The following is a 57671-nucleotide window of genomic DNA, read 5'->3' as shown; positions in this document are numbered from 1 at the left end:
ATTTTATTAGCAGGATTAACTGCTATAGATGAGTCGTTATATGAATCTGCAGAAATTGATGGAGCAAATAAGTTTACACAGTTTTTCAAGATTACCATTCCGATGTTAAAACCTATCCTGCTGTTTTGTGGGATTTTATCTACAATCGGGACGATTCAATTATTTACAGAGCCATCTTTGTTAACGATGGGTGGGCCTAATAATGCAACGAATACACCTGTCATGTACATTTACCAGTTTGGATTCCAAAGTTTTCAATTTGGTTATGCATCTGCAGCAGCATACATCATTACCATTATTGTTGGGATTATAAGTTTCTTCCAAATAAAACTATCAAGAGGAGGGGAAATTTAATGAAAAAGTCATCCCTCTTTACAAAAATAATAGCGTATACATTTTTAATTGCAGTTTGTATAGCGTCTGTTTATCCATTTTATTGGATGTTTATAGGTTCTACATTATCAGATAGTGAAATTTTCCAATTCCCTCCAAAGCTATTACCGAGCAGTGGGTTTATGGACAATTTGACTGGGTTAGCTGCATCTGCCCCTATATGGAAAGGGTTAGGAAACAGTTTGTTCATCTCGATTGTTTTTACGATTTCTACTCTATATTTATGTGCGATTGCAGGATATGCCTTCGCTAAATATGAGTTTAAAGGGAAAAATGTATTGTTCTTTGTAGTACTCCTTACGATGATGCTACCCGCGCAAGTGACATTAATTCCTTTATTTAAAATGGTGATCGGTTTAGGATGGCAAAATCAGCCGCAAGCCGTTATTTTACCAGCGCTTGCAAATGCATTTGGCGTTTTCTTTATGAGGCAAAATATGTTGGGGATTCCAACTGAAATGATTGAAGCGGCAAGAATCGATGGAGCAAGTGAAATTTCGATTTTTCATAAAATTATTTTGCCAACTTCTTTACCATCTTTAGCAGCATTAGGAATATTGAGCTTCATTGAACAATGGGGTAACTACTTGTGGCCGCTCATCATATTGCAAGAGAGAGAAAGTACAACGTTACCAGTACTTTTATCAATGTTAGTTGCTCCAGGTCAGGTCGTACAATATGGACAAGTATTGGCGGGGGCTGTTGTCAGTATTGTGCCAGTATTAATCTTGTTTTTACTACTTCAAAAATATTTTATCGCTGGAATTTATGGCGGTTCAGTTAAAGGATAAAGGATATAGAGGGGAGAATAACAATGATTTCACGAAACGATTGGGAAAACCTAGAGGTATTACAAAAGAATCGACTTAAACCAAGAGCACATTTTTATAGCTATAAAAATAAATCAACCGCACTCTCGTATGAGAGAGGGGCTTCACAAGGATTTTTATTATTAAATGGAAATTGGAAGTTTCATTATGCAAATTCTCCAATTGAATCACCGAGCGATTTTTATAAAGAGGATTATTGCACAGATGAATGGTCAAGTATACAAGTTCCATCACATTGGCAATTAAACGGATATGGGAAGCCGCATTATACAAATGTACAGTATCCTTTTCCAGTAGAGCCACCGTATATTCCATCTGAAAATCCAACAGGGGCATACAAAAGAACGTTTTATTTATCAAAGGAGGCACTTTCAGATAAGTTACATTTAATGTTTGAGGGTGTAGACAGCTCTTTTCATGTTTGGGTTAATGGCAAACTAGTTGGGTATAGTCAAGGTAGTCGTCTTCCTTCTGAGTTTGACATTACAAATGTAGTAAAAGAAGGAGAAAATAGTATTGCTGTAAGAGTGTATCAGTGGGCGGAGTCATCGTATATTGAAGATCAAGATATGTGGTGGTTAAGTGGCATATTTAGAGATGTATATCTTGTGTCAAAACCAACAACTCATATTCGAGATGTGTTGGTGAACGGTGCTTTAGAAAATGATTTTCAAGATGGACGCCTAGACTTTGAACTCGCTGTTACAGGAGAGTATCAAGATCACCAAGTCATAGTAGAAATCCAAGATAAGGGCGTTGTCATTGCCTCTCATCAACAGCATATAGACAGTGAGTTAGTGATAGGTCACATCAATATTAAGGGTGTGAAACAATGGAATGCAGAATCTCCATCCTTATATGATGTAGTTGTTACTTTGGTGAACAAATCAGGTGATGTCGTTGAAGTGATTCCACAAAAATGTGGATTTAGAAATGTTGAAATTAAAGGCGGGCAATTATTAGTTAATGGTGTAGCAATTATGTTTAAAGGTGTTAATAGACATGACGCTCATCCTGATTATGGTCGCGCTGTTCCTGTCAGTTCAATGACCCAGGATTTAATGTTAATGAAACAGCATAATATTAATGCAATCCGTACAGCACATTATCCGAATGATCCGCGCTTTTATGAACTATGTAATGAATTTGGTTTTTATGTTATTGATGAGGCTGATCTTGAATGCCACGGTCTAACCAAAATCGGACAACCACATTTATTAAGTAATGACCCAGCATGGGAAGCAGCTTATGTAGATAGAATTGAGAGAATGGTAGAGCGAGATAAGAACCACCCATCTGTTATCATGTGGTCATTAGGAAATGAATCGGGATTTGGACAAAATCATATTGCGATGTATGAATGGGCAAAAAGAAGAGATCCTTCGAGATTAGTCCATTATGAAGGAGAGACAAGAGAAATATTGCTTGAGGATGATTTCGTTCCAACGAAGGATCCAATTGCATCAGACGTTCATACTTCTATGTATACTTCCATTGCTCAAATGAAGGTAATTGGTGAATTGACAGACTTGGAGAAGCCTCATATTTTATGCGAGTATGCACATGCAATGGGAAATGGTCCAGGAGGCTTCAAAGAATATTGGGAAACGTTTTATGCATTTGATCGATTGCAGGGTGGTTTTGTTTGGGAATGGGTCGATCATGGGATAAGACAATATACTCCAGAGGGTGAAGAATATTTCGCTTATGGAGGAGACTTTGGAGAGACACCACATGATGGCAATTTTGTTATTGACGGATTAATACGGCCTGATCGAAAGCCATCCCCAGCATTAGCTGAGTATAAAAAAGTAATTGAACCAGTGAAGGTATCAAATTTCAATTTTGAAGAAAGTACGATAGAGGTAAACAATCGATATGATTTTTCTGATTTATCGAACTTACAATGTCAGTGGTTTATAGAGGCAGATGGGACTATTTTGGAAAGTGGTATTGTTGATGTGCCAGAGATAGATCAAAATACTTCTAAAGTGATAGGATTACCAATTCAAGTACCAAGTGTTGTGAAAGAAAATACGGATTATTGGTTAAATCTTGTGTGGACAACAAAAGAATCGACACGTTGGGCAGCATCAGGGCACACTGTCGCATGGTCACAGCATGAGCTTCCAATCTCTCGAAATGTTACAGTCGAACAACAACTAATTGGGCAATTAAATGTAGTGGATACAACATCAACAATAAAAATTGTCGGTTCTAATTTTCACTTGACCTTCAATAAGCAAAATGGCCGCATTGAGGATTATTACTATGATGGACAGCAAATGTTGCATAATGGTCCAAGGTTGAACTTCTGGAGAGCTCCAATTGATAATGATTTATTAGGAAGCGAAGAGTTTCATGCAAAGCCAGTTGCAAAACAGTGGAAAGAATTTGGTGTGAATGCGATCCAACACCGAATGAAACAAACCGAAGTAAAGCTACTAGAAGACAAGCAAACCGTAGTCATTAAATGCGAGGCGAAATTAGCACCACCAGTTATTGCCTGGGGATTTGATGTGATATATGTCTATACAATCAGTGCAAATGGAAGTATTTTAGTAGACATTAAAGCGGTCAAATCCGGTCAAGGGCCTAAATCTCTGCCGCGAATCGGTGTAGAGATGACGTTAAAAAACACGTACGATGATGTCGGGTGGTATGGCTTAGGGCCTAATGAAGCCTATGTCGATAGTAAGTTAGCGGCAAGGATGGGCGTTTGGTCCTCAACAGTCGATGGTATGCATACACCATATATTTTTCCGCAAGAAAACGGAAATCGTCATCAAAATAAATGGGCAAGCTTTTCACAAAGGGACGGTAAAAGTCTTCTAGTCACTGGAAATACTTTTGACTTCTCGGCAAGCCATTATACAGTTGAACAATTAGAAACAGCAAAGCACACATATGACCTAGTGAAGCAACCATATATTACAGTTCATATTGATAAACAACAATATGGTTTAGGTTCGGCAAGCTGTGGAGAAGATGTACAGGAACAATATCGATTAGATAATGAGGATTTCCAATTTTCATTTACAATTCTTCCGTATGATCCAAATGCATATTCTCCTATAGCTCTAAGTAAAAAATACAACTAAAAGAAGCTCTCACTAAGGCACTGTTATCAAAATGGGAAGAGAATGTTGTTCTTTTCCCATTTTCAGAATTGACCACTAGGGGCGTTAAAGGCTGCAGCTTTTTTTCTAGTTATGTTTGAAATTTACCAATCACTTTTAATTGATAAGCAATTGTATTGTACTTTTGGAGGGGAAAAATGAGGATCGTTCAGAAACCGTTTGGTGAAATAAATGGACAAAATGTAGACGCATATACGTTAATAAATGATCAAAATATAGAAATTACCTGTTTAAATTACGGTTGTGTTATTACAAAAATAGTAACGCCTAATAGAGATGGAAACTATGAAAATATTGTTTTAGGTTTCAACAACATGGAAGACTACGAGAAGCATTCTCCTTACTTTGGAGCAGTTGTTGGGCGTGTATCTGGCCGAATAAAAGGCGGACAATTCGAACTGGATGGACAATCATTTGAGTTAGAAATGAATGACAACGGAAATCATCTTCACGGTGGTTCAAAAGGGTTTAGTCATGTTCTGTGGGATGCTGTCATCCTAAAGAACGAGAAGGAAGTGGGGATCCAGTTTTCTTATACGAGTCCCGATGGAGAGGAAGGATATCCTGGAACCGTTCAGGTAACAATAACTTATTTGCTAAATAACGATAATGAGTTCCTTATTCATTATCAAGCAAACTCAGATAAAACAACGTTATTAAATTTAACGAATCATACGTATTTTAATTTAAGTGGTGATTTAAAACGCGATGCTTTACATCATGTCTTGAAAATAGATAGTAACCAGTTCGTAGAATTAAATGAACAGCTATTGCCAACCGGAGAATTGCTAGATGTAACGGACACAGTTTTTGACTTTCGTGAAGGAAGAGAAATCGAAGAAGGGGTAATTTCTAATCACCCACAAAATCAATTAGTTGGCCAAGGATATGATCATTCTTTTCTTTTAAACAGCCATCATAATGGAGAAATTACGATGTGGGATGAAGAAAGTGGACGTAAGCTCGTAGTCGAAACAGATGAAGTTAGTGTCGTTTTATATACAGGTAATCAATTACAAGAAGATCTACCTGTTTACGGAGTGAAAAGTAAGAAGTATTTAGGACTTTGCTTAGAAACACAAGGACTTCCCGACGCTATTCATCACCCACACTTTCCTTCTTACGTTTTAGAGAAGGATCAATTATTTTCTTCTTTGACAAAATATACGTTTCTAGTTGATTAGGAGAAAAGAGTGTAAAGAGATACCTAGGCTGTCATGTAGGATTGAATGTGAAGAGGTAGTATAATAAGTCACTAAAATCAGCATTTAATAGAAAGAAATGGGGGATGAACTTGAATCAAAATCTAATCAATCAATTTATAACCATTTTTAACAGCTCAGATGAACAGATTCGAGTGTTTTTCGCACCGGGTCGTGTCAATTTAATTGGAGAACATACGGATTATAACGGTGGGCATGTTTTTCCATGTGCCTTGAGCATCGGAACCTATGCCGCTTTGCAAAAGCGAGAAGACAAAATGATGAGAATGTATTCGATGAATGCTGAGAACACCGGTATGATTGAATTTTCACTCGATCGTCTTCAATATGAAGAATCACATGAGTGGGCCAACTATCCAAAAGGTATCATTCACACATTTAAAAAGCATGGATATGTGATCGATAAAGGCTTCGATGTCTTGTTTTATGGCAATATTCCAAATGGAGCAGGATTATCTTCTTCTGCATCGATTGAATTAGTGACAGCGGTATTGATAAAAGAATTATTTGCTTTACAAACAGATATGGTCAGTATGGTGAAAATGAGTCAGCAAGCAGAAAATGAATTTATCGGTGTGAACTGCGGGATTATGGATCAGTTTGCGATTGGAATGGGAAAGGAAGATCATGCTGTTCTATTAAACTGTCAAACACTCGATTTTACATATACTCCCCTTAGACTTCAGGATGCTTCCTTGATTATTGCGAATACAAATAAACAAAGAGGATTGGCAGATTCAAAATATAATGAGCGTCGAGGGGAATGCGAAAGAGCGTTAAAAGATCTTCAAGTCGAACTAAGTATTTATTCGTTAGGAGAATTAACACCAGAGCAGTTTGAGCAGCATAAGCATCTTATTCAAAATCCTGTTGACCGCAAGCGTGCTAAACATGCAGTTTATGAAAATGCTCGTACAAAAGAAGGAGTTAGTAAGCTTCAACAAGGTGATATTGCTGGCTTTGGTGAATTAATGAAGAAATCGCATGAGTCGTTACGTGATGACTATGAAGTAACAGGAAAGGAATTAGATGCATTAGTCGAAATGGCTTGGATGCAAGAAGGTGTGATTGGCTCAAGAATGACGGGAGCAGGCTTTGGAGGATGCACCATCAGCATTGTAGAAAATAATAAAATTGATTTGTTCATAGAACAAGTAGGTAAACAATACAAAGAAAAAATAGGTTTGACAGCGGACTTTTATGTTGTACAAGTAGGTGGCGGTGCAACTGAGCTCGTTCGTGAAACAATTTAACAAAAAAGGGAGGGAATATAATGGCGATTTTAGTTTGTGGGGGAGCTGGATATATTGGCAGTCATACAGTTTCCGAGTTAGTCGACAAGGGTGAAGACGTGATTGTAGTCGATAATCTGCAAACAGGGCACGGGCAAGCAGTAATAGACGGTGCGAGACTCTATGTCGGTGATTTGCGAGATGAAGCATTATTGGAAGATGTGTTTACAAATCACAAGATCGAAGCGGTTGTTCATTTTGCTGCTGATTCACTTGTTGGTATAAGTGTAGAAAATCCGTTAACGTATTATGACAATAATGTATACGGAGCGCTTTGCTTATTGCGTACAATGGTGAAACATGATGTAAAGAAAATCGTGTTCTCCTCAACTGCTGCAACATATGGTGAAGCGAAAAACTTCCCCATTTTAGAAGATGATCCGACAGAGCCAACGAATCCGTATGGAGAAACAAAATTGGCGATTGAAAAAATGTTGAGATGGACTGAACAAGCCTATGGCATGAAATATGTAGTATTGCGTTACTTTAATGTAGCGGGTGCTCATATAGATGGAAAATTAGGAGAAGACCACAGTCCGGAAACGCATCTCATTCCGATTATTTTACAAGTGGCATTGGGGAAACGTGAGAAAATCAGTATTTTTGGTGATGATTATGATACACATGATGGTACATGTGTCCGTGACTACATTCATGTAACAGACTTGGCGGATGCTCATATTTTAGCGATTGAAAAATTACGACGTGATAACAAGAGTGGCACATACAACCTGGGGAATGGAAATGGATTTACTGTAAGAGAGGTCATTGATACAGCACGTAACGTAACAGGTCATCGCATTCCGGAAGAATTGGCTCCTAGACGTGCGGGAGATCCTGCAAAACTTGTTGCATCCCAGGCAAAAGCAATAAAAGAATTAGGCTGGCAGCCACGTTATACTTCACTTGAAAAAATAATTGAAACCGCATGGAACTGGTTCCAGATGCATCCAAATGGCTATGAGAAATAACCGTCTACAAAAGAGAAGGTAAATCACCATGCTATTACTACTCTTTTTAAAGAAAGGGGTCTACCTGTGGTCATTTCTATTTATGAGCAAATTGAACGGTTACTACAGTATGGTTTAAATAAAGAATTAATCACAAAATGGGATATAGAGGTTGTTCGTAATAAAATATTGAGCGTATTGAGACTCGATGAGTTTGAGGTAGTGGAAGTAGCGAAGGAACAGATGGATACTCCTGTTGCGATTTTAGAAAAAATTTTAGATTGGGCAGCAGAGAATGGAAGGATAGAAGAAAATACTGTAACGTATCGCGATTTACTAGATACGGATCTAATGGCATGCTTTGTTCCACTGCCTTCTGAGATGAATCGCCGTTTTTTTGAGTGTTATGAAAAAGAAGGAGCAGAAGCATCGACTAAAGCTTTTTACGAGTTTTCAAAAGCTGTTCATTATATACGGACAGACCGGATCGCCAAAAACGAACAGTGGCTGGTACAAACAGAATACGGCGATTTAGAGATGACGATTAACTTATCAAAGCCCGAAAAAGATCCAAAAGCTATAATGGCTGCAAAGAAAATGAAGGAAAATTCGTATCCAACATGCTTGTTATGTAAGGAAAATACCGGCTATGCAGGTCGTGTGAATCATCCAGCGAGACAAAATCATCGGATTATTCCTGTTCAGTTAAACGATGAACAATGGTTTTTGCAGTTCTCACCATATGTGTATTATAACGAGCATGCGATTGTTTTATCAGCAGAACATAAACCAATGAAAATTGAAAAAGATACATTCGCACGTCTTTTGCAATTTGTTGATCAATTTCCTCATTATTTCCTTGGCTCAAATGCAGACTTACCCATCGTGGGAGGATCAATTTTAACGCATGATCATTTTCAAGGTGGTCACCATGATTTTCCGATGGCGAATGCAGAAATTGAAAAGGAATTTACGTTTAAAAATTATCCAGATGTACGAGCAGGTATTGTCAAATGGCCGATGTCCGTTGTTCGTCTACAAGGCAGAAAGCGCGATGAACTTGTAGAATTATCGGATCATATTCTACAAAGTTGGAGAAAGTACAGCGATGCAGATGTTGAGATCTTTTCATTCACGGAAGAAACACCCCATAATACCATTACGCCAATTGCAAGAAGAAGGGGTGAACTATTCGAAATCGATTTAGTTCTTCGTAACAATCGAACAAGTGATGAACATCCAATGGGTATTTTCCATCCGCATGAGGAAGTACATCATATTAAAAAGGAAAATATTGGTCTAATTGAAGTGATGGGTCTTGCGGTATTACCTGGACGGTTAAAAGAGGAAATGAACGTACTAGCTGACTGCCTCATTTCGGATGAATTTGAATCAGAAATCGAAAAAAATGAAGATATCGCCAAGCATTTAGAATGGGCCAAAAAAGTTAAAGCAAAGAACACGGAACTTTCCAATGAAAACGTACATGACATCTTACGGAAAGAAGTTGGCATTGTCTTTGCAGCCATCCTTGAACATGCGGGTGTATTTAAACGTGACGATGAAGGTCAGAGAGCGTTTCAAGAGTTTATGAATCATTTGACACGTCATGTGTTGTAGAAGCTAGCTGTGATAGAAAAGTGATACTTTTAAACTTGGCATACTTTATTCATTGATTCAAAGGTTTTTAAAGTAATAGTATTAATAGGTAGATTTTTTGACTTAGTTTTCGTGTCCAACTCCAATGCTTTTGTTCTTCTCCAGATTTTGGCACATCAGGGCTCTTTTCATGGATAAAAATAAAAATCTAAGCTATGATGAAATAAGAACAAACTAGCTAATTTTAGAAGGGAGCACTGGGTAATGACGGAATCTATCAAATTTGATTTACACACCCATCATCATCGCTGTGGACATGCAATTGGCACAATCGAGGACTATGTAAAGCAAGCGATTGACTACGGGTTACACTATATTGGCATTTCAGATCACTCACCGCATTTTTATAGTGACGAAGATCAACTCTATCCATCAATTGCAATGGCAAAAAGTGAATTTGTTTCTTATATTGAAGAAGTACTTCATTTAAAAGAAAAATATCAAGATAAAATTCACGTCTTGCTAGGAGTAGAAAGTGACTTCTTTCCAGATCATATTGGCATTTACCGTGATCAATACCTTTTACATCCTTTTGATTACATAATTGGATCTATACATTATGTTCAGGACGTTAACATTTTTAAAAGAGACCGTTGGGATGGATTAACTTCACGAGAGAAGTTAATCGTTAAAGAAGAATATTATGACTTAATCCAGAAGTCAGCAAAAAGCGGCGCATTTCAAATCTTAGGCCATATTGATGCGATGAAAGGATATTACCCAGCATTTTCAGCAATTGAAACTGAAGCGATTGAAAAAACGTTAAAGATCATTGGTGAAGAAGATGTTGCGATAGAGATCAATACATCAGGAAAAACAAAGGATTGTGGTGGCTGGTACCCAGCTGATGACATATTAGAGCGAGCACTTTTCTACAATGTCAAGGTCACCTTTGGTTCAGATGCCCATAAACCGGAACGAATTGGTGACGACTTTGAACTCGTACAAAAGCGTTTAAAAGAAATAGGCTTTCAAGAGTGGGCCTACTTTGTTAAGAAGCAAAGGGTTATGACAGCACTTTAATGAAGCTACATATAAAAAGAAGTAACTTATTTAGACCTAGAAATCTAATTAGTTACTTCCTTTTTTATCTCTTCACATTTCTATATCATCATCGTTTCTTTTAAACTTCCCTACGATCAATTTTATGATCATGAAAAACGCTACAATCCCAACATACACTAAAAATAAGGCAATAAATCCCCACATTCCAATAATCGCATCAATAAACTCCATGTTCCCTCTATTTGTTATTGCCTGTTGAATCTCGATCGCAAATACCAAGACAACCATAAACGTTAACGTGTACAGAAAGGCGATAAGTTGGATTCCAAATGGGAATTTTGATAACCATTTAGATATGACAAATACACATGCAAAGGTGAAAATTCCAATAAAGCCCATAATCCAGAAATGCATGTCCTTATCAGTCATTTGGAGCCCTAGAATATCGTTTAATATAACGATTAATATATCATGAATATTGTTAACAATTTCAACAATAAATGTAATGCCATCCTTCATTGAATTCACTCACTTCTATCTTATTTTACTGACTCTTATTATAACAATTTCTCAGTCAAAAAGAATCATTTCCTGATATTGTTAGTAAAAAGAATATTCATCGACCTAACATCATAGCTTGTAATAGACAGGCTGTGAGGTGTATACGGATGAGAAGACGATCGCAAATTAGGCTTCCCGTTATTATCGTCGTTGTAGTAGTGCTGCTATTGGTCATACTGATCGTTAAAGTAATGCCAGGTCTAGGTAAACAAGATCCGAATGATGTAGTCGCAGCCTTTTATCAGTATGAACAAGAAGGTGACTTCGGTAGTGCATGGGAATTATTCCATCCAGTTATGCAGGAGCGTTTTTCGAAAAATGCGTACGTAACGGAGCGATCACACATATATATGAGTCATTATGGTGTAGAAACCTTCTCGTTTGTACTTGGAAAAGAAGAGGACGTGCAAAACTGGAAGATGGCCAAGGATACAGAGGAGTTTGCATATGCGACACGGGTGGAGGTCGAGCAAACGTTCAAAAGTAAGTTTGGCATATTTAAGGTAATTCAAGATATTTATGTTGTTGAGGAAGATGATGGTTGGCGGATTGTTTGGGAGTTTTAGTAGTGGGAATCTTCCTCAAAATAAAAGGCCCTCCACTCATCAAATGAGTAGAGGACCTTTTTTTAGGAAACTATAAAATTCTTATACTGTGGATAAGCGCACGACAGCAAGCGTAAGCGCCTAGCCCCTAGCCCCTCTTGGGTCTAAGCCACTCTTGAATTGAAGGTAAAAAACACCTTCTATTCCTGATCGTCTTATTTGCCCGAGGCTGATCAAGGCGCTTGCGCTTTTGTTATTCACGCACCACTGAAAATAAAGAACATACCGACACCAAATAATAAAATAAAGAGTAAAATAAGTAAAATACAAACCCCTAAAATAATCCAACCCGCCACTTTTCGATCTGTCACAATGAGATAAATTCCAAGCACGATTGGTCCGAAAAGGAATCCTAAAATTCCCCAAACCCATGGGCTACGTTCATGCTTCGGTGCATCAATTGCTAAGAAAATTGCGATGACGATTGAGAGAATTAAACCAAAAGAAAATTCCACAATAAATCCCTCCCAAAAATCAATGATCATTAAAGAATATGGTGCATGTTCTTTGTATATGCCTACTGAAAATACTCTTTCTTTAAGGATGTAGCGGATAAGGAAGGGGGAGCCGAATTCGAAAATGAACATAAAAAAAGTTTCAGCCGTAAAAGCTGAAACTTTTTGGAGTTAATTTGTACTAGCAGTATTCGTAGAGATTTCCAAATGTTCTTTAAGCTGATTAGATAAAGTTAAGCGCTCATCCTCTGGAACAATATAATAGTAAATACCGTTAATTGTATCGCCTGAACCTTTCACCTGGAACTGTTCAAGTTTTTTGATTGCGGTCTTATAATTTGCTTGGACTGCCCACATTTCATCAAATGTAAGGTTTGTTGTTATATTGTTACGCACAACACCAAACATATCACCAAACTTTGTAATAGAAGAAATGTTTGCACCTTTTTTAAGAACTGCTTCGATAATTTGACGTTGACGTTCTTGACGTCCGAAATCTCCGCGTGGATCTTCATAACGCATTCTTGTGAAGGCTAATGCTTTTTCACCATCTAAGGAAACGATTCCTTTAGGAAAATCATATCCACCGTATGAAAAATCAAGTGTGTTATTAACCTCAACACCACCAACAGCATCCACAGTATCTTTGAAGCTTTCCATATTGATTTTCACAAAGTAGTCAATTGGAATATCAAGAAAGTGTTCGACTGTGTTAATGGCCATTTCTGTTCCACCAAAAGCGTAGGCGTGGTTAATTTTGTCTTCTTTTCCTTTACCGACAATTTCAGTTCTCGTATCACGTGGGATACTTACCATTTGGGTTGAGTTTGTATTAGGGTTGACTGTCATTAAAATTAAAGAGTCAGAACGACCTGCATCACCATCACGTTCATCTACACCCATTAACAGGATCGAAATGGGATCCTTTTCAGAGAACTTTACCTCTTCCGTACGTTTATCAGATTTGTCTCGATTTAAATCTTCATGAATGCTAGCAACAGTATCTGCAGCAGATTTATATAGATAAAAAGCATATCCACCTGTACCTAAAACGAGTAAACCGATAATACTCAACGTAATCCAGAGGACCTTTTTCTTCATCCTTTTTTCCGTTCTCATATATGTTTCATCCTTTTTTGAAAAATTAATTGTCACGCTATATAGATTATAGTTCTCTCCTACTATTATCACAATCTTTTTTTGTGAAAAATTGTTTCCAATTATTTGACGAACAGTAGTGTTAAAAGGTTTCATTTATGTAGAATTTTGTCTAAAAAATACTATAGGCAGAAGCAGAAATAAAAACTATAATGAAATTTGTCATTATATTGAATATTATAGGAGGAAAGACTAACTTGACTAAACGTTATGTTTCTGTATTACTAGTTTTTATATTACTATTAGCTCAATTTATCCCATTTTTACCAACAGCTGTTGCTGCTAGCGACAGTATGACATTTTTACCAGCAGTAAGTAAAGAAGATGGTATTCAGCTGCAGTGGAGAACAATCTCTACATCACAGGCTGAAGCAAGTTTTACGCTTATAAAAAATAATGAAGAAACTAAGATCTCTTCAGTAGAAGTAATCGAGTCAACAACAGATTCTGAAGGAAAGCTTGTAAGAACGTACCAACTAGTTGATCAACAAGTGACTTCAGGTGAGACATATTCATATGCCGTGAAAAAAACAGATGATACTGAGCTTCAATCAGAACCGATTAACGTAACCTATCAACAAGTAAAAGAAGTAGCAGAGCCGTTCGAAGTCAAAGTGAAAAACGTAACAGACCAGTCTATCAATGTATCTTGGTCAGCGGTTCAAGATGTTGATCATTACCAGGTCGTTTTAGATGGTAAGATTGTTGATCAAGTTGCACAAGTCACATCTTATGAGCTAAAGGATCTTGAAAGTGAGCAAAGCTATTCGATTAGCATTCGCGCGCTTGGTAATGGCTCGATGATAAAAGAAGCAGTGGTGGCTACGACAACTCTAGCTGCACCTAAAATTGAAAAAGTAGAAGATCAAGTAAAAGAAGAAGTAAGAGAAGACGTAAAAGAAGCAGTAAAAGAGGAAGTAACCGAAGAAGTAACCGAAAACAAAGAGACGATGAAACTAGTAGCATCGGAGCCATCAGGCGAGCTTGTTACAATCCCTGACTTAGTTTTAAAACGGGCGATAAAAGCAGCTCTAAAATTGAAACGTGATGACATATACGTGTCAGATATCGAAAGCTTAACAACACTTGATGTGTCTTATCGTGGTGTGAAAGATATCACTGGTTTAGAAAAGGCGACTAATTTAACAAAGCTTGAATTAGCAGGTAATGAAATTAAAAATGCATCTGCATTGCAATCCTTAACAAATCTAGAGTATCTAGATCTTTCAGATTATGAGGGAAATAATATCCAATTTCTAACTTATTTAACAAACTTAAAAACTCTTATTCTCTCAGATTCATCAATAAAAGGTTTAGAACCAATAGTGGAGCTTGCGAATCTAGAAACATTAGATATTAGCTATACTGAGCTTACAACGATTTTACCGCTACAAAAGCTAGCTAATTTAGCGACATTAGTCGTGTACGGTGATCTTTATTTTGATTTATTTGATGAGGTTCAAGCACTTGAACGTGAAGGTTTATCAATCCTTCATGATGACGGTTATCAGATGTACATCACGTCAATAAAGGCTAATGAAGAACGTGTGAAAATTAGCTGGGAGTACGAAGGTGAGGACGACGTAGACTATTACGAGGTAAAAGTTGCTGATAAAGTAACAAAAGTTGACCAAGCTGAATCGACAACTAGTCTAACAGTTAATGAACTTCAACAAAATACAGAATATACCGTGGAGATTGTTGCGTATAACGACAAAGGTGAACAAATCGGTAAAACCTTTTCAGCATTTAAAACACTCTCAACACCTGATGGCGAAAAAGTTGTCTTTGGCGATCCACAGCTAGAAAAAGCAATTAAAGCTGAATTTGGTTTAGAGCGTGATCTTTTTGTCAGTGATATGAAGGCACTAGAAGAGCTTTATCTTGATCGCAAACGAATTAATGATTTATCTGGCCTTGAAGCAGCCACAAACCTTCAAAGATTAAGTTTATCTGCAAATAGAATTACTGATTTAACACCATTAGCAGCATTGAAAAATTTAACCGAGTTATCTGTAGATGATAATCCGATTACAAATTTCACTGCATTAAAGGGACTAACGAATTTAACAACTCTTACATTAGGGGCAACGGGTATCACTGATTTATCTGTCCTAGCAGACTTACAAAATCTAGATAGTCTAGCTCTTGATCGAAACAACTTAGAGAATCTAGCAACACTTCCAGCTTTAAAGAACCTCGTCTTTTTATCGATTTATGATAATAATCTTAAAAGCCTTAAAGGAATAGAAAAGGTAGCACAGCTAGAATATCTTTATGCGGATGGAAATCCGTTGTTGTCGATTACGGACATCCAGCAGCTTAGTAAAATAAAAGATGTGAATATCGCCTTTTCAGCGCTTGAAACGATTGATGTATTACTAAAATTAGAAGAGCTTCAATATGTATCACTATATGGGAACGAAAAGTTAGATCTGAATGAAGGGTCTGTTGCACGTCAAGTTATTGAACAGCTTGAGCAACGTGGTGTATATGTTGATTATGAAGGATCTGAAGAAGAAGAAGAATGGTTTGAAGCATATATCGGTACGGTAACAGAAAATTCAATGCACGTTTACTGGGATTATTATGGTGAACAAGAAATAGCAAAGTATGAAGTCTATGTGAATGGAAAGCTTCACACATCGTTAACAGGTGAAGAAGTCGATTTGAAAATAGACAAGCTTGCACCAAATACTGAGTATGAAGTAGAAGTGAAAGCATACAATGGTAAGAAAGAGCTTGTTAAAAGTAGTACAACTTCTGAAACAACATGGGGTGAACCAACTGGTGACAAGGTAAAATTCAAGGATGACAACCTGAAAGCTCTCATTAAGGAGCAGTTTGGACTTGAACGTGACGTAAGAGCAAGTGATTTAGAAAAACTTGATTTTCTTTACTTGGATGAGTCTGATATCAAAGACCTTACTGGTTTAGAATACGCCACAAATTTAGTCGATTTTCATTTGGCTAGCAATGCTTTTACACTAGACCTAGCGCCACTTAAAGGACTAAAAGAGCTATCCAATATCTATATCGAGGAATCTCCAATAAAGAGTTATGCAATGTTAAACGAATTAAAAAACCTATTCTCTTTATCAATCGTAAATAATAACCTTGAGGATCTTTCCTTTTTAAGCGGTTTGAAAAAGGTACAAGATCTCACATTAAATAACAATCAAATTCAAGACATCTCGGTGTTATCATCATTAAAGAGACTAAATTCGATTAATCTAGCAAACAATAACATTAAAGATCTAGCACCACTAAAAGCGTCAAGTGATAGCCTTTATCATTTAGATGTCAGTGGAAATCCAATTGAAGACATCTCAAGTATCGCACAGCTTGAAAACCTTGTTGAATTGATTTTAGATGATACAATGATTACTAATCTAACGCCTTTACTTGATTTATCAAGCTTAGAAACTGTTTCGTTACACAATATTTCTACGCTTGATCTAACTGAAGCTGAAAATGCCCAAGTTATCGAACAGTTAAAGCAATGGGGAGTTTATGTTAATACTGAAGTCGATATGAACCCAGAACTGTACATTGATGAAGTGACAGAAACGACTATTTCGATTTCATGGGATCCAATGTTACCTAAAGGTATAGGTTCTTACAACCTTTCTATCTATACGAACGATGGAGAAGAAACTGTTGGAGAAATAGCGCTAGATAGCAATGAAACAAGCTATCAATTTACGAATCTATCACCATTTACCGACTATATTGTTGAAGTCAATGTCGAAGAAGATGAATATTATGGCTATCTGCTTGCAGAAGTAACAACTTTACCGATTGAAGGTACGGTCAAGGATGTAAGCATGTATGTGTACAAAACAGACGATGTTCCTGAAGCTGATGCTATGTTTGACCTTCACGGAACCGATGACGAAACGGAAAATGTTTATTACTTCGGTGGCTCTGATGCCCAAGGTCAATTAATTGACTATTCTTCAGATGAAGAACTTGATATTTTTAAACTACCTATAGGAAACTATGAAATCATGTTCCTGACGGAAGACGAAGAAGAAGTAAGCTTCCAGTTTCAAATAAAAGGAACAGAGGATTATCTTAAAAATCCAATTATCTTCGTGTTAGAAGAAAGTGACAAGGGTCCAGTTACACCGCCTAGTGAGGGTGGAAATGGTGAAGACATCGAAAAGGATAAGGATGAACAGCAAGAACCAACAGAACCAACACCTTCGGAAGTAAACGGTCCTGTTGACCCAGTCAAAACAGATGAGAATTCAAAAAATGCCAAAGGTAACAATGCAAAGGGAGAACTACCAAATACAGCCACTGAAACTTATAACCTATTAGTGGTTGGACTTATTGTCATAAGTCTAGGTGGAATAGTTCTTTTTATACAGAAGAGAAAAAGAGTGAATAATAGATAAGTAAGAAAGAAAGAAAGAGGGGGACTTGGTTCCCTTCTTTTTTTTGTAGTAGAATTCTAGTTGATTTACTACGGTGATGTGTTAGTTATTTGTCGAACGGTTGATAATTTTGTGTTTTCGGCTAATATAATACTGATTTAGGACAAAGAAGTAAGAAAATCAGACAATAAAGTGGTCAAATCCGACAATAAATAGTGATTTTCGGATAATAGGTCCCTTATCTGCCTAGCAGGATGTACGAATCTCGGCGTCGAAAGACATCAAGAACAAAAAAGGCAAAGGACTGATGAAATGATTATAAAACCACGAATGTATCCTCTTTACATCAAAAAATTAGAAGCGCTGCAAAGAAGACTATTGTTAGAACATCCGAAATTCGAACTCATTAAAGAAGACTGTGGAAAAAGAATAGCGGGATACAGAGGTGAACAAAGCTTGGATTACCATTTAGGATTTCTAGCTGAACACCAATACCACATCTTACATGATGTAAGGATCTACGATGGAACACATTTTTTTCAATTGGACACTGTTATTCTTTCGAAAAAATTCATCCTTATTCTAGAGGTGAAAAATATTACAGGTACACTTTATTTTGATAGTGATTTTAACCAACTAATAAGAATACAGGATGAAAAGAAGGAATCATTTCCTGATCCGATTTTGCAGGTGGAGCGACAAAATTATCAGTTAAGGAAATGGTTGAGGCTTATCAAGCATTCAAACCTTCCTGTTCAATCACTTGTTGTAATTGGTTCACCTCGAACTATCCTTGAAACAACGCCTCAAAATGAAAAAATCTATAAAAAGGTTATACATAGCGCGAAGCTCCCATTTGCGATTTTGTCAATTGAACAAGATTACAAAAAGAATTACCTCAGTGAAAAACAACTTTTTCAATTAAGTCAGCAAATGGTAACGAACCATACCCCACTAAACATTGATATTCTTGCACAATACAAAATTCCCAAAGGAGACATTTTAAAAGCAGTAATTTGCTCATACTGTCAATCTCTGCCTATGAAGAGAAGTAAAGGCAAATGGATATGTTCCAAATGCAGTTTTATATCAAAAGATGCCCATCTTTCAGCACTCGAGGACTATTCTTTGCTAATTGACTCAACGATTACTAATCAGAAGATGAGAGAGTTTTTAAATATACAATCTACATCTGTTGCAAATAAATTGCTTTTTTCTTTGAAATTAGAAAGTAGTGGTACTAAAAGGGGGAAAATATACCACTTGAATGTTACCTGATTTTTGTCTGAATATGGCGTCCGGTCAAAATGTTTTTGATTTCCGCTGATATCATACTCATTTCGGACAATAAATCCAGAAACCGGACAATATACTCCTCAATCCCGATAAAAAACTTATTTTTAGGACAATAAGTTATACGCGTGCCACAATCTTAGGTGAAGATTATGATAAAAAGATAATGAGGAAATGATCCTGAGTTTGGAAATTGGTTTGTAGATATCGCTTTTTTGTGTATAATTTTAAGAGGAAATTGTCGGGAATTGGGGGAATTATTGTGAAAAGGATTGTTGTCATTATAACTCTTATTCTATGTGTAGGAACAATTATATTTGGAAATCTACATTGGAAAAATAAAATAGCTGCTCGAGGGGAAGAAGTGGCGAATACAGTTGTAGCTAAAACTGAACCTTTAAAAGAAGCAGAAGCTAATCAAGACGTTTCAGTATATTTTAGTAATCTACCTGAGAGTGTACAAAATAAAATTAAGGATGCACAAACATCGGGACAACCGTTACAGTTTGTTATCTATGGGTCTAATGCGACGTCAGTTGAAGAAGGAGCTTGGCCTGCTCAGCTCTCAAAGCAGTTAGAAGATACATATGGTACGAATGTATTTCAAGTAACAGTAATATCAGAAGGGGAAAAAACATCACTTGATGTTGTTAGAGAAAAGTCGTATAAGCAGGTCAGTGAATTAAAGCCTGATATCGTATTATTTGAACCATTCATGCTGAAAGATAATGGACTTATTGGTTTATCAAATACTCTAGATAATATTGAAACAATGATGGATTCATGGAAATCGGAAAATGATGCTGTTACAATCATGATCCAGCCACCAAATCCATTATATTCAGCTAATTATTACCCAAAGGAAGTTAAAGAACTTCAGGAATATGCGAAGCAAAATAACCTAACTTATTTAAATCATTGGGAAGCCTGGCCTGATTTAGAAGATAGTAAAATGAATGATTACTTAACAGAAGAAAGTGATGCCAATGATAATGGAAATAAAATTTGGGCGGACTTTTTAATTAAATACTTTATTGCCAAGTAGACGGTGGAGATTCCATCGTCTATTTTTTGTTAAAGCGTACTATAAAATTCTTATACTGTGGATAAGCGCACGACATCCAGCACCAGCGCTTTTGTTCTTAGAGACTTTTATCGCGGGGCAAAATAACTACTAAAATTTTAGTATTCTAGGAAAATCCCTTATTTCTAATGTAAAATTTTGTTATAGTAAAAATAGTAAACAATTAATTTAGGAGGCTCGAAATTGAAATTAAAACTAGTAATAATGATGCTAGCGATACTTGTTGTTTTAAGTATTCAAGGGAAACCAGCATCAGCTGTAGAGAGTATGTGTGGTTACACACCTGAAAAAGGGAAAGACCCTTCTTTCCAACAAGTCAATTGTATATTAACAACGAAAGCTAAAGAATATGGAGTACCCCCAGAAATAGTAAAGGCTATAGCGACACAAGAAAAAGGAAATTGGGAACAATTTGATGATAAAGGTGAAGCGATCATATCAGATGATGGTGGGATCGGAATCATGCAAATTACCTCATATGCCGCTAAAGATAAGGAACGACTAAAAAATGATGCTATTTTTAACATCGAAGAAGGGGTTAAAAGATTAGCATCGAATTTTTATTCTAGGTCTGATTTACCGAAAATAAATGATCATTCTAATGAAAAGCTAGAAAGCTGGTACTTTGCAGTTATGGCTTATAATGGTATTAAACCAGTGAATAGCCCTTTTGAAAAATGCTTGAAGCCTGAGATTACAAGAAATGTAAATGCATATCAGGAAAAGGTATATACAATTTTAGAAAAAAATTACGAAATTTCAATAAAAATGGATCAAATCCCTTTCAAACCTCAAGATTTCAACTATACTTGTGGATCTAGTAACAATATCCAGTTTTTGGACAAGCAATATGATTTTGACGGTTCATTAACGAATTCAAAAGAATTATATACACAACAAAATGATTATGTAGAAGTTACAACGAACACTAGATTGCAGAAATCACCAACAACAGGAAATAAGGTGATGGATATTACATCAAAATCTGTTCTTTCTGTCCAAGGTGAGTTGGAATATGATCTAGTTAGTAAGGCCAATCGCTTTAGTTGGGTCCCTGTAAAAAGTGGTTCCAAGCAAGGATATATTGCATCTAAATATATTAATAGAATAGGTTCGAGAATTTCTGGGAAAGATCGATATGAAACAGCTGTTCAAATTTCTAAGGCTGGATGGGATACGGCGAATACAGTTGTTCTTGCTAGAGGAGATGATTTTCCAGATGCTCTTGCTGGAGGACCATTAGCGTATAAACTAGATTCTCCGATTCTATTAACAAATAAAAATAAGCTAGATGCAGTTACAAAAAATGAAATTATTCGTCTAAAAGCAGGTAAAGTTATTATTCTTGGTGGAACTGGTGCGGTTAGTGAATCTGTTGCAAAGGAATTACGTGCTTTAAATCTAAAAATTGAAAGAATTTCTGGCAAAGATCGTTTTGAAACGTCCGTGCAAATTGCTAATAAACTTGGTGGTAATCCTAAGAAGGCTATTATTGCATATGGATGGAACTTTCCAGATGCATTGGCAATCGCTCCTTATGCAGCGCGTCAAGGATATCCAATTTTGTTAACCAATAAGGAGGAAATTCCTTCTAGTGTGAACAAGGCCTTGTCTGGAATGGAAGAAACAATTATTGTTGGTGGAACGGGAGTTATTAGTTCAAAAGTGGAGAATAAATTAAAAATATCAACAAGAATATCAGGTGAAGAACGATACTCTACTGCTGTAGAAATTTTAAAGGAAGTAGATCTTGATCAAAGGAGAATCTTCTTCACTAATGGAACGAACTATCCGGATGCCCTAACAGGATCGGTTTTAGCAGCCAAATACAACGCACCAATTTTACTTGTTAAACCGAATGAAATGCCGCCTGTCATAACTGGAAATGTCAGCAGTCTTGAACATTTTTATTTAGTAGGAGGAAATGGTGCAATAAATGAAGACCTTGTTCCTTCGTTTCAAAAATTAATAAATTAATTAATGGCATGTACTTTACATTTTGTAAGGTACATGTCTTTTTTATTCGATATTAAGGTTCTAGCTTCATAGAATAACAGATGGTCATGTTTACATACTTTATGAAACTTTAACAAAAGCTTTACTTTTTTAATGATAAAGTACGATAAAATGAATATAAGTAGATAAAGAGAAATCTTTTAGTGTATCTAAACCTTGTAATCCTATATGTGACATAGCACCCCTGAATGAAACAACTTTAGAATGTTACATTAATTATGGGCAGAATCTAAACTTTTAAGGGGGAGAAATGATGCAGATAAAAAAGGCAATTATTCCTGCAGCTGGTTTAGGAACGAGGTTTTTGCCTGCGACGAAGGCACAACCAAAGGAAATGCTACCGATTGTTGATAAGCCAACTATTCAATACATTATCGAGGAAGCAGTAGCTTCTGGAATTGAAGATATTCTAATTGTTAGTGGCCGCGGAAAGCGAGCAATTGAGGACCATTTTGATAAATCATATGAATTGGAAGAAACATTAGCTCATAAAGAGAAATGGGATATTCTTGAAGAGATACAACGTATTTCTCAGCTTGCTAATATTCATTATATACGACAAAAAGAGCCGAAGGGACTTGGACATGCCGTCCATTGTGCACGGCGCTTTATCGGTAATGAGCCTTTTGCTGTTATGCTGGGAGATGACATTGTGCAAACAAATGGGTCGACCCCTTGTTTGAAGCAGCTTATTCAAGTTTATAATCAATATGAACAAGCAGTTATAGGTGTGCAAAAAGTTAACGAAGCGGATGTTTCTAAATATGGAATTGTCAGCTATGAAACGGAGCCAATACAAGAAAATATATACAATATAGTAGACCTAGTTGAAAAACCAAGTATTGATCAAGCTCCTTCAAATAGTGCTATCATGGGGAGGTATATTTTAACTCCAGAAATTTTTGCTGTTTTAGAGAATCAAGCTCCAGGTGCTGGTGGAGAAATTCAATTAACTGATGCTCTGACCACTTTATTAAAAAATCAAAGCATGTTAGCGTATCATTTTAATGGTAAGAGATATGATGTTGGAGATAAACTTGGCTTTATTAAGGCGACAATCGATTTTGCATTAGAGAGACATGAATTAAAAAATGATTTATTAGACTATCTAAATCAATTAATGAGTGAACGAAATCATATAAATCGCTAGTAGCTAGGAGGTACTACCTTGAAAGTAACTGTGGCTGGTACGGGTTATGTTGGTTTAGTAACGGGTGTATGTTTAGCTGAAGTAGGTCATGAAGTGATTTGTATTGATTTAGATGAAATAAAAATCCGGATGCTAAATAGTGGGGCATCCCCGATATATGAACCGGGCTTAGAGGATATGCTTGTCAAAAATCTAGAGGGAGGTAACCTTCGTTTTACAAGCTCACCAAAATTAGCTTATAACCAAAGAGAAGTCATTATCATTGCTGTTGGTACACCAGAGAACCCAGATGGATCAGCGAATTTGTCATATATAGATAGTGTATCACAGGATATAGCAGAGCACATTACTGAAGAGGTTATTGTTACAATAAAAAGCACCGTTCCGGTTGGAACAAATGATAGAGTAAAAGAGTTAATTAATTCACGTAAACCACCTCATCTGCAAGTTGAAGTTGTGTCAAATCCTGAGTTTTTGAGAGAGGGATCGGCGATAAAAGATACCTTTGAAGGTGATCGTATTGTTATCGGTTCGGCAAATCAACAAGCAGGTGATATTATTGAAGATTTGTATTCACCTTTTAAAGTTCCAATTGTTAGGACAGATATTAGAAGTTCAGAAATGATTAAATATGCTTCCAACGCATTCCTTGCAACGAAAATTAGTTTTATAAATGAAATTGCAACGATTTGTGAAAAGGTGGGGGCAAATATTGAGGATGTTGCAGCAGGAATTGGCTTGGATAAGAGAATAGGAAATCAGTTCCTACAGGCTGGCATCGGCTATGGTGGTTCTTGCTTCCCGAAGGATACAAAAGCATTAGTGCAGTTAGCTGGTAATGTAAAGCATAAATTTGAATTGTTAGAGTCTGTCATAAAAGTAAACAATAATCAGCCCCGATTATTAATTGAAAAAGCGAAAGCTATTGTTGGAGAATTAAAAGGAAGGCGAGTGGCCTTGTTAGGTTTAGCCTTTAAACCAAATACGGATGATATGAGAGAATCAGCGTCACTCGTATTGGCAAAGGAATTGATTGAAAGTGGATCAATCGTGTCTGTTTACGATCCAATTGCCTTAGAGAACGCAAGGAAGGTTCTAGGTGATTGTGTAAAATATTGCACATCGATTGATGAGGCTATTCGCGGAACGGAAGTAACATTTATAGGGACTGAATGGAAGGACATAAAAGAGTATCCAATCAATCGATTTAAAAAGCTTATGGATACCCCAAGAGTATTTGATGGGAGAAACTGCTATTCACTAGAAGAAGCCGTGGAACATGAGATTAATTATGTTTCAATAGGCCGGGAATCTGTTCTCCAACCAATAGCCAACCAAAATGATTAATTACTAGAGGTAGGTATTTGAAAAATACCTACCTCTTTGCATGGTATAAAGCTTGAATCTATCAAGAGTTTGGTCCTTCTCATCTGACTGTTTCAAAAAATGGTCAGACTAAAAGCCTACGATATGGTTCCATTCGATCGTGCTCTTTGTTTTAACCACCGGATATCTCTTAGGTTCAGATGCATATGTCGAATTTTGTTTTTTGGTATTGGAAGAATAACTTTTTATCCCGCATTAACGGGCAGTAATACCTCCACCTCTAAGCTTAAGTGAATCACAAAGAGGCGAAGGTGGGGGATAACTGCCCGTAAAAGCCTGATAAGTCTCGCTATCCATCAGTGGGGGATAAGGAAAACCCCCACTGATGGAAGTCTCGCTTTATAATACCGCAATATGGATGTCTATGTTCGACAATATTTGAGATTTATCTTACTTATTATGCAACATGTGATTTCATTTTATTTAACGAAATAAATGGTTGAAGTAGAATTGAATATAATGGAATAAAAGGTTATGCGCCATCTAGCAATGCTTCGACTCTGTAGGTAAAAGAACAGCGGACGCTCTAGAATAGAAGGTGAAAAAACACCTTCTATTCTAGAGCGTCTTATTTGCCCGAGGCTGATCAAGGCGCTTATGCTTTTGTTTATGTTTAGCAAATTGTAAAATTCTTGAACTGTGGATAAGCGCAGGATATCCAGCTCCAGCGCCTAGCCCCTCGAGATCATAAGCCACTTTTGAATTGAAGGCAAAGTACGCCTTCTATTCAAAAGCTTCTTATGTTTGTCGGGGCTGACCAAGGCGCTTACGCTTTTGTTTATGTTTATCCAATCTTTTCCCTATCAAAGAATATAACTTTTTTAATGTTGTTGTAATTAGACTTTCTTCGATATAATAAATGAAGCCTATTAAAGAATTACAATAAACCTAAATGCAAAGCCTAAGCACTAATATATAAACTAGAAATACTTTTAGTTCATTAATTGGAGGAGTTATTTTGGGAAATCTTTCTATAGATCGTGTGAATGAAGCTTATTATGGAGCTTTGGGAACAGATTTTAGTAAACAAACAAGAGAACGTATTAATTGGATTGTCACACATGTAGAAGGGAACAACATTTTAGATATCGGCTGTTCTCAAGGAATTACTTCAATACTACTAGGGCGTGAAGGAAAAAGAGTAGACGGAATTGATATCTCAAGTGAGTCAATCGAATATGCTATAAAAGAACTTGAAAATGAGCATTCTTCTGTGCAGCAATTGGTTACTTTTCGCCTTGCAAATTTTATGACTGATGATGAAATAAAGCATCAATATGATACAGTTTTATTAACTGAAGTGCTAGAGCATATTAGTGATCCGAATGCATTTTTACAAAAAGTTAGTAAGCACGTAAAACATAATGGGAAATTGATTATCACAGTGCCGTTTGGTATTAATGATTATATTGATCATAAACGTACATATTATTATTCTCGATTGATTGAACAAGTAAGAGCTCATTTTTCTATAGATTCTGTTGAATATCTGGGGAAATGGGTAGGGGTTATTTGTAAAGCGTCATCTGAAAAGAATGATTCACTTTATTCGGAGCAAGCAATTCGTCAATTAGAAGATGCTTTTGAAGTGGTTGAGCGTGAGTATAAAACTCAATTAGAGCAGTATATCCGAGATAATCATAAATATAAAAAGGATTCAGATGATCTTCAAAGGAAGGCACCTTTAGTAGATGAACTGAAATTATCTGTTCTTGAGAAGGAAGAGTATATTCGTCAGCTTCAAATCGAAACAGTTGAATTATTAAATAGAGAAGAAGAGGCATTAACAGCAGCAATTGCAAAGTCTGATAAAATTGCAGAATTGAATAGGCAAATATCTTTATTAGAACATCGCTATAATGTTTTAAAACGTTCACGATTTGGGAGAATTCAATTAAAATATTGGTCGTTAAAGAAAAAAATTGTTGGAAGAGGTAAAAAATAATGCTGAAAGAGGAACTACTCAGACGTTTAAATAAGGTACGACTTACACGCGCGAAAAAACTTGGTTACGAATTACCTGAAGACATCATACGAAAAAATGAGAAGCCACTTTATGAAGAGGGCGTTAGCATTATTTTGCCAACCTATAAAGGTGAAGCACTTATTCAAAAATGCTTAGAGTCATTAGCAAGCCAAACACTTGATCCTTCTTTATTTGAAGTTATCGTTGTGATTAATGGGGAAAAAGACAATAGTGAGAAACTAATTAACCAGCTAATCGATGATAAGCAGCTAACAAATATCAAAGTGATTTCGATTGACGAAGCAGGGGCTTCCATTGCCCGCAATAAAGGCATTGCTTTAGCATCACGTCAATATTGTACGTTTATCGATGATGATGATTATTTTTCGAATAACTTTTTAGAAGAGATGTATAAACTTGCAAAGCAAGACACGATTGTCGTTTCGCAAATTTATAATGTTGAGCCAGATGGAAAACTTCAAACATCGAACCCAATTAATAGACAAATATTAAAGTCAGTGATAAGCAAACAGCATGCATATTATAAATTACATACTGTATTAACAATCAGCGCATGTAAGCTCATTCCGACGATGTACTTACAGAAATATCGATTCAATGAAACACTTCGTAGTGGAGAGGATATTGCATTTTTCACAGAGTTATTTGTAAAAAATGATTTTAACTATGTATTAGCACCTATTACAAAACAAGTGGTTTACTATCGAACATTAAGAGAAAATTCGATTTCTCGTCAAGCGATGACATTCGACTTCAACATAAAACAACGTGCAGATGTTATTTCCTTGTTAAATAATCTCCTAGAAGTTGATGACCTTCCATTTAGTAAAAGAGATTTTATTGAACGTAAAATAAATGCACAAGGTTCGTTTGTGAAAAAATACTATGATGAGCACCCTGATGAATATGATCGAATCATCGATGAGCTTGCTAGTAGAAAATTCATTTACTTCCCTTACCATCTTATTAATCAGGAGCGTGTTGAACGTTTAGTCGTATCCTATTGTTTCCCACCATATAATGATACTGCTGGTAATGTAATGGCTAAACGTATGAGAGAAGCTGGGAAAGTATCAGATGTTGTTTATAATACAATGGATCGTGTTCGAAATAAAAGTTACTCTTTAAACAAAATGGTTGATGACTTAATCAATGTTCGTGTACCTATAAAATCCCCTTCAAGCTTTTCAAATTGGAAGGATATCAAAACATTTGTTGATATGGGTATGAAAGAAATTGAGGAGTTAGTCAAAAAAAATGGTGTGCATAAAGAGGTATTTAGCCGTGCTATGTGGGCAGCATCGCATTTTCTTGCCTTTCAGTATAAAATGAAACATCCAGAATCGAAATGGATTGCAGAATTCTCAGATCCATTGCTATATGATATAGAAGCGAAAAAAAGACACGTAGACATTACGGATAATGACTACATCAAAATGATGGAAGAAAACGTGAAAAAGGCTGGAATGCCTGTACCTAATACGAATAATCTATTTTTCTGGTGTGAATATTTACCTTATGTGTTTGCAGATGAATTAATTTTCACAAACAAAAATCAGTTACAGTATATGATGGATGTTTTCCCAATTGCTGAAATTAAGGATGTTATTAAGAAGAAAGCAATAATTGATCCACATCCAACACTACCAGATAAATATTATCATATGGAAGAGTTTAACTACCCGTTATTATCAGAGGAACATGTTAACTTGGCGTACTTTGGTAATTTCTACAGCAAACGAAACTTAAATGATATTTTCGAGGGGCTTAAGTTATCCAAAGACAATGTAAAAGACAGAGTGCTTATTCATGTATTCACATCTAAGCCTGATGAATTAAGTGAACAGCTTCAAAATGATCCACTTGAGGATAATGTTATCGTAAACGGGTACGTTGACTTTTATAAATTTTTAAATTTATGTACTAAATTTGATTGTTTAATTGTCAATGATTCAACAACGAAGGATAATAAGGAAATCAATCCATATTTACCATCTAAGTTAAGTGATTATAGTGGTAGTGGTACTGATATATGGGGAATATATGAAGAAGGCAGTATTTTAAGTAACAGTGAACAAGCTACTTTCTTATCTCTACTAAATGACTTCGAAGCAGCAGCAGGAGTGTATGAGCAGTTAGTTAACAAAAAGTTTTCTTAAGATAATGAAATGACAAAACAGAAAGATATGTTCTCATATTTTTCTGTTTTTTTTATGTGATTATAAAATTCTTGTACTGTGGATAAGTGCACGACATCCAGCTCCAGCGCCTAGCCCCTCGATGTCATAAGCCAATCAGGAATTGAAGGTAAAAAACACCTTCTATTCCTGATCGTCTTATGCTTGTCGGGGCTGATCAAGGCGCTTGCGCTTTTGTTTTGTAAATCTAACGAATTATTCCAATTATAGCTATACCTTTCATATTTATATAAATAAGTATTGAGCAAAATAACAAATAAGTTAAAAATGTCATACGGTACTTTAAAAAGATACTTATATTTGTTTAAATGGTGTAGGGAGACAAAGAAAAGCATGTTCAGAAAGTAATGATGAGAGGAGCAGAATGGATGGGGAATACTCCAGTGATTGGTCGTGAAATGATTACGATAAGTAAAAAGGAATATGAAGAATTGAAAGAATTAACTGAGCGACTTATTGAGGATAAAAAAGAAATGGAGAAAGAATTTAAGGAAATTCTATCCCGTGTTGTAGATGAAGTGGAAACTCGTGAACAAATCGGTGAGCTCTTAAGTAAAAAAGAATTCGAATCATTTAAGGAATCAGGATTCTCTCCTGAAAAATTAATTAACACAATAGATGAACAAGAACAAACAATCAATGATCTAAAGAAAAAAATAAATAAATTAGAGAATTCCAAATTAGGGAAATTACAAAAGAGATTATGGGGACTTAGAAATAAAAAATAATCATTCCAAATACAAATCTTCTCGTATGTATTCAGCAGGAGGGGAAATAGAGTGTTAAAAGACGATTCAATTGAATCCATTCAATTTTTAGATAAATGGCCTAAGCAAACAAACACTACCTATAAAGTATTGATTGCTGACTCTGCTGTGCTAAAAATGAAAGTACAGCAGATAAACAAGGATGCACTGCCGATCATCATTTATTACGATAACAAAAAGGTGTTTAAAGATAAAATAAATACAAACAGAACCTATGTAGCAAAGCTAGATGGGGAAACAAATAATAGTTTGCAAATACAACAGGTGATTGTTGGATACGATAAAAATAATAAACAAGTATTTAGTGTTTATAATCCCTTAGGTAGTGAAATGATTGTAAACTTTCCAGAAACTACAGTTAGCTATTCGGTTGGAGTGAGGTTGTCTGGAGATGGAGAAGTGACTATATCAGAATTTTCACTTACGACTTATAACACTGCCATTGCTGATAGTAAAAAGGAATTGTTTACAAAAAATCCTGAGCGTGATTATTTAATTATCACTAATGTGTATCCGGAAAAAAATAATTATTATCAAAATATGTTCATCCATAGGAGAGCATTATCTTATCTTGAAAAAGGTATCAATGTAGAGATTTATCGTCTAAATACTTCACCGGGGAGCATTGCTTCGTATACGTTTGAAGGCATCCCTGTTTTTATTAGTGGTGAAGATGAATTGGTAAACTTGTTGAATGTAAAGCCTTATAAAAAGATATTCTTCCACTTTATCAATGAACGTATGTATGGTGCCGTTCGCAAGTCTCAAGCAAAACAAACACCAAAGCTAGTGTGGGTTCATGGGTATGAAACAACAAAATGGTATCGTCGATGGTTTAACTTTTATCAGAATACAAAAAGCCTACGTTCAGCCCTTAATCAAGCGGATGGAAATCAAAAGCAGTTAGACTTTATGCGTAAACTTTATACAACAGATGATGATGACATAAAATTTATCTTTGTGTCGAATTGGTATAAAGAAAAGATTGCGGAAAAAGACACAAATTCGATCGTGAAAAATTATAAGGTTATTCATAATGTAATTGATGATGAATTATTCAATTATGTTGAAAAAACGGCCGAACAAAGAAAGCGAATTTTAACAATACGTCCATTTGCATCACGAACGTATGCGAATGATTTAACCGTGAAAGCCATATTAGCTTTAAAAGATCGGCCATTTTTTAATGATCTTGATTTTGATATATATGGGCAAGGACCGTTGTTCGATGAAGTTGTAGAACCGATACGTAATATTCCAAATGTACATCTTCATAATTACTTTTTATCACAAGAGCAAATTGCTGAACAACATAAAACACACGGAATCTTTTTGTGTCCTTCTCGGATGGATTCCCAAGGGGTATCATTAGGGGAGGCTATGTCAAGTGGGCTTGTGCCAGTAACAAACGGTATTTGTGCAATCCCTGAGTTCATTGACGAGTCGTGTGGCTTTTTAGCATCTAATGAAGATTACATCGGTTTAGCAAACGCGATTGAACATTTATATCATAATCCTGAGGATTTTCTAACTAAATCGAATAGAGCTGCAAATCGTGTACGTCATCAGTGTAGTAAGAATAAGATGATTCGTTCTGAATTAAATGAAATCATTTCTTAGTGTTATAGGAAAACTATAAAATTCTTGTACTGGGGATAAGCACACGACAACCAGCGCAAGCGTCCGGCCACGCATGAATTGAGGGCAAAGAACACCTTCTATTCATGCGCGTCTTATGCCTGCCTTAGGCTGATCAAGGCGCTTCCGCTTTTGTTCTTAAGTGATATCGTCGGAATTATGACATTTTAGATTTGGGCTTTATGTCTAACTCTAACGTCCTGAGCACTTAACGTAATCGTTCGTAACTGCTTCTAAGGTCTAGGCTTGAAGATAAAGAGCGCATTCAAGGCTCAAGTGTCTAATTTGCCCTTTTCTTAGAGAATAAGTTTTTTGACTTAGTTTTCGTGTCCAGCGCAAGCGTCCTAGCTCCTCTTGGGTCTAAGCCACTCAGGAATTGAAGGCAGAGAACACCTTCTATTCCTGATCGTCTTATGCATGTCGGGGCTGAACAAGGCGCTTGCGCTTTTCTTAGAGGCAACGACATTATTGACATGGATTTGTCTAAGTTGTAATGTTGTAAGGAGTAATTTTAACATTTTGGTATATACTGGAGGAAATTGGATATGAAGTTAGTAACAATTGGTCTCGGTTATATTGGCCTGCCGACTTCAATTATGTTTGCAAAGCATGGAGTTGACGTGATTGGTGTAGATGTCCAACAAGAAGTTGTTGACTCATTAAATCACGGCAAAATTCATATTGAAGAGCCTGGTTTACAAGAAGCTTTAGAAGAAGTTATGGAAACAGGCAAATTTAAAGCTTCCACAGAACCTGAAAAGGCGGATGCATTTATTATTGCTGTGCCTACACCAAATAAAGATGATCAATATAAATCAGTTGATTTAAAATATGTATTAAGTGCAGTAGAAAACATGATTCCATATCTTGAAAAGAATAACATAGTCATTGTTGAATCTACAATTGCTCCACGTACGACAGATGATCATGTAAAACCACTGTTAGAAAAAGCGGGTTTTACAATCGGCGAAGATCTTTTCCTTGTACATTGTCCAGAAAGGGTACTACCTGGCCAAATTATGCATGAGTTAATCTATAACAACCGTATTATTGGTGGAGTAACAGAAGCTTGTAAAGAAGCAGGTGCAAACGTTTATCGTACGTTTGTTCAAGGAGAGCTGATTTTAACTGATGCGAAAACGGCTGAAATGTCTAAGCTTATGGAAAATACGTATCGTGATGTCAATATCTCATTGGCAAATGAACTTGTTAAAATCTGTACAAAACTAGGAATAAATGCGTTAGATGTTATTGAAATGGCAAATAAGCATCCTCGTGTAAACTTGCATTCGCCAGGTCCTGGAGTAGGTGGTCACTGCTTAGCTGTTGATCCTTATTTTATTGTAGCAGAAGCACCAGAGCAAGCGAAACTAATTTATCAGGCTCGAGATATTAACGTTTCAATGCCTTCATTTGTTGTTGAGCAAGTAGCAAAGATTCTTGGTGGAATTGAAGACAAAAAAATCACAGTGTTTGGTCTTACGTATAAAGGAAATGTGGACGATGTCCGTGAAAGTCCAGCAATGGATATTTATGGAGAGTTGAAAGCTGCAGGTGCAAAGGAAGTTGTTGCATATGACCCACATGTCAAAAAGGATTGGGTTGAAAAGGATATAGAAGTCGCTGTTAAAAATTCAAGCTTAGTGTTAGTTTTAACAGACCACAGCGAATTTAAATCTATCGAGACAAATGACTTAGCTGGAATGGCAGTAAAACAAATCTTTGATACAAAAAATATTGTGAAAAATTACCCAGAGGATGTTTCGTACATTAACTTTGGTAATCTTTATCAATATATTTGATAAGCCATATGTAGACATCTTCATATGATTTCACTCTGCGACCATAATGAATTATGGTCGCATTTTAAGCTAAAAGTATCGTGTGAAAGCAGTAAAAAAGAGACTTATCATAGTGATCTTTGTCTATTGGGAGTATTCTTTGGAGACGATAGTGATTCATAATGTAAAACTTGAAAGCTGTATGAACAAAGTTTATTATTATAAAGATGCAACATTTTGTAGGTTAGGAGAACGTGTATGTTTATTGATACAATAAAAGCCATTAAAACCAACAAAGATTTAATTTATCACTTAACTACTTCTGATTTTAAAGCGAATACTTCAAGAACGTATTTTGGTTTTCTATGGTGGGTATTAGATCCGATATTCTATATGGCTGTTTTTTACTTTTTAGTCGTTTTGATCTTAGATAGAGGAGGACCAAATTATCCTGTTATTATCTTCACAGGGTTGATTCCACTTAAGTTTGTAACGGCTTCTCTTGTCGACGGAACAAATGCTATATCATCTAAAGGGAATATTTTACAACAGGTTTATGTTCCAAAAATAATCTTTATTATCGTCCGCTTATTAGTTAACTGTATTAAATATATAATTAGTGTTGTTATGCTATTCCTTTTCTTGTTTATATATGGAATCGACTTCACTTGGAATGCCCTTTATTTTCCATTAGTTTTTCTGATAAATGCATTCTGCTTGTTAGGTGTTATGATTTTCTTAGCACATCTAGGTGTTTTTATTAAAGATGTTAAAAACATGATGCAATATATATCGAGAGTACTTATGTATTTATCACCTGTACTTTTTGAATTAAGTGATGTACCAAAAAGTCTAGTACCATATTTGTACTTGAATCCATTTACAACATTTTTGGAATCCTATCGAGATATATTAATTTACGGAAGACCACCTGAGTTTTTACCGTTATTTATTTTAACAATTGTATCAGTGCTCGTCCTTTATTTAGGTTTACGTTTGTTAAACAAAAACGAAAAAGAATATGCCAAGGTGATTTAATTGACTGAAAATATAATTGAAATAAAAGACCTCTGGGTATCATATCCAGAGTATACGGAAAAACCTTTAAAAAAGTTATTCAATTTACACAAAAAAGATGATCGATTTTGGGCGTTAAAGGGATTAAACTTTGAAGTGAAAAAAGGTGAAGTTCTCGGTATTATTGGACGAAATGGTTCAGGGAAAAGTACGCTTCTTAAACTGTTAAGCGGGCTGATTTCACCAGATAAAGGAGAATTTAGTATTTCCGAAAAAGAGCACCCAGTCCTCCTTTCATTGGGGGCTGGATTCCAAGCTGAGTTACCGGGAATTGAAAACATTTATCTCAATGGTTTATTGCTTGGACATAACAAAAAAACAATTGATGAAAAAATTGATGAAATCATTGAGTTCTCAGAGTTAGGTGATTTTATTTATAAGCCTGTAAGAACTTATTCTGCAGGGATGAAATCAAGACTAGCGTTTGCAACAGCTATATCACTGGATCCAGAGATTCTCCTTATTGATGAAGTATTAGGTGTAGGAGACACTGCCTTTCAACAAAAGTGTAGACAAGCCATTATGGAGAAGATTAAACAAGAAAGAACCGTCATTCTTGTTACTCATTCATCAAACCTAGTTAGACAAATCTGTGACCGAGTTGTGTGGATTCACCTGGGTGAACAAAAAGCAGTAGGTGAAACCGGACCGATCGTAACCGAGTACGATGCGTTTATGAAGAGCAGTGTTGCTAAATGAATATTTTAATGCTTTTATATAAAGATATTCATTATGATGCAAGAGTAAAAAGAGAGGCGTTGGCGTTAGCCGAAGCAGGCCATTTTGTATATATTTCTTGTGTGAAAGAATACAAAGAGCCTGCTCCTTTTTTACATAAAAATATAAAACTGCTGCATGTTGCTATATCCGTAAAGAGTATGAAAGCCTCTATTACACAGCAAGAAATGAAGAGTTCAAAAAAATCAATCTTGAAAAGCACTTTAGTATGGACTGTTCGAAGACCTGTAATAAAAATAATAAAAGATTATTTAGCTTATTACGAGTACTATAAAAAGGTTAAAGTACTGGTTAAGAATCTAGAGATTGATGTAATCCATTGTCATGACTTAAATACATTATGGCAAGGTAGTATGCTATCTGAGGACCTTTTGGCAAAACTTATTTATGACTCCCATGAGATTTTTAATGAAATGGCTGGCCGAAATAAGTTAGATCGAATCGTAGGATATCGGATGGAAAAACAACTATTTCGTAAAGTTGATTATGTTGTAACCGTGAATTCTTATTTAAGAGACTATTTATTCGAGCGTAATGGTGAAAAGCCTAGTATTCTGATTCAAAACATTCCGCTTGTTAATGAGCAGCAAATGTCAAAAACTGAGGTGCCTGCTACTTGGAATTATAACTTTGGGCAAGATGATGTTATTTTACTCTATCAAGGAGGTTTTTCTCCGTATCGAGGATTAGAATTAATTATTCAATCGATGGAAAAACTTCCAAAAAACTATAAATTAGTTTTAATTGGTTCTGGGGTTCTAAAGGATGAACTGGAAGAACTTGTTCGTACACTGAACCTTTCAGAAAAGGTCTTTTTCCATGATCAGGTTCCCTCGGACGAATTGATTTATTATACACGACAAGCACATATAGGCCTTGTTATGTATGAGAAGGTTTCTAAAAATAATTATTATTCCACTCCGAATAAGATCTTTGAATATATTCAAGCAGGTATTCCTGCAGTTTCTTCCAATCACCCTGGTAAATCGGTCATTATTGATGAATATAAAACAGGAGTATTAGCAGAAGAAACCGTTGATGGGATTGTTAAAGGAATAAACGAAGTTGTCAACAATTATCGTTATTATCAGCAAAACTGTTTGAATGCCCAAAAGGTGTTAACGTGGGAAGATGAAAGTAAAAAATTAATTGAGCTATATCAAGGGTTAGTTAGATAGGTGTTTCGCAAAAACTTAATATACTTAGTGCGGTGGTGTAGAAATCTTGACGCCACCGCTTTTATTTTCTCTTTTTTAGTAAACTTTGTTGTTTTTAAACTTACTTGATTTCTACTTCACCTATTCGAAATGATGTATTGTCCATAATCATGATTTATTGTCTGAGCTTGAGGTCTTTTTGTCCAAACTCAAGGTTTTATTGTCTGATTTTGAAATTTATTGTCCGAAATCACCAATGTATCGACCAACCTTCAACGTAAGCACAAAGAGAATGATTTGTAGATTTTTGTAGAGTATGCTAATTTAGTTAATAGAATGCATTAAAGGAGATAGACAAATGGATCGTAAAATAAAAGTGATGACAATCTTCGGAACGAGACCAGAAGCAATCAAAATGGCTCCACTTGTTTTAGAATTAGAGAAGTACCCGAATGAGATAGATTCAATTGTTACAGTTACAGCGCAGCATCGTCAAATGCTCGATCAAGTACTTGAACTTTTCAAAGTCACACCAGATCATGATTTAAATATCATGAAGGATCGCCAAACGTTAACAGGTGTAACAACACGCGCTTTAGAAGGCTTAGACGAAGTTATGAAAGATGTTAAGCCAGATCTTGTTCTTGTGCACGGTGATACAACAACAACGTTTGTCGCTAGCTTAGCAGCTTTGTATAATCAAATTTCCGTTGGTCATGTTGAGGCAGGCTTAAGAACGTGGAATAAATATTCACCGTTCCCTGAAGAAGTGAATCGACAAATCACAGGTGTCATCGCAGACCTTCATTTTTCTCCAACTGATAAGTCAGAGCAAAATCTACTTCAAGAAAATAAGAAGGCTGAAACGATTTATGTAACAGGTAATACGGCGATTGATGCCCTTAAAACAACAGTAAAAGATACATATACACACGAAGTATTAGATAGACTTGGAACAGATCGCTTGATTCTCTTAACAGCACACCGCAGAGAAAATCTAGGTGAACCTATGAGAAATATGTTCCGGGCGATTAAACGACTTGTGACAGAGCATGAGGATGTTCAAGTTGTTTATCCTGTTCATTTAAATCCAGCTGTTCGTGAAGTAGCAGATGAAATACTTGGAGATGACGCTAGAATTCACTTAATTGAGCCACTAGGTGTCTACGATTTCCATAACTTTGCAGCTCGCGCACATATTATTTTAACGGATTCAGGCGGTGTACAAGAAGAAGCACCTTCATTAGGTGTACCTGTATTAGTGCTACGTGACACGACAGAGCGACCAGAAGGTATTGAAGCAGGTACATTAAAGCTAGCTGGTACTGATGAAGAAACAATTTATACTTTGGCATATGAGCTTTTAAATGATAAAGCAGCATATGAAAAAATGTCTAAGGCTTCAAATCCATATGGTGACGGAAATGCATCAAGTCGTATAGTGAACGCAATTCTTCATCATTTTGGCAAACGTGATGAAAAGCCAGCGAGATTCCAACCATAAATGAAAAGACGACCTAGTTTTTTAGAAACTGGTCGTCTTTTTTTGCAACTCTTTGTCGTTTCGATTAGTCAAATGAGTGAAAGCTTCTGACAACTCTTTTGCTTGCGTTTCTCGATTAAATGATTGAAGAAGCTCTTGCTTTACGTTAAGCTCAATCTCCTTAAGCACATTAGGATTGTTTTGAGCGTGCTTTAAAGAACGAATAAAATCTGTTGGGTTTTCTGGTTCAAAATAAAAACCAGCATGATGCTTTTCAACGATTTCTCTTGCTTCACCATCTACACCAATTAAGACTGGAATTGACATTGACATATAGTCGAATACTTTTGATGGGATTGTGATTTCAAACAAAGGATGTTTTTTCAATGAGACAATGCCAATATCCGCAGCATCATAATAGCTAGCTAGTTCTTCCTTCTTTTTGCTATCAATGAAGATAACATTTGAAAGCTGAAGAGTTCGTGCTCGCTCCATTAAAGTCTGCTTTTCAACGCCCCCACCAATGAACATAAAAACGATGGAAGGGTCATGTTTTAATTGCTCAGCTGCAGAGATAATGGTGTCTAACCCTTGAGCAGCACCGATGTTTCCTGCGTATAAGACGAGAAACTTGTCCTCGATTGCATACTGCTGTTTTACTGAATTTGTATGATTCGTAACTAGTTGATTTAGTGATGAAGGGTTAACACCATTTGGAATAACCGTAATTTTGTCTTCCTTGATTCCAAGGTCGATCAGGCGCTTTTTATAGCCATGTGTTACGACAATGATGTGATCCGCTTTATTATATAAGAAGTTCTCCAGTTTCCGGGCAAGATTTAAGAGTTTTTTATTTTTAAATTGCCCTAACAATTCGGCAAAGTCGACCCATAAATCACGGATTTCAAAGACAAATTTGGCTCGATGAATGCGACTTAGAAAATAACCTGTAACCCCTTGGAATAGCTGGGGAGAAGTAGCATAGACGATATCGACCTTTTTTACGAACAACCCGGATAAGCAGCTTGAGATCATAAACGATAGATAATTAGCAAGTCTCCGTACGGTGCTAGTTTTTGTATCTCTTATTCGGAAAGAACGATAAACGCTAAGATTGTTTACTTTCTCTTTTTTAAATACCTTTTTTGTAGGTTGGGAATTAGGAAAGGTCGTTAGCACATGTAGGTCATGACCTAATTTCGATAAATTTGAGCTCATATCATATGCGCGACCTTGTGCTGCACCGATTTCGGGTGGGAAATGTTGTGTGATATAGATGATTTTCATATTGATCCCTTTCCATAAAAAAATTAGGAATTATCAATAGTATAGTGTAAAGTATTAATGGAAAAGTTACAACTTTTGATATGTAAAAGGATATGATATTATGACGAAAATTTGTGTGTTAACAACGGTTCACCACGCGTACGATGGCCGAATCTACCATAAACAATGTAAATCACTAAAGAAGGCTGGCTATGAGGTGACTCTTTTAGCGCCAAAGCCTGATAAACGAATTGAAGATGATGGAATTGACTTGATTCCAATTGAAAAGCCGAAAAAAGAGTGGAAGAGGTTTTTACATGCATTTTCTGTCTTTAAGCTAGCAAAAGAAACAAAGGCAGACTTGTATCATTTTCATGATCCAGAATTACTGCCAGTAGGTGTACTGCTTCGGATTTTCACTAGAAAACCAGTGATATTTGATGTCCACGAGCATTATCCAAATGCCATCATGAGTAAAAAGTATTTAAAAAGGTGGCTGAAGAATCCGATCAGGATTGCGTATGAACTCATCGAAAAAATGTCATTACCGATTCTTTCTGGTGTCATATACACGACAGAAGAAGTGGGTGAGCGATATCAATCATACAAGAACTGTAAAATAGAGAACTACCCTTTACCTGATATGTTTACTCCTACTAAAAAAACAAGTAAGAACGAAGATTATCTTTTATATCTCGGTGGGATAACACCGATTAGGGGCATTGAGGAGCTAATCGACGGATTTGCACATACATCTAAATTACGACCTCAGGCTAAGCTTATTTTTGTTGGTAGTTTTGAATCGGAGGCATTTGAAAAAAAGATTCGTGAAAAAATTAAAGCGAATCAATTGAATGACAAAGTTGAATTTAAAGGCAAGGTACCGTATGAACAAATTGAAGAGCATTTATCAAAGGCCTCGATAGGTATCATTCCCTATTTGCCTGTGCCTAACCATCTTGTCTGTTTACCTAATAAGTTATTCGAATACATGGCGGCAGGTGTAGCAGTTATTGCATCGGATTTTCCTCACTATCGGAAGGTGGTTGATTCTTCTCAAAGTGGTTTGTTAGTAAACCCTGAACGTCCACAATCTATATCGAAAGCTATGCTTGAATTGTTAGAAAACCCTGTTTTAACGAAGGAGATGGGGGAAAATGGTATGGAGGCCTTTAACTTGGCATATAATTGGAATTCTGAAGAGGAAAAACTTTTCGCTTTTTACAAACAACTTCTTGAGAAATAGTAATTATTTCATTTTCATTGGTCATGCGATAGGTTTTGACACATATGTCAATGCTAATATTGTATGAAAAAGTTGATTTTTGTCATCTAACTTTAAGAAAATTACCATTGAAACTTAATAAATTTTTGCTATGATGGAATAGGTATTAATTTCTCACACAAGTGGGTGTAAACTATGCATTCTTATATTGACTATATTGTAGCCTTTATTCTTTCTTTTACTGTCGCTGTTTTAATCACACCATTGGTTAAGAAGTTGGCAATAAAAATTGGTGCTACAGATCAACCAAACAAACGTAAAATTCATAAGGACATTATGCCTCGACTAGGTGGACTCGCAATTTTTATCGGAGTTACTGCTGGTTTTATCTATTTAAATCCACAATCAATCTATATGACAGAAGTGATTATTGGAGCTTTTATCATCGTGATCATTGGTATACTCGATGACAGGTTTACGTTACCAGCACGGTATAAGTTCTTAGGACAGCTAGTAGCAGCTATCGTTGTTGTTTCATCAGGTCTTTTAGTTGAAAAATTTACAGTTCCTTTTTTCGGAGTTGTTTATCTAGATTTTTTTAGCTACCCAGTTACAGTTTTATGGATTGTTGCAATTACAAACGCGATTAATTTAATTGATGGACTTGATGGTCTAGCAGCAGGTGTATCATCGATTGCGATGACAAGCATTCTTATCATGGCGTTTGCTGATTCACAATTTTTAGTTGTCGCATTATGTTTCATCTTAATTGGAAGTACATTAGGCTTTCTTGTTCACAATTTTTACCCAGCGAAAATCTTCATGGGTGATACTGGGGCATTGTTTTTAGGCTACTCTATTTCGATTATTTCCATGTTAGGATTGTTTAAAAACATAACATTATTCAGCTTTATTATTCCGATTATTGTATTAGCTGTTCCAATATTTGATACAGTATTTGCGATTATCAGAAGATTATTGAATAAACGTAGCATTGCTGCACCAGATAAGCTTCATTTACACTATTGTTTAGTGGAACTCGGATTTAGCCACCGTGCGGCAGTATTAGTTATTTATTTCTTTAGTGCGTGCTTTGGATTTTCGGCGATCATTTTCTCAAACGCAACATTGTGGATGTCATTTTTTATTCTGATTATTCTCCTCATAGCTTTACAATTTATTGCAGAATTTGTTGGCTTGATCGGGAAAAATCGAACGCCATTAATTAATATGTTTAGAAGGTTATTCTCTGTAAAAAAGCCTCAAAAGGATAATTGATATTTTTAGGAAAGGATCAGTCTTTGGACTGGTTCTTTTTTTATCCCACCTTAACGGGCAGTAAAACTCCGACTTCGAGATTCGAGAGAAGCAAAGAAGATAAGTGGGAGATAACTGCCCGTAAAGATCCGACGAAGGACAGGACGTCCAAGTCAGGCGAAGCCACAGGATGTGGCGTTCCTGAGCATGATAAGTCTCACTAACCATCAGTGGGGGATGAAGAAAACCCCCACTGATGGAAGTCTCGCTTTATATCAGGATTTACAAGTTTTGGCTTCGAGAACTGTCCAGCTCCAGCGCCTAGCCCCTCGAGGTCACAAGCCAAGCCTCCCAGAAAGGTAAAGAACACCTTTCCGTGAGGCTCGTCTTGTGCTATGCCTGAGGCTGAACAAGGCGCTTGCGCTTTTCTTATGACGAGAAAAAAGCAGGTAAACCATTGGGTGGTTCAACCTGCTTAGATTAAATTGGCATTATTATTTAGTAGCGGCGTTTTTTTCTACTACATCTGTCGATTCAGTTTTGTCTGTCGCACTATTTACTGGAATCTCTAGATGGGATTGCAATTCCTTTTGTACTTTCTTGACACTTTCTTCTTCTGGAATCCAATAAGCTGTTCCGCTGATGTATTCCCCTACACCGTCGAGTTTTATTGTCTCGATGCTTTTTGTGCTAAAGCCAGAATATTTTTGGTAGAAGCCTAGTAGCTCAGAAACCCTCATGTTTGTTTCAACATTTTTACCAACCTCGTTCGTCAGTTTATCAACCTTCAAAAGGGTTCCAGCAGAAGCGATTTCATCAATGATCGCCTTTACAACCTCTTGTTGACGCTCATTACGGCCTATGTCGTTATTAGGATCCTGCAGACGCATTCTTGCATATGCAAGCGCGTATCTACCATCTAATTTCATTGGGCCTTCAAAAAATTCAAGTTTTTCCGCTTTAGGATCATCACTGTTTTGTGTGAAGTCAAATGGAACATCAACAGTAACCCCGCCAACAATGTCCACGATGTTTTTTAAACCATCAAAATTTACAGTAGCATAGTAATCAATTGGGATTTCTAAAAAGTCTTCAACTGTTTCAATCGTTAGCTCTTTGCCACCTTTAGAAAAGGAATGATTAATTTTATTCTTGCCCTTCCCGGGTATTTCAACACGAGTATCACGTGGGATGCTTAAAAGCTTCATGGTTTGATCAGTAGGGTTAAATGTAGCTACCATCAATGTGTCAGATCGTCCTCCCTTTCCGCCGCTTGAATAATTCTCGACACCTAAAAGGAGGATAGATACAGGGTCATTTGAAATACTAACTGCGTAATCACGAAGCCTTGATTTTTCTCGGCCTAAATCATCGTAGGACTCATTTGCTGCTGCAAATGTTTGGTAGAACACGTATCCAATATAGCCCCCAACACATAAAAACAATAGGAGAGCAAGAAATAACAACCTTCTTAAAATTGGGCGTTTCTTTTTCTTCTTTGCTCTCTTCATTTCTTTTCGATTCATATGGTTCTCCTCTAACGATTAAATTTGAACTTGCTGTTCCAAATAAGTGACATCGCCTTCGAATATTTCACATTTCCCATTCGTCAGCTCTGTTATCCACTCAACAAAGGATTCCTTTTTCTCTTCTTCTACATAGGTTTCCACTTCTACGTCATTTAAATAGTGAATTTCCTTTAATAAAAATTTGGAAGATCGTAATTCATTTTCCACTTTTCCCAACCATGTATAATCAATTTTTGTATGCATTACGCGCATTAATTTTCGTTCTACGATTCCAATTTCGTTTAGCCCTTCGGAAACGGATTTTCCATAAGCACGAATTAATCCACCTGCACCTAGTTTAATCCCGCCGAAATAACGAGTTACAACGACAACTGTGTCTTTTAAGTTTTTCTTTTTTAGCACTTCTAGCATAGGAACTCCTGCTGTTCCGCTAGGCTCGCCATCATCATTTGCTTTTTGAACGTGGTCATGTTCGCCAATGAGGTATGCTGAGCAATTATGGGTTGCATTATAATGTTTCTTTTTTATTTGTTGGATAAAAGCTTGAGCGTCCTCTTCTGTTGTGACTCGCTCTGTATAACAAATAAAACGTGATTTCTGAATAATTAGTTCATGCTCTCCATACCCTTTTACGGTATAATAATATGAAAGCATGCTTGTACACCTCCTGACAAGCAAGCAAAATTTGAATAGTCGTTCTTATATTATAAAACGACATTTTTTTTACTTCAATCGTAAATAATGTGACAAATAAAAAAGAGTTATGTTGTTTTTTGTGAAAATAAGAAGATAATGAAATGTAAAGGATATAACTAGCTATATTTTGTAAGTGAAATTTGCTGGAGTTTAGCTACATCCTTATTGCAGATAAGAGTGAATCTGCGCATTTCTTAGTATACATACAAAACGGAGGAAAGAACGTGAACTCCAATAAAATAGATAACAAGGTGCTTGATGAAGTTTTAGAACGAATGATTCAAACGGTGGACGGAAGCAAAGATGAAATCTTCCGGATTGGTGAACAGTCTCGAAAGCAATATGAATCATTAGTGGAAGAGCTAAAGGATATAAAAATTCAAGTAAGTAAGGTGATCGATGAGGGTGACAAGCTCGGGATGCAGGCAAGAATTGCACGTAATCGACTTTCACAGGTAAGTAAGCAATTTAAAGAGTTTACGGAGGAGGACATTCGTGAGGCGTATGAAAAGGCACATAAGCTTCAGGTTGAGTTAACGATGATTCAGCAGCATGAAAAGCAGCTACGTCATCGCCGTGATGATTTAGAACGTAGTTTACTAAACCTACAAGAAACTATCGAACGTTCGCAGTCACTTGTTAGTCAGATAACAGTCGTATTAAATTATTTAAATCGCGATATTCGTCAAGTTGGTGTATTGTTAGAGGATGCACAGCAAAAGCAGGATTTTGGTCTCCGGATTATTGAAGCTCAAGAGGAAGAACGGAAGCGAGTTTCAAGGGAGATTCACGATGGTCCAGCACAAATGCTAGCCAATGTGATGATGCGTTCTGAACTTATCGAGCGAATTTATCGTGAGCGCGGTGCTGAAGAAGGTTTTAAGGAAATCCGTAATCTCAGGCAAAATGTCCGTAATGCGTTATATGAAGTTAGGCGAATTATCTATGACTTAAGACCAATGGCGTTAGATGACTTAGGTCTTATTCCAACCCTCAAAAAATATATCAATACAATCGAAGAATATAATGGTAAAACAAAAATTACCTTTCAAAGTATTGGTTGTCTAGAAGATCAGCGTCTTTCATCGCGGTTCGAGGTTGCGCTTTTTAGGCTTGCACAAGAGGCAATTACAAATGCGTTGAAGCATGCGAAAGCAAGTGAAATCACCGTAAAGGTTGAAGCGGCGGAAACGATTTGTACAATGGTCATTAAAGATAATGGTGAGGGGTTTGACCTAAAGGAATATAATAGGAATAAAGACAAGAAATCATTTGGTCTCATTGGTATGAAAGAGCGGATTGAACTTCTTGAAGGTAAAATAACGATTGATTCTAAAATTGGCCTAGGGACATTTATCATGATTCAAGTCCCATATCAAGTTGGCTGATGATTTCATAGGCCAGAAAATACGATCAAAAGGCTTATTGACGGTATAGTTGGCAAATAGAATAGAATAAACAGTGGGGAGGCGTAAGCATGAAGACGAAGATAGTTATTATTGATGATCATCAGTTATTTCGTGAAGGTGTAAAACGCATTTTGGATTTCGAACCAAGCTTTGAGGTTGTAGCAGAAGGTGATGACGGTGAAGACGCATTAGCAATCGTTGATGCTCATAAGCCTGATGTTGTAATCATGGATATTAATATGCCAAAAGTAAATGGTGTCGAAGCAACAAAGCAACTAATTGAAGCTGATGCGGAAACAAAGATCATTATTTTATCAATACATGATGATGAAAACTATGTAACACATGCACTCAAGACAGGTGCAAGAGGTTATCTATTAAAAGAGATGGATGCAGATACACTGATTGAAGCAGTCAAAGTTGTCGCAGAAGGTGGCTCTTATTTACATCCGAAGGTAACACATAATTTAGTCAATGAGTTCAGACGACTTGCCACATCAAATGGACAAGATGTTCTAAACCAGAGATTGCAACCAGAGATTCGCCGACCATTACATATTCTTACTAGACGTGAGTGTGAAGTGCTCCAAATGCTAGCAGATGGTAAAAGTAACCGTGGAATCGGAGAAGCGCTGTTTATTAGTGAAAAAACAGTTAAAAACCATGTAAGTAATATTTTGCAAAAAATGAGTGTCAACGACCGTACGCAAGCGGTAGTTGTCGCGATTAAAAATGGCTGGGTAGAAGTGAAATAAGTGAAAACGGGTTAGGCTCTCAGGGGTCTAACCCGTTTTTTGTCATAGGGCAGGGGCCTCTAAAAATGAAGGCTGTTTCTAAATGAGTGTTGTTTTTTGATGGGTTAGAAGCCCGAATCAAGGAAAAAGAGCCAAAGCGGTCACCTTTCCAGGAGTTACGTGTCCGATTCTTGAAAAAAGGAGCCAAAGCGGTCACCTTTATAGTGTTTACGTGCCCGATTCTTGAAAAAAGAAACCGAAGCGGTGACTGTTGATGGCACTCTATATGACAATAGCAACAAAGTTTGCGAAAACAGCCAAAATGAATGTAGTTTACTTGCGCTTTTGTTCGTGAAATCCCATCCAATTTCCTTTAAAATATATAGTAAAAAAGTTGATCTTTTTACAAGAAAGGAATTTTAAACATGAAAACGGCGATTTTAACGGATAGTACCGCATATATCCCTAAGGAATTACGTGATAGGCACAGTATTCATATGATTCCATTGAGTGTAAATTTTGGGACAGAAAGCTATCAGGAAGAAGTCGACATGACAGCAGAACAATTTTATACAAAGATGAATGAGAGGAAGGATCTTCCAACAACGTCACAGCCACCAACTGGGATGTTTGTCGAGTTATTTGAGAAGCTGGCAGAGGAATATGATGCCGTCCTCTCAATTCATCTTTCAAGTGGCATTAGTGGTACATACAGCGGTGCGGTGACAGCGGCGACGATGGTTGATCATATAAAGGTTTTTCCATTTGATTCAGAAATAAGCTGCATGGTTCAAGGCTTCTATGCGCTTGAAGCATCCCAGATGGCGAATGCAGGAAAAAGGCCTGAAGAGATACTAGCTCGATTAGAAAAAATGAAGCAATCCATGCGGGCCTACTTTATGGTTGATGATTTAACAAATCTTCAGCGGGGAGGGCGACTGAGCGGAGCACAGGCATTCATCGGGAGTTTACTACAAGTCAAACCGATTCTTCACGTTGATGATAAAATGATCGTTCCATTTGAAAAAATTCGCACACGAAAAAAAGCGATAAATCGCGTAAATGAGCTTTTTAAAGAAGATGCCGAAAAGAATAAACCGATGCGCGCAGTTGTGATCCATGCAAACCGATCTGATGAGGCGGAAAAAATGAAGCGAGAGATTGAGGATAAATATCCACACGTTGAATGCTTGATCAGCTATTTTGGTGCAGTAATTGGCACTCATCTTGGAGAGGGTGCGATTGGTTTAGGGTGGTATATGAAATAGGGTTTGTTTCTCTTTCCGTTAAAGCAAGGGACGTACTGCCTGTTCATCTGAAAAGATAGGAGGAGAAAGTACAATTGGTCTAGTACTTTTCTCTCAAATTCAAGATAAATCATGGACAGGTTATTTTTCATCCCGCATAATACTCTTGAACAATGACGTTTAGGAGGATTAATAAAGATTGAACAATACTTCCAATCACACTACACAATCTAACAAGGAAGTTAAGAAAAGAACATATCGACATTGGACAACTCTCGAAGATCGAAAGCTTTTGGAATTACGTCATAGTGGGTTGAAATTTAAACAAATCGCAACAGAGCTATCACGGACAGCCATTAGTGTAGAAAAGCGTTATCGAAAAATCCAAAAAGGAGATCTGTGGTGACGAATGAGATTTTCACTGCAACATAATACCCTTACGCAAGTTTTGTCTCACGCAGAAGGGTTGCCTATTTCAAACCATCGTCCGATTCCTCAAAACCCCTTCAATGACACATTCATGTACTCCACACAGCTACAGCGTTACCTCTCAGGTAGAGAACTGTTATCGTCTGAGGGCCCATTCTCAAATGAAACGCTGCACGCTCATTATCAGAATGGCTTTATCAAATTGAATCATGGTGTTTGGCGTGAAAATGACCGCCTTACATGCAATCGTTGTGGGAATACCAATTCATCGCTTTTTGCCTATTTTTGCTGTGCTCGTTGTGGAGAACAGCAATGCCACTATTGTCGGAACTGCATCATGATGGGGCGGATTAGTGAATGCACACCGCTGTATAGTTGGAATGGACCTGTACCTGACACGAATTCAACTGCCTCATTGGATTGGAACGGCGTGTTGTCGAAAGGACAGGCTCATGCATCAGAGGAAGTTATCAATGCCATGAAAGCGAACCAAGAACTGTTAATCTGGGCGGTATGTGGCGCTGGAAAAACTGAAGTCTTATTTAAAGGACTTGAATACGGCCTCATGGATGGAAAAAGAATGTGCATCGCCACCCCTCGTACAGACGTTGTTTTAGAATTAGCACCGCGACTGAGAAAGGTATTTCCAAAAACTACAATTTCAGCCCTCTACGGTGGTAGCGAAGAAATTCATCAACCTGCCTCATTGTATGTAGCAACAACACACCAGCTTCTACGCTTTAAAGAAGCATTTGATACCGTCATCGTTGACGAAGTCGATGCTTTTCCTTACTCTGCTGACAAATCATTGCAATATGCGGTGAAAAAATCGAGAAAGCAAAAAAGTTCGCTCATCTACTTAACAGCAACTCCTTCTAAGCAATGGAAAAAAGATGTGGAGCTAAAGAAGCGGTCAGCTATTAAAATTCCTGCAAGGTATCATGGACACCCTTTACCTGTCCCGCAATTTGCTTGGTGTGGAAATTGGAAGGGGAAGCTGAAACAGCACACACTTCCACCCATTATTTTAAAATGGCTCACTACACAGTTACAAAGTAAGAAGCAGGCGTTTTTATTTGTTCCATCGGTCGCGCTCATTGATCAAGTCGTTGAATTATGTCAGCAGTTTGACGAACGAATCGAAGGTGTACATGCAGAGGACGCCCGGCGTAAGGAAAAGGTAAGCCGCTTTCGTAACGGTGAAATCCCACTCATTGTCACGTCGACAATCCTCGAACGTGGCGTAACAATTCCGAATAGTGATGTAGCTGTACTTGGCAGTGAGGATGATATTTTCACTGAAAGTGCCCTCGTGCAAATATCAGGTCGCGTCGGAAGGAACGCCGCATTTCCAACTGGTGAGATTACTTTTTTTCATTACGGTAAAACGCAAGCGATGCTTGATGCGAAACGACATATTGAGCAAATGAATGAAGAAGCGAAGAATAGTGAATATTTAATCGGGAAGTAGCAAATTTCTTTCAGTATAATCCTTTTTATGGCATAATGTAGTAACATTTGCTTAGTTGGGAGTCTGATTACATGGTCATTAATGCTATGGAACGAATTATGAAAGATTTACTGGATGAATATAAAAATCACTTGCAGCTAAACTGTACATGTAATGATTGTTTAGATGACATTCTAGCGCTTACATTAAATAAAACAAAACCTCGCTATATAGCGAAAGTAGAAAAAATCACGTACGTAAAAGCAGAATTCATTGACAAACAAGAACTAACATCACTTTTAGTTAAATTAGCAGAATGCGCAAAAATTGTTTCAGACAAACCTCAATGTCAAAGTGATAAAAAGGAGGTTGATTCTAATCATATGTCTTATTTGTAATGAGGAAATTTCCAGGAAGGCTTCATGGACCAGTTTGCTTTTAGGATCTGAAAATGTTACATGCGATGATTGTTTTAAAAACTTAAAAAAGGTTACTGGTCCAGCCTGTCCGATCTGTTGTCGACCTCAAGATGTCGAAACGCTTTGTAGTGATTGTGGGAGGTGGGAGGATGATCCTGCATGGCAAAACATCCTTACTAAAAATATTTCTGTCTTTGAATACAATGACGCAATGAAAGAAATTCTCTCAACATTCAAATTTCGCGGTGATGCAGCGTTAGTCAATGTTTTTCAACAAGCATTTGTTGAAAGCTTTAAAAATCAACTAGCTTCACTGTCCTTCGATGCAGCCATCCCAATTCCATTAAGCGCCGAACGATTATATGAACGCGGCTTTAATCAAGCAAAGCTACTCACTGATTTTCTCCCATTACCCCAACTAGACGTTCTAAAGCGAACCCATCATGAAAAACAATCAAAAAAATCACGCACAGAACGACTAGCAGCTGCCAATGTGTTTTCGCTCACCAGCCCAAGTAAAATAGCAAACAAACGAATAGTAATAGTAGACGATATCTATACAACAGGAAGCACGCTCCGTCACGCGGCAAAGCTACTTCTTCAAAATGGGGCAACGAGTGTTTCTTCGCTAACATTAATTAGAAGTTAAATATTTTTCTCCACCTGCCGATATAATCAGTAGATAATAACGGATAGGAGAATGAATATGGGAGAATTGGCAAACTGCCCAAAATGTAATAATTTATTTGTACAAACACAATTCCGCTCGATTTGTGACGCATGCTTTAAGGAAGAAGAAAAGGCATACGAAACCGTTTATCAATTTTTACGCAAACGTGAAAATCGGCAAGCGCATTTACACGAAGTAGTCGAAGGGACAGGCGTGTCAGAAGGCTTAATTTTAAAATTTATTCGCAATGGACGGATTCAGCTTGCAAACTTCCCGAACCTTGGATACCCGTGTGAAAAGTGTGGAAATCCGATTAGAGAGGATCGGTTATGTGAAAGCTGTAAAAAGAATATTCACAAACAACTGAATCAAATCGAACAGGAAGAAAAGATTAGTGAACGGAATAAAGAAAAACCTCAGCAATCAACTTATTACTCATAAAGTACCAAATTAGAGTAAATGACTAAAAAAAGCTCAAAACACACCGATATATATCGTATAAACTTGCACGTTAACGATTGAAAGTGAGGGATACGCGTGAAAATAAACAATCTAGGTTCAATGGGGGTAAATCCATATAAACGCAGCTTAGAAAAAAGTGCTCAAGCAGCACAAAAACCGCAAACAAAAGAAGACAAAGTAGAGATTTCCGCAAAAGCAATAGATCTTCAACAATCGAACGAGATAACAAAAGCAAGACAGAAAAAGGTCCAAGCACTAAAAAACCAAGTAGAGAACGGAACCTACACAATTGATCCGAAAGCAATTGCCAAAGGATTGCTCGATTTCTACAAAAAATAAAGCTGGAATGGAGGGTTATAAATGGCAGTCGGAAACTTAATTGAAACATTGCAAAAGCTTTTACAACTTCATCAAAACCTTTACAAAGTAACCCTTCAAAAAACGGAAAGCTTAAAAAGCGAGAAGGTCGAAGAATTAAAAGAGTTGCTAAAGAAAGAGCAGATGTTTGTTCAAGCGATTAAGCAAATAGAAGCTGAGCGAATTGAAATTACTTCTAAATTTCTTGATCGTAGCGAGGAGCTAACCCTTTCAGCCTGTATCGAAAAAGCAGAAGCTGAAGAAAAAGAAACGTTGCAGCGAATCGCAAATGACTTCAATGAAACGATGGACAAGCTGAAGGCGACAATCCAGATCAATCGCGAATTAACACAGCAGGCACTCCAATTTGTCTCGCTTTCACTTGATATGCTCATGCCCCAAGAAAGCTTTACAAACTATCAGCGTCTGGATGGAAACAAAGCACAAACAGAAAAAGTACGGCGTTCACTATTTGATTCACAAGCATAACGAAAGGAGGAAACGACTATGACATCAACATTTTTCGGATTAGAAACTGCGAGACGCGGAATGTTTACGCAACAAAGTGCGTTAAGTACAACGGCACATAATATTGCCAATGCCAATACACCTGGCTATTCACGCCAACGTGTTAACTTTGTACAGACAACGCCGTATCCGACTGTTTCAAAAAATAGCCCAACAATACCGGGCCAAATAGGTACTGGTGTAGAAGGTGGAACCGTTCAACGTGTACGCGAGGATTTCTTAGATGTTCAATATCGAAATGAAAATAACAAACTAGGCTATTGGGAATCTCGTGCAGATGCGTTAGAGAAAATGGAGGAAATTATGAATGAGCCGTCTGAGACAGGCTTATCAAGTACTCTTGACCGTTTTTGGCAATCATTACAAGACTTAGCGGTGAACCCAACAAATGCAGGCGCGCGTTCGGTTGTCCGTGAACGTGGGATTGCTGTGGCTGAAACGTTCAACTATTTATCAACATCATTGAAATCAATCCAAGGTGATTTAAAAAATGAGCTTGATGTCACGGTGAAGGAAATTAATTCACTAGCGTTACAAATTAACAATATTAATAAGCAAATCTCTGAAATCGAACCACATGGCTACTTACCTAATGATTTATATGACGAACGGGATCGCTTAATCGACCAACTCTCATCACTAGCAAACATTAAAGTAACGGGAAATCCTTCTGGTGGGAATGCCCTTGCCATCGCAGAAGGTGCGCTAACAGTTGCCATTGTTGATGACAATGGCAACACGTTAGGTACGCTTGTTGATGCAAAACAGAAAAAGGCGAACACACTGCAGGTAGGCTACAAAGCAGATAGCGGCTTAGTTGAATCGGTAACAATCGGTCAAAAAAAACTCGGTGCATTAGAGTTTAATAGCACAGGGAAAATTAGTAGCTTAATTGATTCCTATGGATATACGTATGAAAGTGGATCTAGTACGTTTGAAAAAGGCGCATTTCCTGACATGCTTGCGAACATTGATACAATGGCATTCGAATTTGCGAGTAAATTTAATGAGGCACATCAAGCAGGACGAAGTATGACGGATTACAATGCAGGTACACATACACCACTTGATTTCTTTTCATTCGGTGATGTTTCATTAACAACGTCAAAAGGTGCAGCAGCGCTAATCCAAGTGTCACAAGATATTCTGAACTCGACAGATAACATCGCTGCAGCATTAGCTAACTCAGATGGTAGCGTAGCGATTGGTGATAGTCAGAACGCTATTATTTTAGCAAATGTAAAAAACAAAACATTTAGTATTGATGGAAACACTACATCCTTTCAAAACTATTACGAAAGCATTATCGGTGGAATGGCCGTCGATTCACAGGAGGCAACACGCCTAACCTCGAACAGTGAGGTGTTACGAGATGCCGTTGAAGTCAGAAGACAGTCTGTCAGTGCCGTTTCACTTGATGAAGAAATGACAAACATGATCCAATTCCAGCATGCATACAATGCATCAGCACGAATGATTACAATGCAGGATGAGATATTAGATCGCATCATTAACGGAATGGGATTATCAGGAAGGTAGGTAAATAGAACATGCGTGTAACTCAAGGAATGATCGCGACGAATTCGCTCCGTCATTTAAGCCAAAGCTATTCAAATATGGGAAAATACCAGGATCAGCTTGCAACAGGCAAAAAGATTAACCGCCCTTCTGATGATCCTGTTGTCGCGATTAAAGGGATGTATTATCGTTCAAACTTAACAGAAGTTGAACAGTATAAACGGAACTTAAATGAAGCGTATCAGTGGATGGAGAGCTCAGAAGCAGGAATTGACCATGCGACCCAAGTGATGCAACGTGTTCGTGAATTAGTCGTTCAAGGGCAAACTGGTACAAACAGCCCTTCAGATTTAAAAGCGATCGCGGTTGAAATTGGGCAGCTAAAAGAAGACATTGCGAATGTCGCAAACACACAAGTAGCTGGCCGTTACATTTTTAACGGAACTAAAACAGACAGTGCCCCTGTCACAATTACGGACGGTACGATTTCCGTTGATATGAACACAGACGCATTTAATGTTGAGGTATCAAACGGTGTGAATCTAAAAGTGAATATCAACGCGACAAATGTGTTTGGTAGTGAGCTTTTTGATACACTGCAATTGCTTGAAGATGCATTAAACAGTGGAACGCTGGAATCCGGTGATGACTTCCTAAGCAAATTAGACGACCATTTTGATGTCATGTCGGCAGAACGCTCTGAAATCGGGGCCCGCTATAATCGCTTAGAAATGATCGATGCACGAATTCAAGACCAAGAAATCATCGCAAGCCGAATTTTGTCTGAAAACGAAGACGCAGACATCGAACGAGTGATTACAGATTTAACAATCCAAGAAAGTATTCACCGTGCATCGCTCGCGGTCAGTTCAAGAATTATTCAGCCGTCATTGATTGACTTTTTAAGATAAGAAACAGTAAATACGATTGATCGGTCTGACACATAAACGATGGGTCAGACCTTTTTACAAGATAAGAAAGTATAAAATTTTGGACTTAGTTTTCGTGTCCAGCTCCAGCGCCTAGCCCCTCGAGGTCAAAAGCGTCTTATTTGCCCGAGGCTGAACAAGGCGCTTGCGCTTTTCTTACAAGGGAGTGAAACCAGTGAATGTACCGCAAATTCGCCTGCAAAGTATATCGGCGCAGCTAGGGATTCATACTACTAAAGGTCAACAAACAATCGAACAACCAAAAGCAGAGCTGTCAATGGAGCAGCCTAAAGCAGAATTAACAATCGAAACCACTCCATCCACCTTATCAATTGATCAAACAGAAGCATGGGCAGACATGGATTTGAAGCATATCTCACGCCGAGTAAGCGAAGCTGCACAACAGGGCTATCAGGATGCACTTGCTGGGATCGCCCGCAGAGCTGAAGAAGGCGAGCAGTTAAAGCGGATTGAAGATGGCGGAAACCCGCTTGCTGATCTAGCGAAAAAGCATAGTGAAAAGCCAATGTATCCCTTCAATATCGGTTTTATTCCATCAGCCGGAAGCGTGAAAATTCACTATGAGCCAGCAAAAGTAAATATTGAGGCGAAGATGAACAAGTCGCTAATAAATGCTACCGTACATAAACCAATCATTGATTATCAGCCAGGAAATGTAGAAGTGGAGCTAGAAAGACGAAATGAACTCTCGATCGATTTTGAGTCAGTAAATAAAGGAGAATAAATGAATGGGCACAACAACAAAGTACCACGGAGTAATCGAAACAGATGAAAAGGACATTCTCCAATTTCAAAATGGAATCCCAGGCTTTTTAGAAGAAAAATCATTTGTCCTACTACCATTAGACACCGATTCACCATTTTGGATTTTACAATCAATGGCAACACCTGAATTAGGCTTTGTGGTTGTGAATCCATTTCAATACTTCACAACTTATGAATTTGATCTTTCTGAAGGTGATAAGCAACTCTTGAATCTTACTTCTGAAAAAGATGTAGTTGTGTGGATGATCTTAAATGTTAAAGATCCTTTTGAAGATTCAACAGCTAACTTACAAGCACCGATCGTCCTCAACGCGAAAAACAACCAAGCGAAACAAATTATCTTGAATACCCCTCAATATAAAACAAAACAACATTTGTTTCCTGAAAAAGTAGGCAAATAGGAGGTGGAAGTATGCTGGTTTTGACGAGAAAACTAAATGAATCGATTCAAATTGGCGATAACATTGAGATTACGATTCTATCTGTTCAAGGCGATCAAATAAAGCTAGGGATAAACGCCCCGAAAGAAGTTGAAGTGCATCGGAAGGAAATTTATGTGTCGATACAGGAATCAAATAGTGAAGCGGCTTCCACTCTTCCGAATGTATTGGATATTTTAAAAAGCACATCCAAAAACCTTAAGTGAAAAACACTTGAGGTTTTTTTATTTTTTTCTTTAAAAGCTATTAAACTATTCCACCCAGAGACGATATATAAAGTAAGAGGTTGAACCCATGGCGGCCGACATGAGGGATACCTTATTTAGAAGATTCACATGGATGTGGATCATTCATATATTCAAGGAGGAAATTTATAATGAGAATTAATCATAATATTGCGGCGTTGAATACTTATCGTCAGTTGGGTGCAGCAAACAATGCGCAACAATCATCAATGGAGAAATTATCTTCAGGACTTCGTATTAACAGTGCTAAGGACGATGCAGCAGGTCTTGCAATTTCTGAAAAAATGCGTGGACAAATTCGTGGATTAGATATGGCATCTAAAAATGCTCAAGACGGTAGACTAGAAATGCCGCTCTAAACAGTAATGTTTAGATGAACACTCCGTGAATTCGGTGGAACCCCAAACCAATCTTCAAGGTGGATGGTGGGCAATACCGAGCCAAGCCTAATGAATCGGTAGAATAGTAGTTAGGAAGGTGTGACGGTCAGGTGGTGAGGAACCGTACCAATAACCCACCCACGAGCGCGGGGCATCCTATTAGGATGAAGATATGACCTGAACTTTATGGAAACATAAAGAAGCAGAGGATAAAAAGCCACTGCGATAACAAATTTGATTTCTATGATTCAAACTGCCGAAGGTGCATTGAATGAAACTCATGACATTCTACAACGTATGCGTGAATTAGCTGTTCAATCTTCTTCTGATACGAATACAGCCGAAGATAGAGCACAGATTCAAAAGGAGAATGCAGATCTTATCGCAGAAATAGATCGTATTGCAACAACTACTGAGTTTAATACTCAAAAATTATTAAACGGTTCAGGCGGTGCTGGTTCCGATGGAACATTCACATTCCAAATTGGTGCAAATGAAGACCAAACCCTAGATGTTACTTTTGCGGATATGCAATCAACAGCACTTTTTGCTGGTGGTGTTCCTGCATTAGGTACTGATGCAGCAACGTCAACTGCTGCCATTACTGACATTGACGCTGCCATCAAATTAGTTTCTGATGAACGTTCTCAAATGGGTGCTAAGCAAAACAGACTTGATCATACAATTAATAATTTGAACACATCTTCTGAAAACCTAACTGCTGCGGAATCTCGTATCCGTGACGTTGATTATGCTTTAGCTGCTTAAAGCAGTAACAAGCACAGTCGTCCTAGCTGGTAACGGCTAGAGATTATCATCGGGTGAATTGCTGGAAAACCCTTAGAGCTTTTCTTACCACAACGTAGTTGGAAACGACAAGCGTGATGGTTTGAAAAAAGAAAGGATATGGGCAATCAGCAGCCAAGCTCCTGTCTCGAAAGAGTGGAGAAGGTTCAACGACTAGGATAGACCATCTAAGGTAAAAGCTATGATGATGAAATCCGTAGGTGAAACAATGGTCATCAGCATTGTGAATCCGAAGTGCCCGACCCTTATTAGTAGATTACTAGAGGGTGAAGATATAGTCTGGTCATTTGTGAAAGCAAATGTTCGCGCGATGGCGAAAGAAATGATGGAACAAACTAAGAATTCAATTCTTGGTCAAGCAGCACAAGCAATGTTGGCTCAATCTAACCAGATGCCTCAAGGAGTATTACAACTCTTGAGATAATGATTAGAAGGGCGTCTAGCTTGGTAACGAGCTAGAGGATAACTGGGTGAATTGCTGGAACTTCCTAAAGCTTCATCAACCACAACGTAACTGGAAACGGTCAGCGTGAAGGTTTGAAAATGATGAAGATGATACAATGGATAATCAGCAGCCAAGCTCCTGTGGGGAAACTCTGGAGAAGGTTCAACGACTAGAGAATACGGTCTAAGGCGCAAGCAATGGCTATGAATCTCGTAGGGTAGTAAAAGCTGTTCGAAGTGCCCAGCTCCATGAAAACATGGATGAAGATATAGTCTATTCTGTGACCGAAAGGCATAGCGGCAAAGCAAGCCAACCAACAACCACAAGGAGTTTTACAACTTCTTCGTTAATTTTAGATATGAAAGAGACTCTAGTTCAAATACTAGGGTCTCTTTTCGGATTTCCAGTCACAGTGTGAGAGCGTCCGAGCAAGGTTGTAACATATAGTGGGTGTGATTCCCGCCGAGTAAGAACTAGACATTCGCTCGTAGCGAGTCTTTCGAGGATCCCTTTTACTGCGGAAAAGGTTTTACGAAGAATACCAAACAAAAAAGGAAAATCTTATTTTATGGGCAATCATACAATAAAGACTTTAAAAAAGGTGATGTGTTATAAGTTGGTTAAAGAAATATCAAAGCGGTTTAAAATGAAGATGTATATATAGAAGAAACTCGTAAAAAAGTCCTCGCTCAAAGGGGTTCATCAAGTCTTTCCTGTTCTTCTCTGATGAACGTTGAGTAGTATTCAGTAGTAATGGATTTAAAGCTCTAAGGTAATTCGATTTAATTGTTGACATTTAAATGAATCTATTATATTATTAAATTCTTGTCGGATTGACAGGTGATGTTTTGAAACACATTTTAAAAAACTTTAAAAAAAGTGTTGACCTAACATTTTGAAAGTGATATATTAATAAAGTCGCTTCTGAGAGAAACGACAACACGATGATCTTTGAAAACTAAACAAAACCAAGCGTGCCAACGTTAATTTCGATTAACAAAAACGTACTATATAGTACAAAACTTATGAGCAAGT

The 57671-nt window shown here is 37.1% G+C and carries 48 protein-coding genes and 2 pseudogenes (1 of these 50 running past the window's edge); 44 read left to right on the top strand and 6 right to left on the bottom strand.

All coding sequences use genetic code 11. From position 1 onward, the window contains the following. The 8 genes from K9V48_RS11540 to K9V48_RS11505 all read left to right on the top strand — a co-directional run. A protein-coding gene (locus K9V48_RS11540; protein WP_111616252.1) for a carbohydrate ABC transporter permease crosses the window boundary here: on the top strand, nucleotides 1-354 show its final stretch. Its footprint begins 567 nt before the window's first position; only the last 354 of its 921 coding nucleotides appear in the window; its start codon lies off the left edge, out of view; the stop codon is at nucleotides 352-354. Beyond that, on the top strand, nucleotides 354-1184 hold the full coding sequence (locus K9V48_RS11535; protein WP_224139147.1) for a carbohydrate ABC transporter permease: 831 nt from the start codon (nucleotides 354-356) through the stop codon (nucleotides 1182-1184). The genes K9V48_RS11540 and K9V48_RS11535 overlap by 1 nt, the downstream gene beginning before the upstream one ends. Before the next feature lie 23 nt (nucleotides 1185-1207). Continuing rightward, entirely contained in the window at nucleotides 1208-4324 is a 3117-nt protein-coding gene (gene lacZ, locus K9V48_RS11530) for a beta-galactosidase, LacZ type (RefSeq protein ID WP_224139146.1), read from the top strand. A gap of 176 nt (nucleotides 4325-4500) precedes the next feature. Further along, complete coding sequence (locus K9V48_RS11525) at nucleotides 4501-5547, top strand: aldose epimerase family protein (RefSeq protein ID WP_224139145.1); 1047 nt, start codon at nucleotides 4501-4503, stop codon at nucleotides 5545-5547. A gap of 110 nt (nucleotides 5548-5657) precedes the next feature. Next, on the top strand, nucleotides 5658-6839 hold the full coding sequence (locus K9V48_RS11520; protein ID WP_224139144.1) for a galactokinase: 1182 nt from the start codon (nucleotides 5658-5660) through the stop codon (nucleotides 6837-6839). 20 nt (nucleotides 6840-6859) lie between these two features. Then, entirely contained in the window at nucleotides 6860-7849 is a 990-nt protein-coding gene (gene galE, locus K9V48_RS11515) for a UDP-glucose 4-epimerase GalE (protein WP_224139143.1), read from the top strand. A 72-nt stretch (nucleotides 7850-7921) separates the two neighbouring features. Next, nucleotides 7922-9448, top strand: a complete 1527-nt coding sequence (gene galT / locus K9V48_RS11510; protein ID WP_224139156.1) for a UDP-glucose--hexose-1-phosphate uridylyltransferase — start codon at nucleotides 7922-7924, stop codon at nucleotides 9446-9448. Nucleotides 9449-9691: 243 nt separating this feature from the next. Further along, nucleotides 9692-10510: a histidinol-phosphatase gene (locus tag K9V48_RS11505; protein WP_224139142.1), complete on the top strand. Its 819-nt coding sequence runs from the start codon at nucleotides 9692-9694 to the stop codon at nucleotides 10508-10510. Between the two features lie 72 nt (nucleotides 10511-10582). Here the strand turns inward: K9V48_RS11505 and K9V48_RS11500 are convergent, their stop codons facing one another. Further along, nucleotides 10583-11011, bottom strand: a complete 429-nt coding sequence (locus tag K9V48_RS11500) for a hypothetical protein (protein WP_224139141.1) — start codon at nucleotides 11009-11011, stop codon at nucleotides 10583-10585. A 149-nt stretch (nucleotides 11012-11160) separates the two neighbouring features. Here K9V48_RS11500 and K9V48_RS11495 point away from each other — a divergent pair, with 149 nt between their 5' ends. Beyond that, the gene (locus tag K9V48_RS11495) at nucleotides 11161-11619 is read left to right on the top strand and encodes a nuclear transport factor 2 family protein (RefSeq protein WP_224139140.1); all 459 of its coding nucleotides are present in this window, start codon (nucleotides 11161-11163) and stop codon (nucleotides 11617-11619) included. Between the two features lie 236 nt (nucleotides 11620-11855). On the opposite strand, the gene K9V48_RS11490 is transcribed toward K9V48_RS11495, so the two are convergent. Together K9V48_RS11490 and tagU are read right to left on the bottom strand one after the other, a co-directional pair. Next, a complete protein-coding gene (locus K9V48_RS11490; RefSeq protein WP_224139139.1) occupies nucleotides 11856-12113 on the bottom strand; it encodes a hypothetical protein in 258 nt (85 codons plus the stop codon). A 171-nt stretch (nucleotides 12114-12284) separates the two neighbouring features. Next, on the bottom strand, nucleotides 12285-13232 hold the full coding sequence (gene tagU / locus K9V48_RS11485) for a polyisoprenyl-teichoic acid--peptidoglycan teichoic acid transferase TagU (protein ID WP_224139138.1): 948 nt from the start codon (nucleotides 13230-13232) through the stop codon (nucleotides 12285-12287). 236 nt (nucleotides 13233-13468) lie between these two features. On the opposite strand from tagU, the gene K9V48_RS11480 reads away from it, so the two are divergent. From K9V48_RS11480 to wecB, 15 genes are all read left to right on the top strand, one after another. Next, nucleotides 13469-17674 (top strand): leucine-rich repeat domain-containing protein, encoded by a 4206-nt coding sequence (locus K9V48_RS11480; protein ID WP_224139137.1) that lies wholly within the window; start codon nucleotides 13469-13471, stop codon nucleotides 17672-17674. A gap of 291 nt (nucleotides 17675-17965) precedes the next feature. Next, on the top strand, nucleotides 17966-18931 hold the full coding sequence (locus K9V48_RS11475) for a nuclease-related domain-containing protein (RefSeq protein WP_224139136.1): 966 nt from the start codon (nucleotides 17966-17968) through the stop codon (nucleotides 18929-18931). A 277-nt stretch (nucleotides 18932-19208) separates the two neighbouring features. Then, nucleotides 19209-19991, top strand: coding sequence for an SGNH/GDSL hydrolase family protein (locus tag K9V48_RS11470; RefSeq protein ID WP_224139135.1), 783 nt, complete (start codon nucleotides 19209-19211; stop codon nucleotides 19989-19991). 222 nt (nucleotides 19992-20213) lie between these two features. Continuing rightward, nucleotides 20214-22007, top strand: coding sequence for a cell wall-binding repeat-containing protein (locus tag K9V48_RS11465; RefSeq protein WP_224139134.1), 1794 nt, complete (start codon nucleotides 20214-20216; stop codon nucleotides 22005-22007). Nucleotides 22008-22299: 292 nt separating this feature from the next. After that, nucleotides 22300-23196, top strand: coding sequence for a UTP--glucose-1-phosphate uridylyltransferase GalU (gene galU, locus K9V48_RS11460; protein WP_308012563.1), 897 nt, complete (start codon nucleotides 22300-22302; stop codon nucleotides 23194-23196). An 18-nt stretch (nucleotides 23197-23214) separates the two neighbouring features. Further along, entirely contained in the window at nucleotides 23215-24543 is a 1329-nt protein-coding gene (locus K9V48_RS11455) for a UDP-glucose dehydrogenase family protein (RefSeq protein WP_224139132.1), read from the top strand. Between the two features lie 997 nt (nucleotides 24544-25540). Then, nucleotides 25541-26527 carry a methyltransferase domain-containing protein gene (locus K9V48_RS11450; RefSeq protein WP_224139131.1) on the top strand — a complete coding sequence of 329 codons (987 nt, stop codon included), beginning with the start codon at nucleotides 25541-25543 and terminating at the stop codon, nucleotides 26525-26527. After that, complete coding sequence (locus K9V48_RS11445; RefSeq protein ID WP_224139130.1) at nucleotides 26527-28728, top strand: glycosyltransferase; 2202 nt, start codon at nucleotides 26527-26529, stop codon at nucleotides 28726-28728. Before K9V48_RS11450 ends, K9V48_RS11445 begins: the two co-directional genes overlap by 1 nt. Before the next feature lie 407 nt (nucleotides 28729-29135). After that, a complete protein-coding gene (locus tag K9V48_RS11440; protein ID WP_224139129.1) occupies nucleotides 29136-29495 on the top strand; it encodes a hypothetical protein in 360 nt (119 codons plus the stop codon). Nucleotides 29496-29546: 51 nt separating this feature from the next. Beyond that, the gene (locus tag K9V48_RS29425; RefSeq protein ID WP_224139128.1) at nucleotides 29547-31154 is read left to right on the top strand and encodes a glycosyltransferase family 4 protein; all 1608 of its coding nucleotides are present in this window, start codon (nucleotides 29547-29549) and stop codon (nucleotides 31152-31154) included. Nucleotides 31155-31717: 563 nt separating this feature from the next. Further along, on the top strand, nucleotides 31718-32974 hold the full coding sequence (locus K9V48_RS11430; protein ID WP_224139127.1) for a nucleotide sugar dehydrogenase: 1257 nt from the start codon (nucleotides 31718-31720) through the stop codon (nucleotides 32972-32974). A 237-nt stretch (nucleotides 32975-33211) separates the two neighbouring features. After that, nucleotides 33212-33991 (top strand): ABC transporter permease, encoded by a 780-nt coding sequence (locus K9V48_RS11425; protein ID WP_224139126.1) that lies wholly within the window; start codon nucleotides 33212-33214, stop codon nucleotides 33989-33991. Continuing rightward, nucleotides 33992-34729, top strand: a complete 738-nt coding sequence (locus K9V48_RS11420; RefSeq protein ID WP_224139125.1) for an ABC transporter ATP-binding protein — start codon at nucleotides 33992-33994, stop codon at nucleotides 34727-34729. It abuts the gene before it with no gap. Next, on the top strand, nucleotides 34726-35946 hold the full coding sequence (locus tag K9V48_RS11415) for a glycosyltransferase (protein ID WP_224139124.1): 1221 nt from the start codon (nucleotides 34726-34728) through the stop codon (nucleotides 35944-35946). The genes K9V48_RS11420 and K9V48_RS11415 overlap by 4 nt, the downstream gene beginning before the upstream one ends. A 337-nt stretch (nucleotides 35947-36283) precedes the next feature. Next, nucleotides 36284-37429 (top strand): non-hydrolyzing UDP-N-acetylglucosamine 2-epimerase, encoded by a 1146-nt coding sequence (wecB, locus tag K9V48_RS11410; protein ID WP_224139123.1) that lies wholly within the window; start codon nucleotides 36284-36286, stop codon nucleotides 37427-37429. Between the two features lie 21 nt (nucleotides 37430-37450). Here the strand turns inward: wecB and K9V48_RS11405 are convergent, their stop codons facing one another. After that, nucleotides 37451-38695: a glycosyltransferase family 4 protein gene (locus K9V48_RS11405; protein ID WP_224139122.1), complete on the bottom strand. Its 1245-nt coding sequence runs from the start codon at nucleotides 38693-38695 to the stop codon at nucleotides 37451-37453. 100 nt (nucleotides 38696-38795) lie between these two features. Here K9V48_RS11405 and K9V48_RS11400 point away from each other — a divergent pair, with 100 nt between their 5' ends. Further along, nucleotides 38796-39920 (top strand): glycosyltransferase family 4 protein, encoded by a 1125-nt coding sequence (locus K9V48_RS11400; protein ID WP_224139121.1) that lies wholly within the window; start codon nucleotides 38796-38798, stop codon nucleotides 39918-39920. A 174-nt stretch (nucleotides 39921-40094) separates the two neighbouring features. Continuing rightward, complete coding sequence (locus K9V48_RS11395; RefSeq protein ID WP_224139120.1) at nucleotides 40095-41177, top strand: glycosyltransferase family 4 protein; 1083 nt, start codon at nucleotides 40095-40097, stop codon at nucleotides 41175-41177. Between the two features lie 473 nt (nucleotides 41178-41650). On the opposite strand, the gene K9V48_RS11390 is transcribed toward K9V48_RS11395, so the two are convergent. Together K9V48_RS11390 and K9V48_RS11385 are read right to left on the bottom strand one after the other, a co-directional pair. Beyond that, nucleotides 41651-42682, bottom strand: coding sequence for an LCP family protein (locus tag K9V48_RS11390; protein ID WP_224139119.1), 1032 nt, complete (start codon nucleotides 42680-42682; stop codon nucleotides 41651-41653). A gap of 18 nt (nucleotides 42683-42700) precedes the next feature. Continuing rightward, nucleotides 42701-43339, bottom strand: a complete 639-nt coding sequence (locus K9V48_RS11385) for a YigZ family protein (protein ID WP_224139118.1) — start codon at nucleotides 43337-43339, stop codon at nucleotides 42701-42703. Nucleotides 43340-43605: 266 nt separating this feature from the next. Between K9V48_RS11385 and degS the strand changes: the two genes are divergently transcribed. From degS to K9V48_RS29970, 18 genes and pseudogenes are all read left to right on the top strand, one after another. Beyond that, nucleotides 43606-44769: a two-component sensor histidine kinase DegS gene (gene degS, locus K9V48_RS11380; RefSeq protein ID WP_224139117.1), complete on the top strand. Its 1164-nt coding sequence runs from the start codon at nucleotides 43606-43608 to the stop codon at nucleotides 44767-44769. Nucleotides 44770-44858: 89 nt separating this feature from the next. Next, nucleotides 44859-45545 (top strand): two-component system response regulator DegU, encoded by a 687-nt coding sequence (degU, locus tag K9V48_RS11375; protein ID WP_224139116.1) that lies wholly within the window; start codon nucleotides 44859-44861, stop codon nucleotides 45543-45545. 404 nt (nucleotides 45546-45949) lie between these two features. Continuing rightward, nucleotides 45950-46792 carry a DegV family protein gene (locus K9V48_RS11370; protein ID WP_224139115.1) on the top strand — a complete coding sequence of 281 codons (843 nt, stop codon included), beginning with the start codon at nucleotides 45950-45952 and terminating at the stop codon, nucleotides 46790-46792. Between the two features lie 178 nt (nucleotides 46793-46970). Then, nucleotides 46971-47177, top strand: coding sequence for a hypothetical protein (locus K9V48_RS11365; RefSeq protein WP_224139114.1), 207 nt, complete (start codon nucleotides 46971-46973; stop codon nucleotides 47175-47177). A gap of 3 nt (nucleotides 47178-47180) precedes the next feature. Then, nucleotides 47181-48671, top strand: a complete 1491-nt coding sequence (locus K9V48_RS11360) for an ATP-dependent helicase ComFA (protein ID WP_224139113.1) — start codon at nucleotides 47181-47183, stop codon at nucleotides 48669-48671. A gap of 71 nt (nucleotides 48672-48742) precedes the next feature. Further along, complete coding sequence (comFB, locus tag K9V48_RS11355; protein WP_224139112.1) at nucleotides 48743-49048, top strand: late competence protein ComFB; 306 nt, start codon at nucleotides 48743-48745, stop codon at nucleotides 49046-49048. Nucleotides 49049-49082: 34 nt separating this feature from the next. Next, nucleotides 49083-49718 (top strand): ComF family protein, encoded by a 636-nt coding sequence (locus tag K9V48_RS11350; protein ID WP_224139111.1) that lies wholly within the window; start codon nucleotides 49083-49085, stop codon nucleotides 49716-49718. Between the two features lie 57 nt (nucleotides 49719-49775). Then, entirely contained in the window at nucleotides 49776-50180 is a 405-nt protein-coding gene (locus tag K9V48_RS11345) for a TIGR03826 family flagellar region protein (protein WP_224139110.1), read from the top strand. Between the two features lie 96 nt (nucleotides 50181-50276). Continuing rightward, nucleotides 50277-50540 carry a flagellar biosynthesis anti-sigma factor FlgM gene (gene flgM / locus K9V48_RS11340; RefSeq protein WP_224139109.1) on the top strand — a complete coding sequence of 88 codons (264 nt, stop codon included), beginning with the start codon at nucleotides 50277-50279 and terminating at the stop codon, nucleotides 50538-50540. A gap of 21 nt (nucleotides 50541-50561) precedes the next feature. Next, entirely contained in the window at nucleotides 50562-51047 is a 486-nt protein-coding gene (locus K9V48_RS11335; protein ID WP_224139108.1) for a flagellar protein FlgN, read from the top strand. 18 nt (nucleotides 51048-51065) lie between these two features. Continuing rightward, nucleotides 51066-52625, top strand: coding sequence for a flagellar hook-associated protein FlgK (gene flgK, locus K9V48_RS11330; protein ID WP_224139107.1), 1560 nt, complete (start codon nucleotides 51066-51068; stop codon nucleotides 52623-52625). An 11-nt stretch (nucleotides 52626-52636) separates the two neighbouring features. Then, nucleotides 52637-53515, top strand: coding sequence for a flagellar hook-associated protein FlgL (gene flgL, locus K9V48_RS11325; RefSeq protein ID WP_224139106.1), 879 nt, complete (start codon nucleotides 52637-52639; stop codon nucleotides 53513-53515). Nucleotides 53516-53708: 193 nt separating this feature from the next. Next, complete coding sequence (locus K9V48_RS11320; RefSeq protein WP_224139105.1) at nucleotides 53709-54278, top strand: DUF6470 family protein; 570 nt, start codon at nucleotides 53709-53711, stop codon at nucleotides 54276-54278. Nucleotides 54279-54282: 4 nt separating this feature from the next. Beyond that, the gene (gene fliW, locus K9V48_RS11315; RefSeq protein ID WP_224139104.1) at nucleotides 54283-54720 is read left to right on the top strand and encodes a flagellar assembly protein FliW; all 438 of its coding nucleotides are present in this window, start codon (nucleotides 54283-54285) and stop codon (nucleotides 54718-54720) included. Between the two features lie 11 nt (nucleotides 54721-54731). Beyond that, nucleotides 54732-54965 carry a carbon storage regulator CsrA gene (gene csrA / locus K9V48_RS11310; protein WP_224139103.1) on the top strand — a complete coding sequence of 78 codons (234 nt, stop codon included), beginning with the start codon at nucleotides 54732-54734 and terminating at the stop codon, nucleotides 54963-54965. A 170-nt stretch (nucleotides 54966-55135) separates the two neighbouring features. Beyond that, a pseudogene (locus K9V48_RS11305) lies at nucleotides 55136-55342 on the top strand (flagellin N-terminal helical domain-containing protein); the annotation flags it as partial. Nucleotides 55343-55621: 279 nt separating this feature from the next. Further along, a pseudogene (locus tag K9V48_RS11300) lies at nucleotides 55622-56152 on the top strand (flagellin N-terminal helical domain-containing protein); the annotation flags it as partial. 223 nt (nucleotides 56153-56375) lie between these two features. Continuing rightward, on the top strand, nucleotides 56376-56615 hold the full coding sequence (locus tag K9V48_RS29970; RefSeq protein ID WP_438803887.1) for a flagellin: 240 nt from the start codon (nucleotides 56376-56378) through the stop codon (nucleotides 56613-56615). Nucleotides 56616-57671 lie beyond the last annotated feature (1056 nt).

The organism is Metabacillus rhizolycopersici, from assembly GCF_020075705.1.
Note: the sequence above shows the minus strand (reverse complement) of the source record. Positions and strands in the feature narration are given on the sequence as shown.

Coding starts and splice junctions, on each gene's coding strand:
- K9V48_RS11505 (WP_224139142.1), top strand. CDS start 9,692: ATGACGGAATCTATCAAATTTGATTTACACACCCATCATCATCGCTGT.
- K9V48_RS11370 (WP_224139115.1), top strand. CDS start 45,950: ATGAAAACGGCGATTTTAACGGATAGTACCGCATATATCCCTAAGGAA.
- K9V48_RS11445 (WP_224139130.1), top strand. CDS start 26,527: ATGCTGAAAGAGGAACTACTCAGACGTTTAAATAAGGTACGACTTACA.
- K9V48_RS29970 (WP_438803887.1), top strand. CDS start 56,376: ATGATGAAATCCGTAGGTGAAACAATGGTCATCAGCATTGTGAATCCG.
- galU (WP_308012563.1), top strand. CDS start 22,300: ATGCAGATAAAAAAGGCAATTATTCCTGCAGCTGGTTTAGGAACGAGG.
- K9V48_RS11335 (WP_224139108.1), top strand. CDS start 50,562: ATGGCAGTCGGAAACTTAATTGAAACATTGCAAAAGCTTTTACAACTT.
- K9V48_RS11415 (WP_224139124.1), top strand. CDS start 34,726: ATGAATATTTTAATGCTTTTATATAAAGATATTCATTATGATGCAAGA.
- csrA (WP_224139103.1), top strand. CDS start 54,732: ATGCTGGTTTTGACGAGAAAACTAAATGAATCGATTCAAATTGGCGAT.
- K9V48_RS11525 (WP_224139145.1), top strand. CDS start 4,501: ATGAGGATCGTTCAGAAACCGTTTGGTGAAATAAATGGACAAAATGTA.
- K9V48_RS11535 (WP_224139147.1), top strand. CDS start 354: ATGAAAAAGTCATCCCTCTTTACAAAAATAATAGCGTATACATTTTTA.
- K9V48_RS11475 (WP_224139136.1), top strand. CDS start 17,966: ATGATTATAAAACCACGAATGTATCCTCTTTACATCAAAAAATTAGAA.
- flgL (WP_224139106.1), top strand. CDS start 52,637: ATGCGTGTAACTCAAGGAATGATCGCGACGAATTCGCTCCGTCATTTA.
- K9V48_RS11495 (WP_224139140.1), top strand. CDS start 11,161: ATGAGAAGACGATCGCAAATTAGGCTTCCCGTTATTATCGTCGTTGTA.
- K9V48_RS11405 (WP_224139122.1), bottom strand. CDS start 38,695: ATGAAAATCATCTATATCACACAACATTTCCCACCCGAAATCGGTGCA.
- lacZ (WP_224139146.1), top strand. CDS start 1,208: ATGATTTCACGAAACGATTGGGAAAACCTAGAGGTATTACAAAAGAAT.
- comFB (WP_224139112.1), top strand. CDS start 48,743: ATGGTCATTAATGCTATGGAACGAATTATGAAAGATTTACTGGATGAA.
- tagU (WP_224139138.1), bottom strand. CDS start 13,232: ATGAGAACGGAAAAAAGGATGAAGAAAAAGGTCCTCTGGATTACGTTG.
- K9V48_RS11400 (WP_224139121.1), top strand. CDS start 38,796: ATGACGAAAATTTGTGTGTTAACAACGGTTCACCACGCGTACGATGGC.
- K9V48_RS11425 (WP_224139126.1), top strand. CDS start 33,212: ATGTTTATTGATACAATAAAAGCCATTAAAACCAACAAAGATTTAATT.
- K9V48_RS11345 (WP_224139110.1), top strand. CDS start 49,776: ATGGGAGAATTGGCAAACTGCCCAAAATGTAATAATTTATTTGTACAA.
- K9V48_RS11430 (WP_224139127.1), top strand. CDS start 31,718: ATGAAGTTAGTAACAATTGGTCTCGGTTATATTGGCCTGCCGACTTCA.
- K9V48_RS11385 (WP_224139118.1), bottom strand. CDS start 43,339: ATGCTTTCATATTATTATACCGTAAAAGGGTATGGAGAGCATGAACTA.
- K9V48_RS11395 (WP_224139120.1), top strand. CDS start 40,095: ATGCATTCTTATATTGACTATATTGTAGCCTTTATTCTTTCTTTTACT.
- K9V48_RS11500 (WP_224139141.1), bottom strand. CDS start 11,011: ATGAAGGATGGCATTACATTTATTGTTGAAATTGTTAACAATATTCAT.
- K9V48_RS11390 (WP_224139119.1), bottom strand. CDS start 42,682: ATGAATCGAAAAGAAATGAAGAGAGCAAAGAAGAAAAAGAAACGCCCA.
- wecB (WP_224139123.1), top strand. CDS start 36,284: ATGGATCGTAAAATAAAAGTGATGACAATCTTCGGAACGAGACCAGAA.
- flgK (WP_224139107.1), top strand. CDS start 51,066: ATGACATCAACATTTTTCGGATTAGAAACTGCGAGACGCGGAATGTTT.
- K9V48_RS11360 (WP_224139113.1), top strand. CDS start 47,181: ATGAGATTTTCACTGCAACATAATACCCTTACGCAAGTTTTGTCTCAC.
- K9V48_RS11440 (WP_224139129.1), top strand. CDS start 29,136: ATGGGGAATACTCCAGTGATTGGTCGTGAAATGATTACGATAAGTAAA.
- fliW (WP_224139104.1), top strand. CDS start 54,283: ATGGGCACAACAACAAAGTACCACGGAGTAATCGAAACAGATGAAAAG.
- galE (WP_224139143.1), top strand. CDS start 6,860: ATGGCGATTTTAGTTTGTGGGGGAGCTGGATATATTGGCAGTCATACA.
- degU (WP_224139116.1), top strand. CDS start 44,859: ATGAAGACGAAGATAGTTATTATTGATGATCATCAGTTATTTCGTGAA.